Genomic DNA, 50,699 nt, shown 5'->3' on the forward strand with positions numbered 1-50,699 from the left:
GGGGGTCGCAGCCACCGTCGGCGGGTATCTCGCCGGGCAGCCGGGCGGGCTTGTGGCGGGGAACGCGCTCGCGGTGGCCGTCGTGGTGCTGCTCGGACTGAACCGGCGGCAGTACCGGGTGCAGGCGCGGCAAGCGCGTGACCTGCTGGATCAGACCCGGCTCACCCAGGAAGCCGTGGCCAGGGGCGCGACGCTGGAGGAACGCGCCCGGCTGGCGCGGGAGGTCCACGACATCCAGGCGCATTCGCTCTCGGCGCTGTCGCTGCATTTGCAGGCGGCGGCGCGGCTCGTGGCCGAATTGCCGTCTCCGGACGAAAAACTCGCCGCTTGCGTGCAGAAGGCCGGACAGTTGGCGCAGGACGGTTTGATCGAGACGCGTCGAGCGGTGCACGCGTTGCGCGGTGATCCGATGGCGTTGCCGGAGTTGTTCGGCTCGCTGCCGGACAACGCTTCGATCCAGGTGACCGGCGAGCCTCGCGAACTCCCCGCGGACGTCACCCTGCTGCTCTACCGCACTGTCCAAGAAGGACTTTCCAATGCCCGCAAGCATGCCGCCGGTGCACCGGTGTCGGTTGAACTGTCCTATCTGGACAGCGAGGTGGCGATGACGGTCGTCAACCGGACCGGTTCCGGCAGCGGTCTGCCCGGGGCCGGATACGGCCTGACCGGCTTGCGCGAGCGCGCGGAACTGGTCGGCGGCGAGGTGACCGCGGGCCCGGACGGCGCGGGCTGGCGGTTGTCGGTGAGGATCCCGGCATGACGATCGTGCGCGTGCTCGTGGCCGAGGACCAGCCCGCGGTGCGGGAGGGCCTGGTGCTGCTGGTCGGGCTGCTGCCGGACATCGAGGTCGTCGGACAGGCGGGCGACGGTCTCGCGGCGATCGAGGAAACCGTGCGGCTGCAGCCCGACGTGGTGCTGATGGACCTCGATCTGCCGCGCTGCGACGGGGCGGCGGCGACTCGGCGGATTGTCGCGGAGTTGCCCGGCACCCGGGTCGTCGTGCTCACCACTTATGCGGACAGTGCCTCGATCGTGCGCGCGTTGGACGCGGGCGCGGTCGGTTACGTGACCAAGGCGGCGAATGGCGACGAGATCGGCCGGGCGATCCATGCGGCGGCGGCTGGGCAGACCGTGATGGACCTGGCGGTGCAGCGGACGTTGCTGGCCGCGGCCCGGCGTCCGGCCGCGCCGCCGGAGGACGGGCTGACCGCGCGGGAGGTGGACGTGCTGAAACACGTCGCGGCGGGGCGGGGGAACCGGGAGATCGCGCGGGAACTGCAGGTCAGCGAGGCGACAGTGAAGACGCACGTGAACCGGATTTTCGCGAAGACCGGATGCGGGACCCGGGCGCAGGCGGTGCGGTACGCGCACGAGCACGGATACGCGGACTGAGTCACGTCCGTGAGGGGAACCCTGACGGACTCAGAGTCCCCATGCCGGGAACTTGAGATTGTGATGTGGACGCGCTTGCGGCGTGTTTCCCCGGCTCGGCTGGTGGGGTCAGGGTGAGTGCGGGTCGTTGTGGGCTGCGGACGCGGGAGTCGGGTTGTGGTCCGTGAAGGGCTCCTTGAGGGAATCTGATTCCCTCAAGGAGCCCTTCACGGACCACAAGACAAGGCCACCTGGCGGCAAGCCGGGCAGTCCGGCGCTGTTGGTGTCCTTTGTGGACGTTCGACAGGCCGGAGTCTCGGAGGTTAAGTTCCCGGCACTTGGGACTCAGCGTCCCTCACGGACCTCCGCGAACCAGCCAGCCGGGAAGACCGGAGCCTCCCCGGCCACCGCCCGGCGGCACCATTCCGCGACTGCCTGGCCGACCTCCTCCGGGCCGAGCGAAGACGTGTCGAGCACCGTCATCGCCCACTCCGGACCGGGGGAACGGCCGACCCAGCGGTCCCAGCGCATCTCGGGCCAGGAGTCGTTCGTGACGGCTTCCGGAAGGTGTCCGGGATCGTGCGCGTGCGCGCGAAGCCACGCCGCGAATGCTTGATTCGCGTGGCTCGGCTCGCCGCGACGGGCGAGCCGAGCCAGGTGGGCCTCGTCGCTGAGGTCGAGCAGGCAGGCGGCGATGTCGATCCGATCGGCACTCGGCGCGGCCAGCGCTTCGCCGAGCGGCACCGGATCGCCGGCCAGCAGCAGATGCCTGCCCTCGGCTTCGAGCGCGATCGCGCGTCGCACCGCGACTTCCACCCGCTCCTGCCGCCACGCGACGGTCTGCACGGCCGGGATCGGGCCGAGCGTGCTCAGTTCGGCGTTCTCGTACGTGTCGTCGAGCAGCTGCCGCGCGTGCAAGCGAGCGGTGGTTTTGCCGACGCTGGACGCGCCCGAAACGAGCAGCAACATGGCCAGCGACGGTACGGCCTACCTCCCGGAGCCCTCCACTGAATTTTCGCGCACATACCGCGAAAGCGTCGCCGCGCCAACGCGTTCGGCCGACACGCAATCCAGGTGGGCGGGTCCGGTGCCGTCCGGGAAAAGGCGGGTCCCGGCGCCCAGGACGGTGGGGAAGGTCAGCAGCCGGTACTCGTCGACCAGGTCGGCTGCCGTCAGGGTGTGCACGACGCTCAGGCTGCCGGTGACGACGATGTCGCGCTCTTCCCGCTTCACCGCGTCCACCAGGTCGCCGTCGAGAACCGAGGAGTTCTGCCACGCGCTGGTGTCGGCCAGAGTGCTGGTGGCGACCAGCTTGGCCGCGGCGTTCATCCGCTGCGAGAACGGGTCGTCGCGGTGCGGCCAGAGGTTCGAGAACAGCTGCCAGGTCTTGCGGCCGAGCAGCAGGACGCCGTCGTCCAGCGTGCTCCCGAGCCGGAATTTGTCACCCGAGACGGACTCCGGGCCGTGCCGGAAGGCCCAGCCGCCGCCGGGGGTGCCGGAGGAGCCGTCCGGGTCGGACGAGATGCCGTCGAGGGTGGTGAAGGCGATGACGATGACGCTCATGGCGGAGATCCCTTCAATCGGTGTCGCCAGTACCTACCGGCGGCCCCGCCCGAACTCATCGCTCCCGGCTAAAAAATCTTCGGCGGCAGGTCGAACGCCTCGAAAACGCGCGGATCGGCGAAGACGACGTTGTGCGAAATCCGCCCGCCGGTCACCGTGAAGACCTGCAGGGTGTGCAGTTGCCCGTCGGGCGTGTAGACGGCGAGCGCGGGCTGCCCGTTGGCGGTCAGCCCGCGGACGCTCCAGCCGACTCCGCGCATCTCGAACACCCGGTGCATGAACCGGCCGTAGTCGTCGGTGCCCTGGAACCAGAGCGGCACCGGCGGCATCTCCAGGATCGCGTCGTCGGTGAGCAGCTTGACGAGCGCCTCGACGTCGGCGTCCTCGAAGGCTTGCGCGTACCGGTCGATCACGGCTTGGGTCTGCGCGTCGTCCGGCTCGGCGACCTCGTCCATTGCGCCCGCGTCGGCGAGGGCAGCGCGGGCTCGTTGCAGCGCGCTGTTGACGGCCGGAACGGTGGTCTCCAGCTGCGTCGCGACCTCGGCCGCGCTGAACTCGAGCACCGACCGGAGCACGACGACCGCCCGCTGCTTCGCGGGGAGGACCTGCGTCGCGGCGACCCACGCCAGCCGCAGTCCGGCGCGGGTGTCGGCCTCGCAGCGTGCGTCGGGGAACGGCTGCAGCCACGGGATGTCCGTCGCCGGTTGCAGTGGCGCGCCCGGATCGTCGCTGGCGGCGCCGAGGCCGGACGGCAACGGCCGACGCGCACGGCCCTCAAGGGCGGTGAGGCAGAGGTTGGTCGCGAGCCGGTACAGCCAGGTCCGCACCGAAGCGCGGGCCGAGTCGTACCGGTCGCGGGCATTCCACGCGCGCAGCAGCGTTTCCTGCACCAGGTCCTCGGCCTCGTGGAACGAGCCGACCATCCGGTAGCAGTAAGCGGTCAGTTCGCCGCGGTGCGCTTCGAAGTCCACCGGGACATCATCGGGCACGCGCGACGCTGAGGAAACGGTCGACCACCGGGTTGTTTTCGTGATCGGTGCGCGAGATCGCCGAGACGGTCGAGAACGCGCCAGCGTCGGTGAGCGCGAGATAGCGCAGTCCGGGCAACTGCAAGGCGCGCAAGGCGTTCGGCACTATCGCGATGCCGGTGTCGGCCGCGACGAGGCCGAGCATGGTGGGGAACTGGACGGCCTCCTGGACCACTCGCATGCGGAATCCGGCGCGCAGGCACAGCGTCTCGATGTGGTCGTGCAGCCGCGAGACGCGAGTGCGCGGGAAGGCGAGGAAGGGCTCGTCGGCCAGCTCCGCCATCTCGACGGTTTCGTTGTCCGCCAATGGATGCGTCTCGGACACGGCCACGATCAGCCGTTCGCGGCCCAGCGGGTGCACGGTCAGTCCGGCGGCTTCGCCGACCTCGCGCGCGATGCCGACGTCGAGCTGGCCGTCGCCGAGTGCGGCGATCTGCGCGTCGGTGGTCGATTCAGTCAGTTCGAAACGGACATTCGGCCATTGCCGCCGCATCTCCAGCACTGTGGCGGGAACGATTTCGAGCGCGGCCGAGCTGACGAACCCGATCCGCAACAGCCCGAGTTCGCCGCGCGCGGCGTGCGCGACGGCGGTGAGGGCGTGCTGGCTGCCCGCGAGCACGCGACGGCCCTCGGTGAGCAGCACGCGGCCCGGTTCGGTCAGCTCGACGCTGCGGGTGGTCCGCAGGAGCAGCCGCACGGACAGCTCTTTCTCCAGCTTCGCGATCTGCTGGCTGAGCGCGGGCTGGGCGAGGTGCAGCCGTTCGGCCGCGCGGCGGAAACTGCGTTCCTCGGCGACCGCGACGAAGTAGCGAAGCTGGCGGAGTTCCACGCCGGTGATAATGGTTCCTTATCAGTGCGTAGGCAATAGATACTTCACTCTGTGTTCCGCGCGACTTAGCGTCATGGACGACAAGCACCGTCGCGAACGTCGAGGAGCACCCGTGGATCACGCATTGTCGTTGCAGCACTTCGTAGCGGGACGGTGGGTTCCCGGCGACGGACCGGTCGCGCAGAGTGTCGACCCGGCGGATCCGGCGCAGATCGTGGCCGAGTACCGGACGGCCGGTCCGGAGCTGCTCGACGAGGCGGTGCGCGCGGCCGTGGCGGCGCAGCCGGAGTGGGACCGCCAGGGCACCATCGCCCGCGGCCTCGTGCTGCGGCGGGCCGCGGAACTGCTCGCCCAGCGCGCCGAATCGGTGGCCGCGCTGATGACCCGCGAGCAGGGCAAGACGTTGGCGGAATCGCGGGGCGAGGTGGCTGCGTCGGTCGAGACGCTGCATTATCACGCGGGCCGGGCGCGCAGCGCCGACGGCGTGCTCTACCCGTCCGGCAACCCGGATGAGGTGGTGCGGACCGTGCGCCGTCCGCTCGGTGTCGTCGGCGTGATCACGCCGTGGAACTTCCCGGTGCAGATCCCGGCGTGGAAGCTGGCTCCCGCGCTGCTGTGGGGCAACGCGGTGGTGTGGAAGCCGGCCAGCGACACGGTCGCGCTGGCGGTGGCGTTCGCCGAGGTCCTCATCGAGGCCGGGGTGCCGGACGGCGTGCTCAACCTGCTGCTCGCGCCCGGTTCGCTCGGCGCGGAGCTGGTGGAACGGCCAGAGCTGTCCGGCGTCACCTTCACCGGGTCGGTGCCGGTCGGCCGGGCGATCCAGGCCGCGGTCGTGCCGCGCGGGGCGAAGGTGCAGCTTGAACTCGGCGGGCACAGCGCGGCGATCGTCCTGCCCGACGCGGACCCGGCGGAGGCTGCAGCGGCGCTGGTCACCGCGTCGATGAGCGGGACCGGGCAGAAGTGCACGGCCGCTCGCCGGATCATCGCGGTCGGGGACGCCTATGACCGCTTGGTCGCCGAACTGTCCGCGCGGGTCAAGGGTCTTGTCGTCGGGCCGGGGACGACGCCGGCAGTCGAGATCGGACCGTTGGTGTCCGCGCGCGCGGCGGAAGAGGTCGAGGGCGCGATCCAGCAGGCGGTGGACGAGGGCGCGACCGTGCTGGCCCGCGCGGATTCCCCACAGGGCGGTGCGTTCGTCGCGCCGACGCTGCTGGCCGGGACGCCCGAACTGACGATCAGCCAGGAGGAAGTATTCGGCCCGGTCGCCACCGTGCTGCGCGCCGCCGACCTGGACGAGGCGATCCGGCTCGCGAACGGCACCCGCTTCGGGCTCACCGCGGCGGTGTTCACCGACGACGAGCGCGCGGTACGGCAGTGCCTGCGCGATCTGGACGCGGGCATCGTGAAGGTCAACGCGCCGAACACCGGATCCGAGGTGCACGCTCCGTTCGGCGGCCTCAAGGACTCGTCGTTCCCCGCGCCCCGCGAGCAGAACGGCGAATCCGCCGCGGAGTTCTTCACCTGGACCAAGACCGCGTACCTGCGGACGTCCGCGCCTCGGGACCGATCGTGACCCGGCCCGCGGACACGGCGCTCGCCCCGGCGGAACTGGGCGCCGCCCGCTACACCCGGCACAGCTTCGCGCGGTCGTTCCTCCGCCAGGCGGCTCGGGAGCGCTGGACGGTCTCCACCGTTCGCTGGGAGTTCGACGACAACGGTCACGGCGAAGCGGTCTACCGGATCGACGCCGACGGCACGCTGCTGCACTTCGCGGTGTTTTCCACTGTGCTGCAGGAAAACGAGCGCACTGACCGCGTGATCGCGAAGCGGTGGGATGTCACGGCTGCCCTGGTGGAAGGCCCAATTCCGGACGATCGGCTGGCCGAGCTGCGTCGTGAAGTACCACGGCAGGAAGCTGGCCGGGCCGACGCCGCGACGCTGGTGTGGACCCGGGCCAACCGGAGCGAGCGATTCTTCGACTACGTCACAGCTCAACTGGCGCGCGGAGAACAGCCGGAATGCGCCACCATGGGCGACGCTTGCTACATCCTGCGCAGCACCGCCTTCTACAGCAACGGAAAGTTCGGTCTCGCCGACTTCGACCGGGTTGCCGAAGTCCCGCCGCTGCGGGTGCCGTATCGCGCGCAAATGCTGGCCGCGTGGTTGCTGCGCGAGTTCAGCTACGACCTCGTCGAGCACTGTGCCGCCCGGCGAAACCCTGCTGCGGCAAAGCTTTCCGGCGACTGGCGGCGATACCTCGGCCTGGGCAACGCGACCGGGCTCGGCATGGTCCCGTTCGTGGTGAACCATCCGAGCATCCTCGACGCGTGGTGCTCGGCGCGGGAACTGCCGCTGGCCCATGCCCTCGACGCGGAAGCCGATGCTGGTTCCGTGCGGCGGGCGAGCGAACTGCTCGACCGCGCCCGCCGCTACTTCCGCGAACGCGACACCCTGGCGACCGCGCCGTACCTGACCTGCCCGGAGCTGGCCGAACGCCTCGACGGAATCGCTTCTCTGCTCAGCGAATTCCCGGCGGGCGGCTTCCGCTGGCGGGATCTCGACGACCGGGCCGCGGAGTTCGGTGCCGAGGCCCGGGCGGTGCTGCACACTGTCCTGGTCGAACTGGACGACTCGCTCGACGCGGAGATCGAGCACCTGCTGACCTGCGACCAGCGGCGGCGCGTCGAGATCGCCCAGACCTGCGGACAGCTGCGCGACCTGCTGGCCGACCGGTACGACTGGACCCGCGAGTTCGACTTCACCGACCCGAACGAACAAGCCAGGTTCTGGTTCTCCGCGGAGGACAACGAAGAACCGCGACGCGGCAAACGCGGCCAGGACCCGGGCGAATCGATGGAGCATCCGATCGACATCGCCCGCGCCGTGCACGCCCTCCGGCACGACCTGGCCGCCGCCGACGCCGACCGTTCGGTGGCGGAGTTCCTGCTGGAATTCCCCTGGCATCGCGGCATTGTCGCGCGCGTGCAGTCCGTCGCCGGGCTCCGCTACGGCGAGGTCCGCGCGAACCTGCTCGCCGACGATTTCCTTCCGCTGCACCTGCAGCGGTTCCAGCTGGCCCTCTACGGCATGGAGAACTACAGCCCGCAGTCGACCGACTGGTTGCGCGTCACGCTGTTCTCGGGCGCGCCCCGGGCGAGCGACGTCGAGTCCGGTGTGGACGACGACTGGCTGTTCACCCGCAAGCCCGGAAAGGAGTCCTGAGTGGACCCCCTGGAGCACGGCGACCTCACTGTCGTCGACGGACTGCAGATCAACAACTGGGACCGCAAAGTCCTGGAGGAGCTGAAGGCGGGCGGCGTCACCGGCGTCAACGCGACGTGTGCGGTCTGGGAAGGCCCGCAGGAAACGCTGCGCGCGGTCGCGGATTGGTACGAACTCGCACGGGACAACGCCGATCTGGTCGTCCTCGCGGAGAACGCCGACGACATCCGGAAAGCGAAGAGCGACGGCAGGCTCGCCGTGCTGCTCGGCTTCCAGAACACCTCGCCGTTCGGCGACGACTACCGGATGGTCGAGGTGTTCCACCGCCTCGGCGTCCGCATCGCGCAGCTGACCTACAACATCCAGAACCTCGTCGGCGGCGCCTGCTACGACGAGCACGATTCCGGACTCACCTCCTATGGCCGGTTCATCGTCGCGGAAATGAACCGCGTCGGGATGCTGGTCGACCTGTCGCACGTCGGGAACCGCACCAGCCGCGACGCCATCGACGCCTCGGCCGGGCCGGTCGCGATCACGCACGCGAACCCGTTGTCCTTCGCGGATTCGCCGCGCAACAAGCCGGACGACGTCATCGACGCCCTCGCCGCGCGCGGCGGCGTGCTCGGCTGTTGCTTGTACCCCAACGTGATCGGTGGCGAGAAGACGACCCGGCGGCAGTTCTGCGAAATGGTCGCCGGACTGGTGGAGAGGATCGGGCCGGACCACGTCGCACTCGGCAGCGACTGCACGCGGAACTGGTCGCAGGACTACGTCGCGTGGCTGCGCAACGGCCGGTGGCGGCCCGCGTCCGCGGTGCCGGTGGAACCGCAGTGGCCGGTGTGGCCGAACTGGTTCGGCGGACCGGCCGATTTCCCGGTCCTCACCGAGGGGCTGCTGGAAGTGGGCCTGGACGAAACCGTGGTGGCGCAGGTGCTGGGCGGCAACTGGCTCCGGCTGTTCGACACGGTGTTCCCCGGAGCCGGGCAATGACCGCGGCGAGGGCCGAGCGCGTTTCGGCCGCCGAAGCCGTGCTCACCCGGGTGTCCGTGCGGGAGATCCACGAGGTTGCGCTACGCGCATTGCGGGCTTCGGGGCTCAGCAGCGGCGAGGCGGAGTATTTGGCTGAGATTATCGCGTCTGCTGAGGTCCACGAGAGCGCCGGTCTCGACGCCTTGGCCACCGAGACGGCACGCGTTCCGGCTGGACGGGTGGGGCTGCGGCTCGAACATTGCGACGGTTCCGCCGTGGCGCACGACCCGGCTTCGCGCGGTCCGCTGCAGGCGTTCGTCCCGGCGTGCGAAACGGCTGCGGTGGTGGGCACGTTGGTCGTGCCTGGAATGGCGGGAGCCCCGGCGCTGGACTGGGCCGCGCTGGACATCGCCGAACGGGCGGGCCGGGTACTGTCCCTTTCGGACGGTGGAGAACGCACTGTGGTTACTCCGGAAGGGGATCTGCTCCGGCTTCCCGCTGTGGCCGAACCGCGTCCGCCGGTCGCGGGATTGGTGATCCGCCCGCTGTCCGACGTTCCCGCCGGGGAAGTCATTTCCACTGCGGCGGAACGAAAGCGGCGGTATCGCGAAGCGGTCGCCCATGGCGTGTCCGTGAGAACTCCACTGTGGACTCTCGCGTATTCGATCGCGCGCGGGTTCCTGATTCCGGACCACCGGGAGGGCCGATGACCTCGCGCGAATTGGTAGCGCATCCGCACGGACCGCGCCCGTACGCCGGTGCCGCTGTCTTCGGCGGAGTGATTTGGGCGTGCGGGCAGGTTCCCGCGCGCCGGGACGGCAGCGTCCCGGAAGAAATCGACGAGCAGGTGCGGGTGGCCCTCGACAATCTCGAGGACACCTTGCGGGCCGCGGGAGGGAGCCTGCGCACGCTGCTCAAACTGACGGTGTTCCTCGCCGATCTCGGCGAGTTCGACGCCTACCACCAGGCCTACCTCGACCGTTTCGCCGGCATCGACCTGCCGCCGCGGACCACGGTCCAGGTCGCCGGATTCCGGGGGACGAAACGCATCGAGATCGACGCCGTGGCGGCGGTCGGCAGCGAGGAGACCAATCGACATGAAGACTGACCGCGCACCGGAAACCGCCGGCTCTGTTGTTCGCGCGACCCTGGATTCCGCCAAGCTCAACGGATTCCACCGCAAACTGGCGCTGTACTCGTCCGGCGGGCCGTTCCTGGACGGCTACATCCTCAGCATCATCGGCATCGCGCTGGTGCAGATCGGCCCGCAGTGGCAGATGGACTCGCTGTGGTCCGGCCTGATCGGCGCGTCCGCGCTGGTCGGCGTGTTCATCGGGGGAGCGGTGTTCGGCCCGCTCACCGACCGCATCGGCCGGAAACTGATGTACACGATCGACCTGATCGCGATCATCGTCTGCTCGGTTCTGCAGTTCTTCGTCGCCGACGCGGCGCAATTGTTCGTGCTGCGGCTGCTGATCGGCGTCGCGGTGGGCGCGGACTATCCCATCGCCACCGCGCTGGTCACCGAGTTCGCGCCGAAGGCGTGGCGGGCGCGGCTGGTCGGCGGGCTGAACGCGATGTGGTTCGTCGGCGCGACGGTCGCCGCCTTCGTCGGGTTCTTCCTGCTCAACGTGGACCAGGGCTGGAAGTGGATGCTGCTGTCCTCGGCGGTGCCCGCGCTGCTGATCGTGATCGCCCGCACCAGCATCCCGGAATCGCCGCGCTGGCTGCACAGCAAGGGCCGCGACGCCGAAGCGCTGGAAGTGCTGCGCACGACGATCGGCGAGCACGCGACGCTGGACGACCTGCCGGAAGCCGAGACCAAAACCCCGATGTCCGCGTTGTGGCGCCGCGGATATCTCAAGCGGGTCATCTTCATCTCGATCTTCTGGACCTGCACCGTGGTCCCGCTGTTCGCGATCTACGCGTTCGGCCCGCGGATTCTCGAACTGTTCAACCTCGGCGGCGGCAATCTGTCGCACCTCGGGTACGGGCTGATCAATTTCTTCTTCTTCGTCGGAAACATCGCCGCGCTGCTGCTGGTGGACCGGCTCGGCCGTCGCCCCGTGCTGATCTGGGGCTTCGCGATTTCCGCCGCCGGGCTGTTCTACCTTGGCCTGCAACCGGGTGCCGCGCTGTGGTTGATCGCGTTGGCTTTCGCGGTGTACGCCGTGTTCAACGGCGGCCCGTCCATTTTGGAATGGATCTACCCGAACGAACTGTTCCCGACTGAGGTTCGTGCCTCGGCGGTGGGGCTGTGCACCGGGATCAGCCGGATCGGCGCGGCGGTCGGCACGTTCGCGACGCCGTGGTCGCTGACCAATCTCGGGCTGTCGGCCACGATGTACATCGCCGCCGGTATCGCCGCGTTGGGTGCGATCGTGAGCGCGTTCATGGCTCCCGAAACGAAGAACGTCGATCTGCACGTCGCTTCTTCGCTCAGCTGAAGGAAAACCGGGCCCGGCGCTGGGGAGGCGCGCCGGGCCCGGTGGCTCAGTTTTTGTTCGTACCCGGGGTGAGCACCTTGTCGATGACGAAAACGGTCGCGTTCTTGGTCGGGATGTTCCCGCACAGGATCTTCGCGCCGTTGACCGTCAGGTTGTCGCCGGAACCCTCGATCTTCAGCGGCCCGCCCCCCGCGTTCAGCGAGGTCAGGGTGCCGGCTTGTTCGAGGCCCTTGGCGTCGTAGCGCTTTCCGACGACGTGGTACTGCAGGATCGGCGCGAGCTGGTTCGGGTTGGCCGCCAGCTCCTTGAACTTCGCGTCGCCGAGGGCGTTGAACGCCGGGTCGGCCGGGGCGAAGACGGTGATCGCCTGCTGGCTGTTGAGCGTGTCGACCAGGTTGGTGGCCTTGACCGCCGCGACCAGCTTCGTGAGCAGCGGGTTCGTCGAGGCGGCGGACGCGACCGGCTGCGGGCCCATCGAGTCGAGCGAACCCGGCGCGCTGCCCTGCGGGAGCTGGGAACAGGCGGGACCGAAGACCTGGTCGTTGGTGGTGACGCCGGAGCTGCTGCTGGACATCGGCGCCGAGGACGGCATCGACGAGGGCATTGCCGACGAGGAGCTGCTCGAGGCGTTGTTGTCGGTGCTGCTGCCGCACGCGGTGAGGGCGAGAGCAGCGACGGCACCGATACCGGCGAGGCGAAGGGACTTCACGGCAATTCTCCGTTCACAGTGGACTGTTCTTCAGGTATTCGGCACCGGATCGGATCCGGATTGGTCAGGAAGCGATAAAAGTCGTGGAATGCCAGCCGGTCGCCCCGTCGGGCACGGTGCCGGCGCGGGCTTCGGTCTGCGTATAGCCGGATTTGTCGGTCGCCCGCACGAAAACCTGGTGCGTACCGGGCTTCACGGAAATCTGCGTCCACCACATCCGCCAAGTGTTCGGGTTCACCTCGGCGGACAAGGTGGCCGGTTGCCAGGACCCACCGTCCACTTTGATCTCGACCTTGGCGATCCCGGTGTGCTGCGCCCAGGCGACGCCGGCGATCCGCACCGTGCCGGACGGAACCGTCGCGAAGCCCTTGGGCGTGTCGATCCGCGATTCGGTCTTGATCGGCGCCTGCTCGCCCCAGCCGCGGCGGAGCCAGTACGCCTGCCGGGCCTTCCAGGTGGTGACCTCGATGTCCACCACCCATTTGACGGCCGAGACATACCCGTAAAGCCCGGGAGTGACCAGCCGCGCGGGAAAGCCGTGCTCCAGCGGCAACGGTTCGCGGTTCATGCCGAGCGCCAGCATCGCGCCCCGCGAACGATCCAGTGCGGCGGCGACCGGCGTACCGGACGTCCAACCGTCCACACTAGAGCAGAACAACTGCTCCGCACCCGGCTGTACCCCGGCCTCCGCCAGCAAATCGGCGAGATCGACCCCGACGAAGTTCGAAGTGGACACATAGTCGCCACCGACCTCATTGGACACGCACGTCATCGTCACGGTGCGCTCGACCAGCGGCCGGTCGCGGAGATCGCGATACCGGTACCGGACTTCCCGCTCGACCATCCCGTGGATCCGCAGGCTCCAATCCTCGGTTCGCACCTGCGGAACGGACAACGCGGTGTCGACGCGGTAGAAGTCCCGGTTCGGCGTGAGGAACGGCGGGGTCCCGAGCTTGGCGAAATCCGCGTCGGCGGGGATCGGCGGGGCTGAAACCGCGGGCACGAGCGGGCCTACCGCCGCCCGGGAGGCGGTCGCGTCCCGGGTTCCGCTGATCAGCTGCCCCGCGCCGCCGAGCACTCCGGCCCCGACCACGGTGCCGATACTGCCGAGCAGGAACGATCGGCGGGTGGAGTCCGTCGCCTGCTGACGTGTGGCGATCCGGTGCAGCAGCAGGAAAACCGCCACTCCCACGACCAGGCTGACCAGGGGGGCCAGCAACGCCACCGCCGTCAGATCCGGCCGCGCCGCCACCGCGACCCCGCCGATCAGTCCGAACGCGACAATGATCGCGACTCCCGGCCACGGCGATCGCCGAGACAGCAACCCGGCCGCGGCGGACACGAGCACCAGCACCGCCGCCATGCCGCCGAGCAGGACCGCTTTGTCGTAGGTGCCGAAGGTCCGCACCGCGAAGTCCTTCAGCGGCAGCGGCGTCAGATCGATGGCCCCGTTCCCGACTGCGAGGTACGGCGAAGCGTTGACATTGCCGAACGACGCCGCCAGATGTCCGGCGGCCAGCGCCGAGACCAGGGCGAGGACGCCGCAGAGCGCCGCCGGAAGGAGCCGCGGTCGGGAGGTCATGCCAGGCATTCGCGGCCGGACCGGTCGCGGATGGGTCGCCGTTGCTCACCCGTACGGGTCGCGTTTTTCGCCGCATTTGCGCGATCTCGTGCACACGCGGCCGTTTCGTCGGCTAAGTTCCCCGACGACTCCGAATGGAGCAGCGAGTCGGGAGAATGGGGACAACCGATGCGGCGAATACTGAGCGTTGCGGCCGGTCTGGGGATGCTGGCCCTCACGGCCGCGTGCGGCGGCGGATCCCTGCCGACCACCCTGCCCACCGACCAGGCCGGGCAGCAGCCGCCCGCCTCGTCCGCCCAGCCCGAGGCGGTGACCGCCGACCCGCCGCTGGCCTTCGACACCGGCAAGGGCGTCACGCTGCCCCGCACGTCGCTGCAGTCGAACCTGGGCGGCTCGGTGACGTCGAAGTTCATGACGTTGCGCGACCGCACCGGCTACATCATCGCCCCCGAATCGCTGAGCGCGGTCGACGTCCTGACCGGCCGCGAGAAGTGGAACATCAAGATCGACGGCCCGGCCGCGGACCCGAACGCGCACAACGGCCCGTTCGTCGAGCAGAGCGGTCCGCGTCCGCCGCTCGTCACGGACAAACTGGCCGTCGGAGCCGTCCCGCTGCGGATGCCCGAGCAGGGCACGACGCCGGGCTACCTCGCACTCGCCGTGATCGCGGTGAACCCCGAAACCGGGGCCAAGGCCTGGCAGGCGAACACCAAGATCGCCGACGACCAGTACGGGATCAGCGGCGAGCGTTCGGTCACGCACGTCGTCGCGGCCACCGACAAGGCGGTGGTCGCCAGCTTCACGCAGTCGGAGGGCAACCTCACCGTCGGGCTGGACCCGGCGACCGGGAAACAGCTGTGGGAACGCAAGAAATTCGACGCGGGCAGCGTGAACGGCGACCTCGTGGTCGGCGTCGACTCCACCGTGGCCGAGAACTCCTCGATGGTCCAGGCGACCGCTCTCGACATCGCGACCGGTGAGCAGAAGTGGGTCGCCGCCGCCAAATCGAGCGCGGTCGAGATCCTGCAGGGAGACCCGGCGATGGTGGTCCTGAAAGCGAACGAGTACAGCAGCGGCCACGCGTTCCTGAAGTTCCTCGACGCGGCGACGGGCGCGGAGAAGTTCTCCGTGGAAGGCACCCGCAACCTGGGCCCGGACCGCTACGGCGACTGCCTCTACGACGAGCAGTCAGTGCTCGCCTGCACCGACTCCGGCGTGCTCACCGCCTACGACGCCAAGGCCGGGACCAAGCTGTGGAGCCTCCCGGACCAGGCCGCGAACCGCGTCCCGCCGGGCGGCCTGACCGTCGCGTGGCACGGCGCGCTTTACGGCTACACCAACGGAAGGCAGCCGATCGTCCTCGACGCCAAGACCGGAAAGGACCTCTCCACTGACGTCGGCTACGTGCCGGACTGGGTGAGCAAGTACGCCGCGGCCGGGGTCGACAAGGACGGCGTGCCCAAGGCGTACCCGGTCAAGAAGTAGCTCCTTCCTGCGCCAGAATCTGCTCGCGGAGGATGTCCGCGTGGCCGCAGTGCTGCGCCAGCTCGCGCAGAACGTGCAGGTAGACGAACTGCAGCGGCAACGGGCCGCGCCGGTTGCCAGGCAGGACGCTGGTCAGCTCGAGCGACGCGGTGGCCTGGCGGGCGTTCTCGCACGCTTCGCGGTGCGCCTGCTGGACGGACGCGATCGTGTCGCCGTCGGCGAGGGCGAACGATTCGTCGGGAGTGGCCGGAATCCCGATCTCGGCGCGCGTACGGCCGGTGACGGCTTCGTCGAACCAGACCTTCTCGACGAAGGTCACGTGTTTGACCAGCCCGAGCAACGTGGTCCGCGACGGCACGAGCGACCGGCGGGCCTGCTCCTCGGTGAGCCCGTCGAGGCAGTGCTGGAGCGCCTCCCGGTGCTCGTCGATGAAGAATTCCAGCTGTTTCTTGGCGGTGCTGTCGATCACTGATTCCATGGGCACTGCTCCAGCTTGCCGGATCGCCGCGGCCCGGCACAGTCCCCGGCCGGACGCACGCCGCTGCGCGACTGCCAGAGCGATACCCGGGCCCATAACGCGAGAAAGGCTGGCCGGTCCCCGGAAGAACCAGCCCAGCCACCCCTCGCCAGTCGACCCGTTCAGGCGATCGCCCGCAGCCCGGACGGGATTTCCCCTCGCACGACGAGCCCGGCCAGTTCGCTGAGCTTCAGCCGCCGCGCGCGGGCGTGCGAACGCAGCCGGTCGAAGGCTTCTCCGACCTCGATGCTCAGGTGTGCGGCGAGAATCCCCTTGGCCTGTTCGATCACGACGCGGGAGTTCAACGCCGACCGCAGCTGCCCGATGCTCTCGTCCTTGGTGCGCAACGCCTGCTTCTGGGACAACCCGGCTCCGGCGGCGTCGGCCAGGACTTGGGCCAGCCGCAGGTCCTGCGCGACCGGAACCGACGGGGTCGTGCTGAACAACGTCACGGTGCCGACGGCGTGCTCGCCGGCGCGAAGCGGCACGGCGGCGACACGAGTGACACCGGCCCGCAGCGCCCGGGCGCTGAAGCGTGGCCAGCGCTGCGGTCCGGTGCCCGCGGGCCGCAGCGTGACCGGGGGCAGGACGGCACCGGTGCGGATGCTGTCCACCGCCGGGCCTTCGCCGAGTTCGAACTGGCTGCGCGCCAAGGGGAGGAACGCTTCGTCGGAGATGGCGAGGCAGTCCGCCTTCCCGGTCTCGTCGAGGACCGCGACCCCGGCGGCCCGTACGCCGACCAGCGCGGCGACGCTGGTCGTGAGGTCGTGCATCAGGTCCGGAACCGCCCGTTCGCGCGCGGCGAGGTTGAGCACGGCCTCGGCGACCAGCGTTTCGCGTTCGGTGGCAGGCATAGTTCCCCTCCAGACAGGCGGGAACCGTGCGCGCGTGCGGCGAAGCGGGGTCCACCGGCTGCGCGGCGGTACGGCGCCGGCGTATGCGGCTGTCTGCCGCCTGTGTCCAGTGAAGCCCGGTTTCAGGTGACGAGGCCATGCCGATAACGCAGCACCTCGCGCCGGGTGTGCAGAAAACGCAGCGGTCCCGCTCAGGGGCCGCGCTGGACGAGGGTTTGGTGCGGGGAACAGCCGTACGCGGCGCGATAGGCGGCGGCGAACCGGCCGAGCTGGAAGAAACCCCACCGGGCGGCGACGGCGGTGACCGTGACGGTGCCCGACGGGTCGGCGGCGACCAGGTCGGCGTGGGCGTGGGAGAGCCGGACCTGGCGCAGATAGCCCATCGGGGTGGTGTCCAGGTGCCGCCGGAAGGCGACCTGCACCGTGCGGACGCTGACATGGATGGCGGCGGCGATGTCGGCCACGGAGAGGTCCTGGTCGGCGTGCTCGTCGATGTAGGCGACCGCGCGGCGCAGGGTGTCCGAGTGCGCGTCGCGGCGGTCCGCGCCGGTGGGCTCGGTCGTCGCGGTGTTCGGGAACGCGACCAGCACGCTCGCGGCCAGCAGTTGCGAAGCCGCCGAGACGAGCAGCGGCTGCTGGCTCAGTTCGGGATCGGCGCAGACGCCGTCGCGCAGGTAGGCGATGGTGCGCCGCAAATGCTGTGCCGCCGCGGGCGAAACGGGCCGGTCGCCGACGAGCCGCACCGGATCGGGCCTGCGGCCGGGGAGCCCGGCGGCCGCGCGGGTCAGCAACTGCGGGTCGAACATGACGAGGTTGTAGCTGGAACGGCGGATCACCCCGGCGTAGGGCCGGTCGTGCGGGGTGTAGACGAATACGTCGCCGGGTCCGAAGAACCCTTCCTCCCCGTCGGGAAAGTACTGCCGCACGATCGAACCGGAATGCACGTTGCCGAGACAGATTTTGCCGAGGGTCCCGGCGTCGTGGCTCATGTCGTAACTGAACTCGAGATCGTCCACGCTGACCGATCCCACGACATTGCGGGAGACGTGCGCCCGGGTCTGCTCGACGTCGCCGCCGATCTGCATCCTGGTGTAGGCCCTGCTGAGGAACTCCTCGGTGACTTCGAGGTCTTCGCTGTCGAAATCGAGCTCTTTCATCACGATTCCCGCCGGTCCCAGGCGTCCGCGCCGAATGCGAAAACGCTTCATCGGCGCCGGTCTTCCGGAACCTGGCTTTCCGTCGGGCCAGCGCTTCCGCAACGGTACCCTTCGCCGGGAAAGGCGGGGAGGGTGCATTTTCCCCAGTGCGCGCGAAATGATCGAGAAAACGATTTCTTTTCCCGAACGCCGCCGCTTCCCGATCCGCGCCCGCCTTCGAAAGTCCTCAGTGGACAGTCGAGCACGGGCGCCGTGGACCCCTCCCGGCCCGCGCCGGGATACTGGGGTGCAGAGACCGGCGGAAAGCGGAAAGGGGCTCGACGGTGACGCGGCGCGGATCCACGGAGCGAACGAAAGCGTGCTGGAAAGCCGCTGCGGCCACCGAATCCGGACGGATCGGGTGAACCGCCGCCGAATGCCGCGGCTGCGGCGACCGGCCACCACTGCGGACGAACAGGTCGGCTTCAACGGCGCGTTCGCGGCCGCGCTGACGCGTGCGGTCGGATCGATGCCCGCGCTGTACGTCGTGCTCGTTCTGGTCGCCGGGTGGATGGCGCTGGCGACCTGGGGCCCGCTGCGCGCGGCCGACCCGTACCCGTTCGCGTTCCTGCTCTTCCTCGACAACGTGGTGCAGCTGGTGCTGTGCCTGGTGATCCTGGTCGGCCAGCGGGTGCTGGGCGGCGCGGCCGACCGGCGTTCGATCCAGACCTACGAGAACGCCGAGGCCGTCTTCGAGCAGATCGCGGACCTGCAGCGGCATCTCGACCAGCACGACCGGGCGCTCAGCCGCGGCGTGAGCCTGCTGGAGTCGAGCCCGCACCCGTGGATCCAGCAGCACCGGGTGCAGCGGCCGCCGCAGGCGCTCGACCAGGCGGTGAGCGTCAACGGCCGGATCGCGGCGTGGCTGACGCAGCGGCTCGGCAGCATGTGGGCGTTCTACCTGGCGGCCGGCACCCAGGTGGTGTGGATGGGACTGGCCGGGCTGGGCGTGCAGACGCTGGACCCGTACCCGTTCGCGTTCATGACCTTCCTGTCCACGCTGGTCCAGCTGGTCTTCATGATCGTGATCATGGTCGGCCAGGGCGTGCTCGGCCAGGCCGGCGACCGGCGTTCCGAGCAGACCTTCCTCAACGGCGAGGCGGTCCTGCACGAATGCCGCCGGATGAAGGCCCGGCTGGAGGCGCAGGACCGGCTGATCGAGGACCTCAGCCGCTACACCCGCGGCGAGCTGATCGAGGATCTCGCGCGGGCTCTCCACGACGTCGACGGCCACGCCCAGCGGACCGTGCACGCCTGGGTCCCGCCCCGCTGGGACCAGGCCCCCGAGGAACACAAGGCGGTCACCCGCGCCCAGGCCCGGCAGCTGGGCGAGCATCTGGCGTTGGTCGGCTGCGTGATGGTGCCCGCTTTCGACCCCGACCTCACCGTCGCGTTCGGCGACGACGAGGTCCTGCTGCTGGCCCAGCGCGAGCACGACCGATGGCGGACCGAACAGACCTCCGGCGAACTGCCCGACCCGGACCTGGTCGACTGGGACGACCTGCCGGAGCCGGCGCGGACGCGGAAACTGCACGTCGCGCGCAGCATCCCGGGCCTGGTGGCCAGTGTCGGCATGCAGGTGGTCCGCGACGGACGCGCCCGCGGCGGCGCGGGCGAGGAAGACTTCACCGCCGAGGAATGGGCGACCCTGCAGCGGGCGATGATGGCGTCGGGAATCCTGGTCGGGCTCTCGGTCGGCGGCGTCGACTCGGACGAGATGTTCGCGCTGGTGAAAACCTTGCGCGAGGCCAGCGTCGCGCACCCGCGGCGGTTCATCCGCGAGGTAGCGGCCTCGTCGGCCTTCGACACGGGCCTGCGGCCGGGCGTCAAATACTCCGAATACCTGCCGTACGCGGAAAAGACGATCCGCTCAGCCGCCGCGATCGTGGCGGGTACCGCGCCCGCGGAACTGCCGGACTTCCGCGAGTTCCTGGTGGAGGTCGCCACGGTCGTCGCCGAAGTGAACCAGGAAGGCGGATTCCTCGGAGTGGGCGCGCAACGCCGGACGCCCAAGGAGGTCGCGGCCATGGACGCCGTCCGCCTGGCCGCTAGGCACGACTGAGGTCGCCTGATCGCCGAGGCCGCTCCGTAGCGCACGAAAACGTTGACCAGCGCGATGAACGACAGCGGTTGGGGCGGGCCGGGCGATGCCGAGGTCCGTGAGGGGAACCCTGAGGGACTCTGATTCCCTCAGGGTTCCCCTCACGGACTTAGGTCACTTCGATCCGGCGGCAACCAGCTTGGCGGTGATCGGTTCGAGCACAGCGATCAGCTCGTCGAGTTCGGCAGCGGGCAGAGCCTCGTACGGCGCGGCAGCGAGTTCATCGGTCAGGTCTTCGATGCCCTGCTTCACCTCGCGCCCCGCGTCAGTGAAATGGCCGTCGGCGTCCACGAGCCCCCGCTGCCGCAACCCGTCCATAACCGCCGCCAGCCGTTTCTTCGGCAAGTGGTGAACCCGCCCGAACGACTCCGGCGGATGGAGGCCCATCTCCAGCGCCGCGAAAATGTGCGCCTCAGTCCCGCCGATCCGCGCGCCGACCAGGGCGGCGATGTGCCCGTCCCCGCGGTGTTCGCGCAGCATGGTCGCGGAATGCCACAGCCGGGCGACCGGATCGCCCGGCACCGGAAGGGCGCGCATCCCGGCGTACATCACGCGGCCCGCGGTGGGTGCGCTCGTCGCGGCCTTGGTGGTCAGATCAGCGGCGCGCACCAAGCCCGGCGAGCTGGCCAGTTCGTCGCCGAGGATCCGGCGCACCGAGGCCGCGCTGCCCCGTTCGCGTGCGGCGACGGACACCTCGGCCGGGATCGTCTCCCACGCGCTCGGGATGTGCCGCGCGGCCTCGCCCTCGGCGAAGTTGTAGAACGCCGCGTGCACGACCTCCGCCGACGGCCGTCCCAACGGTGCGGCGCGGCTGGCGAAATAGCCGTCCCAGTAGGTGCGGTGGCCGAGCGCGGCCAGTTCCTCGTTGCATTCGTCGGCGAAGAACGTGACGAGGCAGATCGGCTCCAGGAGCTCGAACATCCGCCGGGCAGTGCGAGTCATGGCTGCATCATGCCAGCGCGGTGAGGAAAACATCGGCGATTTGCCCGCCGAGATCGACCGTCGCGGCCACGCCGGCACTGCGGTCCGCCGCCGGAGCGCGCAGGACGACCTCGGCTCGGTACCGCCCGCGCCGGGTCATCACGTTCAAGGCCTGGGTCGGCTGATCGAGGGAGACCGTCACGGCGTCTTCTCCGGCGAACCGGATCTGGCCGCCGCGATCGAGGTCCGTCGTGGTCCCGTTGATCGTCAGCCGGAGCGGGCCGAGAGCGGTGAAAAGCCGGTCCACGCCCGGGAAAACCGAGAACGGGGCGTCTTCGAGAAGATCCGCGACGCTGATCCGCCACAGCGTTTCGCCGGAGGGATCGGCGGCGAGTTCCCGCGTGGTGCCTGCTCCGTTGCGCCAGGGGACCGGGGTGACTTCGGACGGGTTGAGCATCAGAGCATCTCACCCGGTCTCGAGGGCGGATGCAAACGGTCCGCGCCGGTCCTCCGCGCGCTAAGCGGGGTCACTGCGGCAAAAGCGTGCGGACCGCGTCGGGGAATCCGGCCACTCCGTCCGGTCCGGAGAGCGCCAGGTTGAAGAGAAACCCGGGCAGGAGCGCCAAAATCGCCTGCGCGAGAGCATCCGCCGATGCACCGGTCCAGGTCCCGGCTTCCTGTCGGACGCGGACGAGGCCAGCCACTTCGGCACTCATCTCGGCCGACGCGGCGGTGAGCCGTTCGGCGAGTTCCGGGTTGCGCTGGGCTTCCGACCAGACCAGCACCGCCATCGCCGCCAGTTGCCGGTCCCGATGAAGATCGGTCACGGCCTCCAGCAGTTCCGCCATCACCTCGCCGACGCCGTGCTCGCCGGTGCCGCGGGCGAGAGCGGCGCGCAAGACCTCGGTGACGTCGTCGAGATTCTGCGCGGCGACGGCAACGATCATGTCCTCCTTCTTCGGGAAGTACCGGTAGACCGCGCCCGCGGACTTGCCCGCCTCGGCGAAGACGTCCTGCATCGACGTGCGGTGGAAGCCGTTGCGGAGGAAGCAGCGGCGCGCGGCCGCCAGGATTTCTCCGCGCTGGTCGTCCTTGTACTGCTGGCTCACCCTCGGCAACGTCCGCTCCCTCGCCTTGACACTCCTCGCCTCCGCAGCCTAGCGTGAAAGAAAAGCGGATGTCCGTCCTCTTTTAACCTGCCGGAGAGCCCCTCATGCCGATGACACCCATTCCCGACGTCACGCTGACCCCGGTCGCGTCCTTCCCGGAGAAGTACTTCCCGGAAAACCTCGCCGTCCGCGCCGACGGTTCGGTGCTGGTCACCGTCCTCCTGCAGCAGGAGCTGTGGATCGTGCCGGAGCCGCAGCGCCCTGTTCTCGTGCACCGCTTCGACCATCCGGTCACGGGGATCGCCGAAGTGCTGCCGGACGTCTTCCTGATCAGCCTGACCGAGGGCTACACCACCCACGAATCGCACCTGGTCCGGCTCGACCTCACCGGCTGGACGCCCGGCGAACCAGTCTCCCCGGAGGTCATCTTCACCTTCGATGACCGCGTGCGCGCGCTCAACGGCAGCTGTCTGCTCGGCAGCGGAGTACTGGCCGTCGCGGACTGCTTCGCCGGGCTGATCTGGCGTGTCGACCTCGATGCCGAGGCCCGCAGTGGGCAGGCCCGGATCTGGCTTGCCCACGACACGATGGCCGACGACCCGGACGCCGAGGTCGCTCCGCCGCGCCAGCCAGGCGTCAACGGCGTCCGGTACAGCGCGCGAACCGGATACCTCTACTACACCTCGACGGCGCAGAAAGTCTTCATGCGAGTGCCCGTGGACCCCGCCACGCTCGATCCGGCGGGCGGCGCGGAATTCGTCGCCGCGATCGACAATGCCGACGACTTCGCGCTCGATGAGGAGGCCGGTTTCGCTTACGTCACCAGGCATCGCGCGAACACGCTGGACCGGGTGCCGCTGATCCCGCGGCACGGCAGCGAGGTCCGGCACGTGGCGGGGGAGCCGTTCGACGAACTTCTGGTCGGGCCGTCGAGCGCTGTCTGGGTTCCGGGCGAGGAGGGACGAGCCCTCTACGTGATCACGGACGGCGGGACTACCGCTCCGCCGGACGGCGTCTTCCGGAACGCGATGCTGCTGCGCGCCGACCTGCGGTGAGCCGATTACTGTTGCGCTACCCCGGTTTTAGGGTTTGCGCGCGACCCCGGCCAGCATCGCGGCCTCGCTGGGGTCCGCGAAGTCGATGACCGGAGTGTTGAGACCGCTTTCCTCCGGATGCCAGGCGGCAGTCCACGTGACGCCGGGATCGAGCAGTTCGAAGTCTCCGAACAGGGCGCGGATCTCCGCGTTCGAGCGCAGCACGTGCTTGCTGACATTGGTGTCGTACAGCTGGATGACCGCGTGCAATTGGCGGGCGATGTCGTCGGGCAGTCCCTCGTGGGTAATTTGCGAGAGGACCAGATACGAACCCGGGGAAAGCATTTCCCGGTACCGCGCGATGGCCTCGGGCCCGAGGTCGCGACCGTCCCGGCCGGGCTGCTGGATGTGCAGGACCGCGGTGACCAGCAGTGCGAGCGGTTGGTCGAGGTCGATGACCCCGGTGTCCGCGACGGACTCCCACAGTTCATCCGGTTCGCGAAGATCGCCCTGGATCACCGCGTGCCGTTCGGGATCGCCGTGGCGCTCCAGCAGGATCCGGGAGTGCGCGACCGCGACGGGTTCGCGGTCGATGTAGACGACGCGGGAATCCGGCGCGACCTCGTCGGCGATCTGGTGCACGTTGCCCATGGTGGGAACGCCGGAGCCGATGTCGACGAACTGGCGCACGCCGAGACGGACCAGGTGCCGCACCGCCCGGTGCAGGAAGGCGCGGTTGGCTCTGGCGCAGTACATGCCGGCCGGAAAGGCCGAAAGGACCATTTTGCCGAACTCGCGGTCGATGGCCCAGTTGGCCGTGCCGCCGAGATACCAGTCGTAAACCCGCGCCACGCTGGGGCGGTCGAGGTCCACGCCCGGGATGGGCTCCTCAGGTCCTTGCGCCACGCTGCCTCCCCCGCAGTCGTGACCAATCGTATCCAATCCGGGCGATCGCGCCGGACGGGCGTGCTGCTGGCTCTGCTGTCGGCTCTCGCTGGCATCGAGCGCAGTCGCGTGGACCGTGCGGTCGCGTCCGCCGTTTTTCGCCCGGTAAAGCGCGTCGTCGACGGTGAGCAGCAGCGGGCTGAGCTCGCTGGCAGTGGCGGAAAAGCCCCGGCCCCGATGGAGGCGGTGAGTCCGGCAATGGTGACCGTCGAAGCGGCGGGCGCGTTCCAGTTCCCGTTCAGCGACCTCGTCCCGCCAAGCCGCGACGACGGCGAGGATGCCGGTCGCGGCGGAAAGACCTTCCGATGAAGGGCTGCGCGGCCCACGGCCCGCGCCCTTCGAGATGCACGATCGAGGCCGCGGTGAGCGCGCCGAGCCAAGTCCACTCCCACCCGTTAACCGAAGCCCGGGCACCGGTGACCGTGACCACTGCTACTGCCAGCAAGACGACAACCAGGACATAAGCGGTGACACCGCGGGTCCGGGCGGCCCACGGTCACCACCCCTTCCAGGCTGGCTGCGGCAATATCGCCCGGTCTGGCTTGCGCCGGTCCGCAACCGTCGAAATCGCGTACCCGAATTCCCCGCACGCGAAGACCCCGGCAAAAGAATGCTCCGTTCGGCCCATCCGCCCCACCCCATGCGACAGCCTGCCGTGTTCGCAGTGGCACGCACCGTACTCGGATAGTGGTCCGAACAACAGTGTCCTTGCCAGGGAGCCGAGTTTCCGTGGACGGGCAACAAGAATCGCCGTACCTCACAGTCGCGGAATGATCGGCATTGAGTAGGCTGCGGTCAGCGACTTCATGGGGGAGCAATGACTGACGAAATCGAACCCGCGCGCCGGGCCGCGGTCCGTTTTCCGGGAATCAGCCCGCGGGCTTACGAACATCCGGTGGATCGCGGCGCGCTCGCCACGCTGCGCGCGGTGCCCGGATTCGCTCAGGTGATCCGCGCCGTTTCCGGTTTCTACAACGAACGCGGCGAACGGCTGATGGCGCTGGCGTCGTCAATCCGCGTCGGGCCGCGGCAGTATCCGGAACTCGACCGGCTGCGCCACGAATGCGCCGAGACGCTGGATCTCCCCGCCGTGCCGAATCTGTTCGTCTACCAGGATCCGCGGCTGCAGGCGTCCGCGCTGGGCATGGACGAGCCGTTCATCCGGATCAGCACCGCGCTCGTCGACCAGATGAGCCACGAATCGCTGAGGTTCGCCATCGGGCACGAGATGGGGCACGTGCTGTCCGGGCACGCGGTCTACCGCACGATCATGGTGCGCCTGATCAGCCTCCAGCTGTCGATGTCCTGGACGCCGGTGAGCGCACTCGGCATCCGGGCGATCATCGCGGCGCTGAGCGAGTGGTACCGCAAGGCCGAACTGTCGTGCGACCGCGCGGGACTGCTCTGCGGCCAGGACCCGGCCGCGGCGCTGCGCGCGCAGATCCAGCTCGCCGGCGGGGTCGACCCGTCCCGCATCGACATTCCGTCTTTCCTCCAGCAGGGAGCGGAATACGAGTCGGTCGAAGACATCCGGGACAGCTTGCTGAAGCTGAAGAACGTCGAGACCGAGACCCACCCGTTCGCCGTGGTCCGGGCGACGCAGCTGCAGAAATGGGCCGCGTCGGAGCAGTACCGGGCGATCCTGTCGGGCGAGTACCCCCGCCGCGACGACGACGCGCCGACGACGGACTGGAAGGACGACCTGAAGTCCGCGGCCAAGTCGTACAAGGATTCCTGGAACGCCTCGGCGGATCCGCTGACGAAGGTGTTCACCGAAGTCGGGGAAACGGTCGCTGGTGCGGCCAGCAAGGTCTGGACCAAGTTCGGCGGGGATTCGGGAAATGGCAACGGCTGAGGTTTGCCGGATCCTTGCCGCTAACGGGATCCGGTGGGCGGGTCACCGTCCGCCGCATCGCGAATCCGGCTCGTTCAGCTAGGAACGGCGGGCCCGCGGATTGCCTGCGGGCCCGCCGTTCTCAGCTGATGCCGTTGACTGCTCGGAGCAAGCCCGGCGCGAGCCGGACTCGCCGTTTCTGGTCAGCTGTAGGCGACCTGGGTGGTCGAGTCGGCGCTGATCCAGGTGATGGTCCCGTGCTGGAAGGTGTTGCGGCGGCCGCCGGTGACGGCGAATTCGTCGCTGGTCGGGTAGCCGAGGCGGCCCTTCTCCCAGCCGAGGTCGGCCCACTTTTGCCGGATGGCTCCGTGGATCGATTGTGCGCCGGTGGCCGGGGTCCAGTAGATGGATGAGCCTTGGGCGCCGTTGAAGTGGTTGTAGCGGCCGATTCCGTCGGGCGTGGTGCCCTGGTCGGTGGTGGGATAGCCGAGCCCGCGTTCCCAGCCCAGCGCGGCCCATTTGTCCCGGATGGGGCCGCGGATGGATTGTGCGCCGGTGGCGGAGGTCCAGTAGACCGACGCGGTGTTGGTGAAGTGGTTGTAACGGCCGGTTCCGTCCGGCGTGCCGGTCTCGTCGGTGGTGGGGTAGCCCAGTCCGCGTTCCCAGCCCAGTGCGGCCCACTTGTCCCGGATGGCTCCGTGGAGCGACCGCGCGCCGGTGGTCGAGGTCCAGTAGATCGAGCCCGAGTTGGTGAAGTGGTTGTAGCTGCCGCTGCTGTCGGGGGTGAGGGTTTCGTCGGTGGTGGGCAGGCCGAGGAAGCCGTTGGGGCCGCCGAGTTCCTGGTAGTGCTGGGCGATCGCGCCGTGGACGGCGTAGGCGCCGGTGGGCGGGTTGTAGCCGATGACGCCGTACTGGTAGTTCTGCGCCCAGCCGCCGCCGGCCGGGTACCGGTTGCCGGTCGGGGTGCCGAGGTAGGACGTCGAGCCGCCGAGTGCGTTGTAGTGCTCGGTGATCTTGTCCGGTTCGGTGCCGGTGGCGAGGGTCTGGAGGTCGGTGAGGCTGCCGTTGAAGACGTCTTGGTCGCCGGGGAACGTGCCCGACGTCGCGGTCTGGGCGAAGGTGTAGTCGGTCCAGCTGGCGGGCATGGTGATGGTGGCGGCGATCCACAGTGGATCGTTGGCGAAGCCGGGGTTGTTGCCGGTGCAGTGGTTCCACCAGCCGTTGGTGGTGTAGATGACCGGCCACCGGTTGGTGCGGTCGTGGATCGTGGTGGTGAAGTCGGTGATCCAGGCGGTGATCTGGGCCGGGGTCATGTTGTAGCACCAGCCGGTCCAGTCTGCGGTGCTGTAGGGGTTGTACTCGATGTCGAGCACGGGCGGGAGGGTTTTGCCGTCGGCGACCCAGCCGCCGCCGTGGCTGAGGAAGAACTGCGCCTGCGCCGCGCCGGTCGAGGTGTCGGGCAGTCCGAAGTGGTAGGCGCCGCGCAGGATCCCGGCGTTCGCGGAACCGGCGTAGTTGGTCGCGAACTGCGGGTCCACATAGGTCGTGCTTTCGGTGGCCTTCATGTACGCGAACTTCGCGCCGTTGCCCGCAGCCGCGCCCCAGTCCACAGTGCCCTGGTAGTGGGAGACGTCCATGCCCGGCGTCGTCACGCCCGCCGCCGTGGCCGCCCGCGGGGCTGCTTTCGGCGTCGCGGCAGGGTCTTTGCCGATCGTGGACCCCAGGTAGTCAGAACCCGGATGCGCTGGCGCACTTGCCTTCGGCGTGCTCGGGGCCGCCGGACTTCCTGACGCGGCGGCCGGTGTCCCGGCCAACCCGCACGTGAGCAAGACGGTGACCGCACCCGCGCTCACCGCACTACGAAACCATCTCACCGCAAACCTCCACCCGGTATCTGTCCACACCGCTATCGCCGGGGGCCGGGAAGCGTTACCGGTGATGCGAAGAAAATTCGGAGAGTGGGAAACGACGCGGCACCGTGCGCCGCGGCCGGATCCGGAACACGGAATACCAGTGCCCGGACTGGTCCTGCGGTCAGCCGTTCGGTCCGGCTGCCCGCGCGACCTGTCTCTCGTGGGGAACTGTCGTGGAGCGAACGGTGTGGTTGGGCAATTTCCCCTCGGCTTTGCCGCGGCCGGGCGGCACCGTACTGTCCCCGAAGCGGTGGGGCACACTACCGCGAGTGCGTCCGGCGACGGGCGCGGAAACGAGGGGGTCTTGTGCGGCGTTGGGTTGTGGCCGCGGCGGCGGGAATTGTCGTCGCCGGTGCGGTTGCCGCGGTGGTGTGGTGGCCCTCGGGAGACGATTCGGGCCTGCCGCCCGCTCGGGCGCGGGTGTACGCGGACTTCTCGGCCTGCCTGCTGACCGGGGGGCAAGGTCTCGCTAGCCCCGGCGCCGGTCCGGTCTGGGCCGGCTTGCAGGACGCGTCCGGCGACACCCGGATCAAGGTCTCCTACCTCACCGCGTCCGGGCCGGCGACTGAAGCGAATTACCTGCCATACCTGAATTCCCTGGCGCAGCGGCGATGCGACGTCATCCTGACGGCGGGGGAGCCGGGCACGTCGGCGGCGCTCGCGCAGGCCGCCGCGCACCCCGCCATTCGCTTCGTCGCGGTCGGCGGCACCGGTCGCGAAGGCCCCAACGTTTCCGCTGTGCGGGTGACTGATCACGTGCGCGGGGACGTCGCCGAAACCGTGCGGGCAGCGGCCCGCGCGGCCGGGCGCTGAGGAATTAGTGCCCGTTCATCCGATTTAAGGATTATTTGTCCGATTTCTTCTGTGTCGTGCATCGCGAGGATTAGTCGTTTAGGAGTCTTTTCTGGACAGTCGCCCCTGTGGTGAACTTTCTCGCCGTTCGCGGGGATGGCCATCATCGAGGGGGAACCAGTGCGTCGAGGCGTCACGAGATCTTGTGCTGCCGCAATACTTCTGGGCCTCGGGCTTTCTCTGGGCACCGGACAGGCAGACGCGGCCCAGTTGGCCGCGGGGCAGCGCCCGGTCACCGAACTGGGCTCGTGGCTCGGTTCGCTGTTCTCCGGTTCTTCGGAGTCTTCCCCGCACTGGGGCGCGACGCCCCGGCAAGCGGGCGGCACGGCCGAAGGCAAGTCGCACGACGCGAGCACCGCGTCGACCCGCGCGAGCGGCGGCACGGGCGACGCTCCCGACACCGGACCCGGTGAGCTGCCAGCGAATCGCGGCCACGCCCGGAAGGTGAATCCGGGACCGAGCGGCGTCGCCACCCGCGGGTTCGACGCGGCGACGAGCCGCCGCGACGCGCTGAAGTCGAGCGCCACGATGAACTACTTCCTCAACGCGGACGGCTCGGTCACCCGGGACTACACGCGCGGTCCGGTCAACTTCGCCGACGGCGCCTGGGGATGGAAGCCGATCGACACGTCGGTACACGGCGACCAGGACGGCCGCTGGCACGAAACCGCGAACTCGTTGTCGGTCGATTTCGCCGGCAACGCGGCGGATCCGGCGCTGGCGAAGCTGGCCGTCGACTCCGGGCACGCGGTCTCCTACGGTCTCGACGGCGCCCGTTCCGTGCCGCCGCGCGTGGACGGCCGCGCCGCGACCTACCCGGACGCGTTGCCCGGCACCGACCTCGCGCTCGAGCCCACCGCCACCGGGCTGAAGGAATCGCTGGTCCTGCACTCGGCGAGCGTGCCGAACACCTGGCTGTTTCCGTTGACGCTCAACGGATTGACCCCGCGGCTGGAGCCCGACGGCTCCGTCAGCCTGCTCGACGGCGCAGGGGCGATGCGGCAGCGGATCCCGCGCGGGTACGCCTTCGACTCGCGTGTCGACCCGGTCTCCGGGGTTCCCACCACGACGTATGCCGTCGGCTACGAGCTGACGACCGCCGCGGGCAAGCCCGCGCTGAAGGTCACGCTGGACCCGAAGTGGCTGGCCGACCCGGCGCGGGTGTTCCCGGTGACCGTCGACCCGACCTTCACCGACGCACCGGCGTCGACCTATGCCGAGATCGGCGCGCCCGGCGACCACTCGATGGAGAAGGTCGTCAAGATCGGGTCGTACAACTCCGGCCCCGATTCGGCGAACACGTTCCTGCAGTTCCCGAAAGACCTTGACGGGTCGCAGGTCACGGTCAGCGCGGCGACGCTGAAGCTGTTCGACACGTGGGCTTCGACGTGCACCGCCACGCGCTTCGACGTCGCGCCGGTCACGCAGGCGTGGACGCCCTCGACCGTGACCGCCTACCCCGGGCCTTCCTACGGCGCGAGCATCGGCAACGCCACTCCGTCGGTGCCCACCGCGTGCGCCAACCGCGCGGCCGACCGGACGAAGGGCGACTGGGTCAGCGTGCCGTTGTCCACGGCGACTTTCACCGGCTGGGCCAACGGATCCGTCGCGGACAACGGCCTCGCGGTCTACGCGGCGACCAATGACGCGTCGCACTGGAAGCAGTTCGACTCGTGGCTGATGAACGCCGGCTACCAGCCGGTGCTGTCGCTGACGACGAGCGGGAACGTGCCTCCGGTCGTCGACTCGGCCTACCCGGGATCCGGCGGGACGACGACCAGCCTCGTGCCGTTCCTGTTCGCCACCGCCCACGACATCGACGCCGGCCCCGGCGCGCTGAAGTACCGCTACCAGGTGGCCGACTCCGCGGGCGCGACGATCGCCGATTCCGGTCTGGTCAACGAGGGCACCTGGCGCGTGCCCGCCGGGAAGCTGAAGTACAACCAGACCTACTACTGGGCGGTCCAGGCCTACGACGGAGCGTCCTATTCGGCCGACCCGCCGTGGAACCCGCTCACCGTCCAGGTGGACCAGCCGCTGGTGACGTCGTCGCTGTCGCAGAACACCGGGGTGCACGGAGTCGAGCCGAGCATCGGCAACTACACGACCTCGGCGACCGACGCCGAGGTGCGCACCGTCGGCCCGGCGCTGTCGGTGGTGCGCGACTACAACTCCCGCGACCCGCGGTCGACCGGCGCGTTCGGCGCGGGCTGGTCGAGCGTGTTCGACGCGCGCGCGGCCGAGCAGTACGACTTCGACGGATCCGGCGCGGTCGTGAGCGTCCTCGTGACCTATCCCGACGGCTCCGAGGTCGGATACGGCAAGAACGCCGACGGCACGTTTTCCCCGCCGGCTGGGCGATTCGCCACGTTCAAGGCGATCACCGGCGGGTACAGCCTCACGGACAAGAACGACACCGTTTACACCTTCACGCAGTCCCTCGGCTCCGGTGCCTACCGGCTTTCGTCCATCGCGGACGCGAGCGGCCGCACCGTGAACCTGACGGTGTCGGGCGGCCAGGTCACGGCGCTGACGTCCGCGGTTTCCGGCCGTGCGCTGCACCTGAACTGGACCACGCCGACCGGTGCGACGAGCCCGCACGTGGCCTCGGTCTCGACCGACGACCTGACCGCGGGCGCACCGCTCACCTGGACCTACAACTACACCGGCGACCAGCTCGCCAGCGTCTGCCCGCCGGGCACGACGACCGGCTGCACCCGGTACGGCTACACCGCGGGCTCGCCGTACCGCACCGGCGTGCTCGATCTCGGGCCGCATTCGTTCTGGCCGTTGGCCGAGACAACCGGCACCACCGCGGCGAGCGCGGTCCTGACCAACGAAGGCACCGACGCCGCGACCTATCACGACGTCGCGCTCGGACAGCCGGGTCCGCTCGCCGGATCCGCCGCGACGTCCGCCGGGTTCAACGGCACGTCGTCGTACCTGCAGCTTCCGCGCGCGGACGCGGCCGCCCCGAACACGATGTCGGTTTCGATGTGGTTCAAGACCGCGGCGGCCAACGGCGTCCTGTTCTCCTACAGCACCATGCCGTTGAGCGAGACCACGAGCCCGGCCTCGCAGTACACCCCCGCGCTTTACGTCGGCAATGACGGCAAGCTGGTCGGCGAGTACTGGACCGGCGACACGACCAAGACGATCACCACGGCCAACCCGGTCAACGACAACGCCTGGCACCACGTCGTTTTCACGCATTCCTCGACCAGCCAGGGCATGTACCTCGACGGCCAGTTCGTCGGCTCCTCGATCGGCGCGATCATGCCGATGGGCCCGCAGAACCGCTACATCGGCGCCGGGTTCCTCGGCAACGCCTGGCCCGACCAGTCCCACACCGGGCAGCCGGGCACGGCGACGTTCTTCAACGGCCAGATCGCCGACGTCGGCATCTGGGACAAGTCCGTTCCCGGCACCCGGGAGCTGCCGCTCTACCAAGCGGGCACACAGCAGGAAAGCCTGCTCACGTCGATCACCCGGCCCAGCGGGGCGGTGCACACGACCGTCTCCTACGACCCGGTTTCCCAGGCGGTCACTCAGATCGGCGACGAAAACGGCGGGACGTGGAAGTACGCGCCGCTGACCGCGACCGGTTCGAGCCAGGTCTACCGCGGCGCTGTTCTCGGCTCGAATCCCGAGCTGTACCAGCGGTTGGCGGACGCGCCGGGCACCGCCTCGCCCGCGGGCGAGGTCAACTACCGGCCTTCCGCCTACACCAACGCGACGCTCGGTGTCCCCGGCCGGTTCACCGACTCGACCGCGGCGAAGTTCCCCGGCTCCGTCGGCGGGGTCACGTTGCCGGATCACCTGGTGAGCGCGTCGAGCACCTCGTCGGTCGAGATGTGGTTCTCGACGACGTCCACCGCCGCCGGAGCGCTTTTCTCGACCGGCGGCTCCGCGCTCGGCGCGGCGAACCCGTCCGGCGGCGCCATGCCGGTGCTGTACGTCGGGACCGACGGGAAACTGCACGGCCACTTCTGGGACACCACCGTGGCAGGCATGGCGTCGGCCGCCAAGGTCAATGACGGCAAGTGGCATCACGTCGTGCTGACCGGAGCGAACACCGCCCAGGTCCTCTATCTCGACGGCCAGCAGGTCGGCACGTTGTCCGGCCAGATCGGCAACTACGACCCGCTGAACTTCGTCGGGGCCGGTGTCTTCAACAGCAACGGCTGGCCCGCCGCGCCGTCCGGGACCACTTGGAACTACTTCGCCGGTTCGATCGGCGAGGTCGCCTACTACCGGTCGGCGCTGTCCGCGTCCGAAGTCGCCCAGCACTTCCTCGCCGCGGGCAACTCCCAGGGGCTCGCGCCGATCACGACGGCGACGATCACCGACCCCGGCGGCAAGACCGCGGTGCAGCAGTACGACCCGGGCGCGGGCAACCACAAGGTCTCCGAGACCGACACCGGGGGCAAGCGCACCAGCTACGGCTACGACACGTCGGGCTTCCTGCACACGACCACGGACCCGAACGGCAACGTCGTCACCGTCGGCCACGACGTGCGCGGCAACGTCGTATCGCAGACCACGTGCCAGAACCAGGCCGCGGAGAAGTGCTCGACGTCGTACTCGACCTACTTCCCCGACGACACCACCGCGCAGCTGACCACAGCCGACGCGCGCAACGACCTGATGCTGACTTCGCGGGACCCGCGGTCGGCGAACGCGAGCGATCCCGCGTATCTGACGACATTCGGTTATGACACGGCGGGCAATCGCACCACGGTCACCACGCCGCCGGTGCCGGGGTTCCCGAACGGGCGCACCACCAAGATCACCTACAGCGACGGCACCGCCGCTTTCCCCGCGGCCGATTCCGGTGCCGTGCCGGCGGGCCTGCCGGTGAAAACCGTCTCTCCCGGCGGCGCGGTCAACCAAATCGCGTACCTGCACAACGGGGACGTCGCGAGCACGACCAATGCCGACGGCCTGGTAACCCGCTTCACCTACGACGCGCTCGGCCGGATGCTGACGAAGACGGCGGTCTCCGACAGCTTCCCGGCAGGGCTGGCCACGTCCTACACCTACGACGGGAACGACCAAGTCGTCTCGCAGACCGACCCGGCGGTGACGGACCGGGTGACCGGCGCGGTGCACACCGCCGTCACCTCGAGCGTCTACAACGCCGACGGCAGCCTCGTGTCCCAGACGGTCGCTGACGGCAGCGGCGGCGACTCGGCCCGGACCACCAGTTCGACTTACAACGACAAGGACCAGGTCGAGTCCACGACGGATGCGAACGGCGCCGTCACCACCTACACCTACGACGCCTACGGCAACAAGAAGAGCGAAACCGACGCCAACGGCACCGAAACCGACTGGGCCTACGACGGCGAAGGCCGCCTGCTGTCCCAGGGCGTCTGGTACACCGGCAGCCCCGTCGACCCCAAGCCGGCGACGTTCCTGACCCAGAAGTCCAACGCCTACGACCCGGCCGGGCGGCTGGCGTCGGAAACGGACTCGATGGGCAACGTCACCGCCTACACCTACACCGACAACGGGCTCACCGCGACGGTCACGCGCAAGGACCCGGCCGGGCAGCAGTCGTTCGTCGCCGAGTCCAACACCTATGACGCGGCGGGCGACCTGGTCGGCAAGGTCACCGGCAACGGCGCGAACACCTCGTCGTCCACAGTGGACGCCGCCGGGCGCGTCGAGCGGACCGTGGACGATCCGGGCGGGGCCGCGCGCACGACCTCGGTCTCCTACACCCCGGACGACAAGGTCGCGACGAGCATGCAGTCCGACCCGTCGGGCCGCAGCCGCACCGTCAGCACGGCTTACGACCCGATGGGCGTGCTCACCTCGCGTTCGATCTCCTCGGACGGCACCGGGCACCCGGTCGGCTGGTGGAAGCTGAACCAGACCTCCGGCACCGCGGTCACCGACTCCTCCGGGAGCGGCAACCCCGCCACCGCCACGGCGGTCACGTGGTCCGGCGACGCCGCGAACCTCGACGGCACCGCCTCCCAGATCGCCACCGGCGGCCCGGTGCTGAACACCGCGGCGAGCTACACCGTGTCCGCGTGGGTCAAGCCGGCGGCGTTCGGCGCGGGGTTCCAGACGTACGTGGTCCAGAAGGCCACCGTGATGAGCGGCCTTTACCTCGAATACGACTCGAGCACGCACAAGTGGTCCTTCTCGCGGTTCGGCACGGACGCGTCGAACGCCACGCTCTACCGAGCCGAGTCGGCCGCCGACGCGCAGGCCGGCGTGTGGACTCAGCTCACCGGCGTCTACGACTCCAGCACCGGCGCGATGACGCTTTACGTCAACGGGGCGGCGGCGGGCAGCGCCACCGACCCGACCCCGCTCGCGGCCAACGGCCCGCTGGTGATCGGCCACGGCTGGTACAACGGCGCCAACGGCAACTACGCCACCGGCCAGGTCAGCGGGGTCCAGGCTTATTCCCGGGCGCTCTCGGCGGCCGAGGTCTCGACCGTCTACAGCGGCGGGCACAGCGGCGGGACCGTCGCGTCGTCGCCGGCTGAAACCACCACGTGGACGGTCGACCAGCGCGGTCTGCCGACCTCGATGACCGACGCCAACGGAAGCACCACTTCCTACGCCTACGACGAGGCCGGAAAGCCCGCCGTCACCACGGCGCCGACGGTCAACGCGGAGACCAACGGCGGAGCACCGGCCGCGGTGCATCCCGTCACGACCACCGGCTACAACACCTTTGGCGAGCCGGTCGAAGCCGTAGACCCCAACGGCAACCAGGTCACCACCGTCTACGACGCGGCGGGCAGGCCCGTCTCGGTCACCAACCCGAACTACACCCCGCCCGGCGGCGGCGCGCCGATCACGGCGACCACCGTGCGCACCTTCGACAAACTCGGGCAGGCCGTCGCCGACAAGGACCCGCTCGGACACGTCACGAAGGCGGACTACGACCAGCTCGGCAACGTCGTCCAGGTGACGAAACCGTCCGGTGCGAAGACCGTGTCGACCTTCGACACCAACGGCGACCGGCTGTCGAGCACCGACGCGAACGGCGCCCGGACCGAGGCGACGTACGACTTCCTGTCCCGGCCGTTGACGGCGACCGTGTTCGAGCGCTACCCGAGCACGTTGACCGCCACGACGACGAACTCGTACACCGCCTCTGACACCAACCCGGGCGGAGCGAACCTCGCGTCGACCAAGACGCCGGCGGGCGCGGTGACGTCCTACGGCTACAACGCGCTCGGCGAAACGACCTCGGTCACCGACGCCGCCGGGAACACCACCCGCTACGGCTACAGCTACCTGGGCGAGAAGGCGTCGGTCACCGCCGCCGACGGCACGTCGACGTCGACGGCCTACGACCAGTCAAGCCGTCCGGTCCAGGTGACCCGCAAGGACGCGACCGGCGCGGTGCTGCAGCAGACGTCGGCGGCCTACGACGCGGGCGGCCGCATGACGTCCAGTGTGGACGGACGAGGCACGGCGCGGACGTTCACCTACGACGCGGCGAACCGGCTGGCCAGCGAGATCCAGCCGGTGTCGGCGACGTCGTCGATCACCACCGCGTTCGGCTACGACGCGGCGGGCAACCGGACCAGGTTCACCGACGGCCGCGGCAACGCGACCGTCACCCGTTACAACTCGTGGAACCTCCCGGAAGCCCAGCTGGAACCGACCACGGCGATCTACACCGCCGACGCCGACCGGACCTTCACCGCGGTCTACGACGCGGCGGGCCGCCAGGTCCAGCAGACCCAGCCGGGCGGGGTGAGCGTGTCGGCCGGCTACGACGACGACGGCAACCTCGTCAGCCAGTCCGGCAGCGGGGCCGACGCCGCCACCGCGACCCGGACGTTCGGGTACGACCCGGCCGGGCGGATGACCTCGGCGGCCACCACCGAAGCCGGCGCCGCGGGCCACGCGGACCACCAGGCGGCCACCAGCGAAACCTTCACCTACAACGACCGCGGCGCGCTGCTCACCGCGAACGGCTCGGCAGGGTCGTCGTCGTTCGCCTACACCGCCGACGGACTGATGAGCGCCCGCACGGACGCGGCGGGCACGACGTCGTACGGCTATGACAGCGCCGACCGGCTTTCGAGCATCGCCGACGCGGTCACCGGCGGCAGCCAGACGTTGAGCTACAACGCGCTCAACCAGGTCAGCGGAGTCAAGTACGGCACCGGGAACACCCGGACCTACAGCTACGACGGCCTGCACCGGCTGACCGGCGACGCGCTCAAAACGGCCGGCGGAGCGGCGATCGCTTCGGTGGCCTACGGATACGACGCCGACGACAACCTCACCTCGAAAACGACCGCGGGCTTCGCGGGATCGGCAGCCAACACCTACACCTACGACCTGGCCAACCGGCTCGCGTCCTGGAACAACGGCACGAGCACGGTCGAGTACGGCTACGACGCCGCGGGCAACCGCACGAAGGTCGGCTCGTCGACCTACACCTACAACGAGCGGGACGAGCTGACGTCCGACGGTTCGAACACTTATCGTTACAGCGCAAGGGGAACGCTGCAGGAACGCGCCTCGTCGACCGGTACCCTGATGTCGCGTTCGGACGCGTTCGGCCAGATGACCGAACAGGGGACGCAGTCCTTCGGCTACGACGCGCTGGCACGGAACCTGACCGACACGAACAGCGACACGGGCGCGACGGCAGCGACGTTCTCCTTCTCGGGACTGGGCAACACGATCGCGTCGGACGGCACGTCGACCTACAGCCGCGATCCTGGCGGCGGCCTCGTCGGCGTCGCGGCCGGCGGCGCCGGGGCGTTCGCGTTCGTCGACCAGCACACCGACGTCGTCGGGACGTTCACGGCGAACGGGTCCACACTGGACGGTTCGACGTCGTACGACCCGTTCGGCAACGTGCTGGCGGCCCAGAACCCGAAGGGGCAGCTGGGATACCAGTCGGGCTGGACCGACCGCTCGACCGGCAACGTGAACATGGCGGCCCGCTGGTACAACCCGGCGGTCGGGCAGTTCATGAACCGGGACACGGTGTCCAACAACCCGGTGCCGAACCCGATGGAGGCGAACAAGTTCGCCTACGTCGACGACAACCCGATGACCGGCACGGACCCGTCCGGGCACGGGCTGTTCGACTGGTTCAACAACACCATCGTCAAACCGGCCGCGTCGTTCGTGTACCACAACGTTGTCCAGCCGGTCGCGCACTTCGTGAACACGTATGTGGTGCAGCCGGTCGTGCACGCGGCGGTGGCGACCTACCACGCCGTGCGCGACGTCTACCACGCCGCGGCGCGGGTGGTGCGGACTGTCTACCACCACGTGGTGCGGGTCGTGCGAAAGGTGTATCGCGCGGCGGTGCACGTGGTGAAAACCGCCTATCACGCAGTCGCGAAAGTCGTGAAGACCGCGGCGCACGCGGTTGCTCATGCGGCGAGGGCAGTGGCGCACGCCGCGGTGTCGGCAGCGAAAACGGTCGGCCATGCGGTCGCGACAGCTGCGGTGGCAGTAGGCCATGCGGCAGCATCAGCGGCCTCGCACGTAGCTACGTTCGTCAAGGACCACGCGTCGACGATCGCGGGCATCGCAGCGGGCGTCGTCGTCGGCGCGGCGTGCACGGCGGCAACCTTAGGCATCGGCGCGGTCGGCTGCGCGGCCATCGGTGGCGCCGTCGGCGGCGCGGTGTCGTACGGAATGGACTGCTCGAAAGCGCACAACTGTTCGGTCGGCGGTGCGGTGGAAGCAGTCGGCCTGGGCGCACTGGGCGGTGCTCTTGGCGCCGGATTGGCGGGCCCGCTGGGCGGCAAGCTGGTGTCGGAGGCACTGGACGGTGTCCTGCCAGAGGTCGCGACGCAGGGTTTGGTGGGCGCGGGTTCCGGAGCAGTCAGCGGCGGTGTCACGGCGTTGGCCGGTTACGGCTTGAACTGCGGCCGGAACTGTTCGGTGAGCGGTGCGCTCGCGGCCGCCGGATCCGGCGCACTGGCCGGCGGAGCGGGCGGCGCGGCATTCGGCGCGGCAGGCGGCCTGCGGGCCCGAGGACGGAGTTCCGCGGAAACGCCGGGGGAGTGCCACAGCTTCCTGGCCGGGACGAAGGTGTTGCTGGCGGACGGTTCGAGCAAGCCGATTTCGTCGCTGAAAGCCGGGGATCGGGTCGCGAACTCGAAGCCGGGCAAGGCAGGCTTGGAAACGCACCCGATCGACCGGGTGATCGTGACGGAGACGGACCACGATTTCGTGGACCTGAAAGTGAAACCGAACCGAATCCGCCGCGCGGTGGGCCGGGTGGCAGCGGGCCTCGCGGTGGCCGCAGCGGTAGTGACCGGTGGCAGTGTCCCGGCTTCAGCGGCACCGGCGACGCTGACGACGACGTATCACCACCCGTTCTACGACGTCACACGCGGCGCGTTCGTCGAGGCTGTCGATCTGCATGCGGGCGACCGCCTGCAGACGGCCGACGGCGGCGAGGCGACTGTCGAGGAGGTGACGCCGTACCACTCGACGGAGGTCACGTATGACCTCACGATCGATGAGCTGCACGCGTACTATGTCTACGCTGGCGACACCCCGGTTCTGGTCCACAACTGCGGTGATGCTCTCGCGTCCTACGCTGCCAGCCAACGGGAGGTGCCGGGCACAAAGTTCGCATCGGAGTACACCTCGCCTTCGGGACAGCGGTACTACAGCACGAACCGGCACGGTACGAATGGCGATTTGAAAGAAATGCCCGAGCTGCAGGATGCCGCTTCTTCGGCTGGACATCACGGCGGCTGCGCTGAGGTCGGCTGCCTTATCCAGGCATACGCCGCAGAGGGTCCGGACGCGATTTCCGGTGGAGACATGCGTACAGTCAACGTTCGAAATCCACGGTCTCCCCGGGCCGCGGAGCAGGGAACGCCCGCCTATCCCTGCGGAAGATGCCGGCGGTTGCTCGACGGGCTCGGAATCGGATCGGAATAGGTGAGGATGCGTAGGGTGTTTTCTCCCGAGGTGCTTGAAGAACTGCGTGCTTCAGGCTGGACGCCCAGCCGCGACGTCGATATTTCTTCATGGGTGACAGCGCTCGCGCCGGAGGGATACCGCGTGAGCGGTGTCGCCGCCGAAGCTCTCCGTTCATTCGGCGGTCTGACGCTCGGCCCGATCAATGTGGAGGGGCCGAACTTCAGCAACGACGAGCCGTTGAACGTTGACCCTGTTCTCGCGGGCTTCGGGCATTTTGCTCTTGCTGAGGAACTCAGCCGAGAGCTTGGCGACGTGTGGTATCCACTCGGTGAGTGGTTGAGTTCGTCGAGCGTCTTCGTCGGCGAGTCGGGGCACGTCGTCGCGACTGGCTTGGGGTGGATTTGGGAACTGGGAGAATCGGTTGAAGAGGCTGTCGAGTTCGCGCTGCGGGCTCACCGGCCGTTGCGTTGCCTCAGGGTGTTGACGCCTGGTGGCGAACCGTGGCCGCCGGAGAACGGATGACGGTTTGCCAGCGCCTGGAGCCCGGGCTGCGGCAGGTCGTGTTCGCCGGGTTCGGCGTGGTGCGCTTGGACGTCGCGGTGGTAGTCGAGCAGGCACTGGTACGCGCTCGACGGAATCAGCAAGCGCGGGACGTTGCGCAGGCGCGTTGATGAGCCAGCGCTCACGGTTGATGGTGTGAGAGCTGGCGGGGCATCAGGCGATGTCCACGGTCAACTGCAGCACCTGCAGAGTCTCAGGGCCGACCGTGAGGCAGACACTGGCCGTCGTTGGCCGAAACGTGTGCAGGGCGCGGGCGACGTCCTGCCAACTGAAACTGGTGGCTGCTCAGTGCGCGCCAGCAGCGGATTCGTGCAGCCGGTAGAACCGGCCACCGAGTACGGCGTAGACGGTGACCGGTCCGGTACCAGGACGTGAGGTGGCTTGCCAGGCGTTGCCGTCGGCGATTCCCGGTGCGGGGGAGGGAAGTCCGGTGATGCCGCCGCCGGTGACGACGTTGGCGGAGTCGGTGACGAGGACGCAGTCTGGGTGGAGGTCGGTCCATCCGGTGATGAGCGCACCGCCGGTGGATGTGACGGCTCCGTGAGCGGTGGGGAGGTCGGTGGCGGTGTTGGGGTTGATGGTGGTGCCGAGTTCGGGTCCGTGGCAGCCGAGGGTGAAGCTCTGGTTGAAGGGGTAGGTGCCGAGGGCTTTCGCTGCGGGGATGACTTGGCGTTGGATGTGGAGTTGGTCGAGGACGTCGGCGGCTTCGGTTCGCAGGGAGATGGGGGCGAGGGCGAGCGGGGCGTAGCCGCGGCGGGTGAGGTCGGCTTTGGCGCCGCCGATGGCGTGGGTGGTCAGGGATACCGCGCAGATGCCGATGACGACCGCGGTAAAAGGCCATTGTGGACGGACGAGCGTCGCCAGGACGAGGAGCGCGCTCACCGCTAAGGCGCTGACGATGGCGTAGCGGCTGATCAGCCCGATGTTCCCGCCGGGAGCCAGGTTGCTGGTGCGGCCCAGCGCGACGAGCACGGCGAGCGCGACGGCGTATCCCGCGATCCCGATCCATCCCGCGGCACGCGTGTCGCTCTTCGCGGCGATCCCGCACGCGGTGAGGAGCGCCGCGGTGAGCGCTCCGGCTAGGACGGCGAGCACGGCTTGGTCGCCGGACCAGAGGCTGCCGAGGGCGGCCGCAGCGGCGGAGAGACGGCCGTCGGGATCGAGTGCGGTGGTGGCCAGCGATTGGGTGCCGCTGGGTTTGGTGAGCAGCCAACCCGCCAGGACGACGGCTCCGGCGACCATCATGGCGATGGTTTTGGCGCGGTTTTCGTGGCGGAGCAGGAAGATCGCGGCGACGATGAAGAACGCGGGCAGTCCGGCGCCGAAGCTGAGGCTGGCCAGCAGCGCTGCGGCCGTGGCGGTCCACAGGCGGCCGCGGTGGGCTTGGGCGGCGGCGAGGACGGTGAAGAAGACGGCGGGGATCCAGCTGATGCCGTTGGTGCCTTGCAGCCAGATCTCGGCCAGGTGGGAGGAGAACAGCAGCCACGACATCCCGGCAGCGAGTGCCGCTTTCCGCTGCGGGGACAGGGATGCGGGCAGCATCGAGTACAGGCAGGCACCGATCCCGGCGATCAGGGCGACGGTGAGGACGGTGAGGACGCGGTTGTCGCCGCCGAACCAGGCGGCGTCGGCGTAGAACAGCAGCGAGGGGATGACGAAGGGCTGGTCGAGGTGGTAGGTGAACACCTGGCCTAGCAGGAGATGTCCGCGGTCGTCGGTGATTTTCGCCAGGACGTGCCAGTAGTCGAGCAGCACGTGTGCGCGCGGCGCGCGTACCGCGGTCCACAACGCCAACGCAGCCGGAAGAGCGGCGAACGCGGCCAGCACGACGATCCCGGCGCGGGGCTTTCGAACGGCGGGGACGGCGGCGGGGGAAGCGAGCGCGGTCAAGGCCTCTCCTGACGAAGTGGATGTCACTCCGGTCGGCGGCTTGCCGGACCTGCCCGCTGCGGATTGCGGATTTTTCGATGTGACCTGCTGTTTTTATCGCGTCAGGGATGGTCTGGACAAGCGTGTCCTTGCTCTCTGTTTCGGATGTAACGGAACAATGTGGGCAGAACGATGCTATAGCCCGCAGAGCGGAGGATCGCGCGGGAAATTTACCGAAAGCGGCTTAGTTGGAAGAAAACCATCGGGCCCGGCGGTCCCCTTCCGGAGTGTTCGACAGCCAGCACAAACCCAGCCTGGCGGACCAGTCGACCGCCTGGCAGTCGCGGACAACGCGTTCGACGGTGTCCTCGACGGACGAGGCGGGCCACGGCTCGAACCCTGTGTCGCCGATCTCTCCGACGACCATCAGTCCTTCGCGGAGCAGGTAGTCGAGAACGCTGGCGAAGAAGGCGGCGAAACGGTCGCTGTCCCGGGGAACGACCTGGAAGGCGTTCCAGATCAGCGAATCGACCGGGACCCAGTCGTCGAGGCCTTCGTCGAGCGTCGGGGCTACCACCCGTCCGATCTCGTGCGATTCCTTCACCGGCTGCTCATCCATCGAGATGCACCTTCAACCTCTTGCCGTCCGCCGTCGCGATGTCGATTGTTTCACCGCTCGTCTTGGACGTCAGACGCCATTGGATCGTCGTGCCGTCTTGCAGTGTGAACACGTCGGGAATCTTGTCACCCCGCGACGGAAGCTTCTGCGTACCCGCGGTCCAGTGGTCGAACAGCGTCCGCAGTTCGGTCGTGCTCGACACGGTTCTCACGCCGCTGTTCTTGCCCTGAGGCAGTGCGTCGAACGAAACGCGCCAGTCCTTGGCGCCGTTCTTCGCCGCCAGTTCGATCCCGCGGGAAACCTTGGCCGCTCGTTCGACGGCGACGAGTTTCTTAAGGGTGCCGCCCGCGATCGGGACGGCGGCCATGCCGTAGAGGGCCCGTTCGAAGCCGTCGAGTTCCTGCTGGGTGAACGCGTCCTTTCCGGCGATCGCCTCGACCGCGCTCTTGATGCTGCCGACCCCCGGAACGAAGTCCGTCACGGCCGACAGGACCGCCGCGACGTCCGGGTTGAGCGAACCGGAATGAGCCGGGTGGCCGAAGGCTTCGTCGAAGTCGAACTTGATGCCCTTCAACGACAGCCCGCCCACCGGCATCCACGGTGTGGACGTGAACTTGTCCAGGGTCTTGTTCGCGTCGGCGAGGATCGCGTTCGCCGCGGCCAGATCGCGCTTGGCCCCGGCGAAATCGCGGTCGGCTTGTGCCATGGCGGTGCGAATCCGGGCGGCGCTGTAGTCCAGTTGGGCCGCGGCCTGCGCGATGCCCGCCGCGGTCGCGGCCAGTCCGCGATTGTTGGCTTCCAGCGCGGCGAGGTCGATGTGGATGTCCAGATCGGGGAGCGCGTTGAACTGCGCGATGGCCGTCTTGGCGATCGCGGCCAGTTCGGGCAGCGACTTCACCACGATCCTTGTCGCGACGACAGTGTCGCGCAATTGCTGCAGCGAATCCTCGCTGAACTCATCGAGTGCCTGATGCGCCCGGGAAATGTCTCCGGCGTCGATCGCCTTGCCGACCTCGGCCAAAGTCTGGGCGGCTTCGTCGAGTGCGTGGCCCGCGACTTGGCCGATGCCCTGGCGCAGGTGCCCGAGTACCAGGGCGCCTAGTTGAGTGCGTGCGACCGCCTTGCCCACCACAAGTGCCGTCTTGGCCCGGTCGGCGGCTTTGCACACCGCGAGCTCTGGATGCCGGTCGCAGAGACCGGCCGCCTGGGCGGGCATCGCCACGAGCATCGCGATGATCGCGACGACGAGGCCGACGACGCCCCCTCGGCGTGCGGCGGCCTGAGCACGGAAACGCACCCGCGTCCTCCTTGATCTTGATCAGCGGAAGAAAGAGTAAGACACGGCCGCGGCGACCGGCGGCCGCGAGGACGTATTTGTGTCGGTGGGCACAAATACGTAACGGAAATCGTGGATGTCGCAATGAATAGCAGATTCCGAGGGAAAAGGGCCTGGCCGGATCCCTTGCCAGGAGTGCGAGGAAACGGCAGAGCGCCAGCACATTCCTGAATCGCGGGCCGGGCGAACCGCGACGGATCAGCGAGGTTCGGGCCGAGGCGAGGGGCGGGCGGGCTCTGTCGCCGGGGATTGTGTGGCTGCCCAGCTGGCGAGGAATTTGATCCGGTCTTCGGATTCGGTGCCGGGCTCGGCGGTGTAGGTGATCAGGTCGTGCACGGCTCGGCCGGGCAGGGGCAGGTCGAGGGACTGGAAGGTCAGTTCCAAGCGGCCGGCTTCGGGATGCCGGAGCCGTTTGATGCCGTCGTGGCGGATCAGGACGTCGTGCACGGCCCAGAGGCGGCGGAACTCCGGGCTGAGGGTGCACAGCTCGCCGATGAGTTCGCGCAGCGCCCGGTCGTGGGGCTCACGTCCGGCCTCGGCGCGCAGGAGAGCGGCGGTGGCGTCGCAGGCGGCGTCCCAGTCGACGAAGAAGTAATGCGCGCTGGGGTCGAGGAAGATGTAGCGGGCGAGGTTGGGACGGCCGCGCTCGTCGACGGTGGTGCTGCCGAACATCGGCGCGTACAGGGCTCGGGCCAGGGGATTGCTGGCGACGACGTCCGTGCGGCCGTTGCGGACGAACGCCGAGGACATCGTCATGGAGTCGAGCAGCCACTGGACCTGGGGCGGGACCTCGACGTCCCGGCGACGCGACGGCGTGCGGCTCGCGGACCGCGATGACCGGGCCAGGTCGAACAGGTAGGTGCGTTCGTCGTCGTCCAGCCGCAGGGCGCGGGCGACTGCCTCGAGGACGGCTTCGGACACGCCGCCGATGTGCCCCTTCTCCAACCGCGTGTACCACTCCGTGCTCACGCCGGCCAGGACGGCGACCTCCTCGCGCCGCAGCCCGGCGACCCTCCGCCGGGCGCTGGTCGGCAGCCCGGCCTGCGCCGGGGTGATCTTGGCGCGCCGGCTGGCAAGGAAGTGCCGGATTTCGGCGCGGCTTCCGGACTGCTGGTCCATGCCGTTCACAGTAGCCGTGGGCCGCGGCGCGAAAGGGGTTGAAGCAGTACCCCCAATAAGCGCGACCTTCTCGGACGGCGGCCGTCGCGGTCTCGTGGGATCGAACGTTCGGAACTGAGAATGGAGCCAACGGACATGACGAGCAAGACGCCGACGGTGGCGCTGGGCACGTGGGCCTGGGGAGACAGCGGCGAGGCGGGCGACGGCTATTTCGGCAGCCAACTGACCGCGTCCGGCCTGCGAGAAGTCGTCGAGAAGGCGCAATCGACCGGGTTCACGCTGTGGGACACCGCGGTGGTGTACGGCATGGGCCGCTCGGAGACGGTCCTCGCTCAGGCGCTGAAAGGCTATGCCCGCAGCGAGTACCAGCTGTCGACGAAGTTCACCCCGCAGATCGCGAGCGATGGCGACGATCCCGTCGCGGACATGCTGGAGCAGAGCCTCGGCCGATTGGGCACGGACTATGTGGATCTGTACTGGATCCACAACCCGGCCGACGTGGCCCGCTGGACGCCGCTTCTGATCCCGCTGCTGGAGAGCGGCCGGATCAAGCACGTCGGCGTCTCGAACCACAACCTGAAGGAAATCGCTCTCGCCGATCAAATCCTCGGCGAGGCCGGTTTCCGGGTAGAGGCGGTCCAGAACCACTACAGCCTGCTGTACCGGAGTTCCGAGCGCGCGCGCATCCTGGAGCATTGCCGCGAGAACGATGTGCGGTTCTTTTCCTACATGGTCCTCGAACAAGGCGCGCTGACCGGCAGGTACAGCCCGTCCCGCCCGTTGCCGGAGGGCAGCAGCCGGGCAGCCGTGTACAACGACATCCTGCCCCAACTGCAGGCGCTGACGGACCGGATGGGAACGATCGGCGCGACCCGAGGCACGTCCGCCGCCGACGTCGCCACCGCCTGGGCCATCGCCAAGGGGACCACCCCGATCATCGGGGTCACAAAGGCGGCTTACCTAGACGGGTTGGTCCGCGCTCATGACATCACGCTCGCAGACGAGGAGATCGCGGAACTGGAGTCACTGGCGGACGCCGCGAACGTCGACACGCGCGGCAGTTGGGAGCAGGATATGTAGCAGTCGTCGACGGCCGAGGGAGAGAGCGGGAAGCCGCTTCTGGCTGTCTCCCTCGGCGTCGGTCAGATAGTGCTGGAGGAATACTGACAGTGACTAGCTTTTCGGATTTCGCCAGCTACGGCGACAGCTACTACGGAGGTGGCATAGCTCGGTTTTCGTTCGGCCTGCTGGTGATTTCTTCTCCGGACAGCGTCGACGACCACTCGGGTTGGGATCCCGCGCGGGAAAATGTGCACGCTGGCAAGGATTCACTGCATGTGCCCGTTCGCCAGGCGGCGAGCGGGGTGGTTGCTGTCTCGTGTGTCGAAGAGCCGGTCGTTCCGGAGGGGCTTGAGCTGCTGCATCGTGGTGTTATTCAGTTGACTCGATCGTCAGTATTGCTCTATGACCCGAATGGCCAGCTTCGCCTGGAATTGCCCGTGGAACGCGACTTGAACGCGGTATCTGTCTACGGTGACGACGCGACGGAACCGGCCGAGATTGTTGTGGTGCTCGGCGTTCCCCGGTGTTGACCGCTGGTTCGGATGATCCACCTGTTCAATGAAGAATTTTCAGTAATTGACTTAGATGTCTCGAGTGGTAGATAAGGTGTTCTTGTGGTTGAATATATGACTCCTGCGCATATCGCGGTCGAGATGAGCGATCTGCCTGCTCTTCGGGACCTTTTGGATAAAGGGGTCGACGTCAACGAAGAATGCAACGGAATGACGCTCTTGCATCACGCGATTGATGCCGAAGGCGATGGTCACGTGCAGACGGGCAATCCATTGCATGTCGACGTCACGGCTTACCTTCTCGCTCGCGGAGCCGATCCGCTTCGTCGAACCACTGATTCCGCGCGGGTGACGGCGGAGGAGATGGCTCAAGGCTACGGTCATTGGCTGGCGCTCGCCCTGATTGAAGCATGGAAGCAGCAAATGAGCCGGCGGTCTGGTATGTGAATCCGGTCGGGGCGATGGGGACCGGCCGGTCCGGGATATGCGGCGGCGCATGCGGGCCATCAAGTGATGCCCGTCCTCTGCGGGAGCCAGCTGAACCAGATGCTCTGCGCCTGGTAGTTGTTGTTCGTATCGCTCTGCCTGGGGACAGCCTCAGATGCTGCCTGACGGAGCGTACCTGCCGTAGCTGCGTCGACCGCGCCGCCTACCGCCCGGACGTGCGCCACCCACGATCTTGCCCGAGCTGATCCGCCTCGCCATCGATGCCTTTCCCGAGACTGGCCGCTGCCTCCGATGCGACTTCTCGCACCGGAGGCAGCGGTCTCGTCGGCGATGGACGGCAGTTCCATTGTTCAAGCGGTTGTTCGTCCCTGGGCATACGGTCCTGCGTCAGTCGTGGACGGTGAGGCAGGCTTGGTGATCGATGTCGGTCCAGCCGAGACATAGCTGCAGGTTGTTCGGAAAGTCGTTGTTCATGACGAAGTGCTGCTTCACTGTGCCCAGTTTGCTGCAGGTGTAGAAGCCCAGGCGGAACACCCGGCCGTTGGCGTACAGCACTGGTGCCGCGCAACTGGAGTCCGCCCAAGGCGGAAGGCCCTCGCTCGCATCGAGAGTGTCGACGTGGAGCTTCTCCCCGTGTACGTTCTCGCAGACTGAGCGGAAACCCAAGGGCCCCAACCAGCAGCTGTCTCCCGAATACGGCGTGATGCCGCTCTTCGCGAAGTTCGGTGTGTGCTGCGCAGCAGCCGGGATGCCCAAACAACCCTCCCAGTTGTTGTTCGCTGACGAGCCGGGTTGCGACGTGTAGGCGGTCACCACGTTGTCGGTCTCGACGTTGACGATCACGATGGCGTCGATGTTTGGCGACGAGATGGTGTACGAGACGTTGTTCTTTCCGCTGGCCGGCCCTTCGTACTTGGCGTTCTTCAGCACATGTTCGATGCACTGGACTGTCGCCGTGGTGAATGGCGGGCGGCGATCGTCGATGTGCCGGACACCGAAGCCGGCTTTATCGCTGGCGTCATGGCGGCCGCAGCGCAGGTTGACGGTGCGGTAGGTGTCCGCGTTGCGCACCGATGTGACCAAGTAGTCCTCGGCGGTGGCAGAGTTGAAGCAGTCCTGATATCCCTTGAGCGGCGAGGCCGCAGTCGCGGTGGTGTTCGCGGCGAGCAGAGCCCCCGTCGTGATGATGGCCAGCATTCCGAGGCGTCTGAAAATGTCGGCAAAGCCTGGCGATCTCATGACAGTTCCCGAATCCTTCCTGGCAACATGGACGAAGCATTCCGGTTTCTGGAGGATGTCAGCCGAGCGCGCGGCGGAGTTCGGTGACAGCTGTGTCTGGGAACGGGTGCGGCCAGCCCGGGATGATGCCTCCCGGTTTCGTTGCCGCGCTGACGGTCTCGAAGCCGCGCAGGAAGGCGCTGGCGAGCTCGTGGCGCGGCGCGACCTGTCGTAGCAGCACTTCGCCTCGTTCGGGTGTCCAGTCCGGCGCGGTGATCCAGGTGCGGATCGCGACCGCGTGCACCACCAGCGCGAGGTGGTCAGCTACTGGCGAGGCGAAGTCCAGGAAGACCCCGCCTGGTTCATCGCCCCACAGCACGGACTGCAACTCCACCACCGGTCTCGGGCGTGCGAGGTTCGCGACGGCCTGTGCGAGGTCTCCGAAGGCGTCGTTGAGCCCCGTTGCGTGGAAGGTTTGCCGTTGAGGACCGGAGCCCAGCGTCAGCCTGCACCAGGCCGAGCGGAATTCGAACGTGACGTCATCAGCCATGGCGCGATTCTCCCTGACCGGTTGGACACCAGTTTTCCGGGCAGGTGTCCGTCTGTTCTCCCGGACGAATGATCAGATCAACGTCGTTACCCTGGGCGGGCGTGACTGAGCCCGCGTCGGTAGGTGGCTATTGGGATGCTCCTGGCCTTATTCCGGCCGTGCAGCGGTATCTCGGAATCATCGGGCAGGCTCAGCAATGAGCGCAATCGCCGGTGCGCGGCGTCGGTCTGCCCGCTCTCCAGTGCGCGGCGGAGCATCCGGTCTGAGGTCGGGTTGAGAAACTCCACCGCTGCCGCGGGCTAGTGGTCGATGCGCAGCTTCCGGCCGTCCCAAGGGAAAACCGATGTCGGAACAAGGCCTTGCTGGTGCCAGCCGCGGGTTTCTGCGCGGACGCGGTGCCGTGCGCAAGCGTCGCGGCGGCGAGCACCGCCAGGGTGGCTCTTCGCCGATGATTGTTCCGATCACAGCTATTCTCCCCGTTGCTCAAGGAACCGAGCACATGCGAGCGGACGCGAAGCACCGGGCTGGTGCGCGCCGATCTATACCTCGCAGTGACGCTGAAACCGCATATTCGCAGCGGTGAGGCGAATGAATTCCCCTGCATGCAGCTGATTCTCCCGTTCAAGCCATACGGTCCTGACATTCCCACAACCGCCATGATTGGCGCAAGGACGGCTGGCGCACCCTAGACGAGTGAACATCGCCGCCGTTCGGCGGCTATTTCGAATCGGGCCGTCGGGCGCGGGAAAGTCGGGCGAAACCGGAAGAGAAACTGCCTGGAGAAACGATTGCGCTGAGCCGTGACGGTTTCGCATGTCTCGCCTGGTAGCATTCATCCGTGCCGATCTTCGCGCTTGTCGGCCCCGTCGGAATGGATTCGCGTCCGACCCACGCTTGTTTCCGTGTATCCACCTGGCGAGAAGCTCTCCCGTCGGAGGTGCGGCCCGGAAGCCGGCCCAGGGCCGTTCAAGGGGCGGCCTGTCTGTACGTGAAGTGCGCATTGCGGCCCGCTGAGCCTGCGCCGGCTGCGACCTCGCGCACGTAGCGTGCGCTTGTCGTCAAGCGATGCAGCGGCAACCGTGCTTTGCGTAGCGAGCGTTGGTCCCGTGGGCAGGCAGGACGCGAACGCGGTCAGGAAGTGCTATCTCTCGCGCCGCGTCGGACGGCACAAAAAGGGGCTGAACCCGCAGGTCCGGCCCCATCTGGTCGGGATGACAGGATTTGAACCTGCGGCCCTCCGCTCCCAAACCGGGAACGGCTAAGCGCAGTGCTGCACCAGTATAGCCGCTGGTCGGCGACGAGCGAAAACCCTCAAATAGGAGGGTCGCAGAATGATCTTGTGCTTTGCTGGCATCGGCCAGCTGTCGGTGCGGCAGTTTGACTGGCCTGAATGGGGTAGGACACCCCGAAGCATTCGGGTGGAAGCTGGATGCGGCCCCACTGTCGTCGTGGATTTCTTTCGGCAATTAATGCGAGCTTGAGCGAGCCGGGCAGGCGTGCGCTCGACCTGGGCGGGGGAGTAGCGCCGCTCACTCGGGCTTTCGTGGCCAACCAGGCGGCCGCCGAGCGCAGAATCTCTGCTGGCTAACTGGAGCACGCTCCGCGTGCGAGACCGGCTGGATCCGATATTGCCGCGGCAAGAGCGATGAGGCGGCCGACGACGCCAAAGCATCGAGTCGGCCAACTTCAGACTGTGACCGTTTGATCGCTTCCGGTGAGGTACCTGGTAAGCGGTGTGGAACTCGCGGCTCTGGTGCTAGCGTTTGGTTGCTGTACAACCGAATAACGTGATCGTCAGGGGAAGCCGGGCAAGAGCCGGCGCTGACTCGCAACCGTAGGCTCGCCTCGTGGCGGGCAAGTCGGAATGCCTGACGGTCACGAGTGGCTCCACCGTCGAAGACTGCGGAACGGGGCCCGGCCGCGCGTGCGCTTGACTGGGGTGTCGCGGTGACGGGTCGCGTTCAAGACCACTCACCGCAAAGGACTTCCCAATGGGGTTTGTCAAGTCATGCTGCCGCCGGGATCGGGGGTGAAG

General features: G+C 68.4%; 40 protein-coding genes (1 of these 40 cut by a window edge). 20 read left to right on the plus strand and 20 right to left on the minus strand.

Features of this window, described 5'->3' with window-relative positions; genetic code table 11:
* Positions 1-760, plus strand: the 3' portion of a protein-coding gene (locus ACFORO_RS38585; protein ID WP_377873030.1) for a sensor histidine kinase. The gene continues 323 nt to the left of window position 1, outside the view; the window shows 760 of its 1,083 coding nt (coding positions 324-1,083); its start codon lies beyond the left edge, outside the window; it ends in the stop codon at positions 758-760.
* Complete coding sequence (locus ACFORO_RS38590; protein ID WP_377873029.1) at positions 757-1,392, plus strand: response regulator; 636 nt, start codon at positions 757-759, stop codon at positions 1,390-1,392. The genes ACFORO_RS38585 and ACFORO_RS38590 overlap by 4 nt, the downstream gene beginning before the upstream one ends.
* 324 nt (positions 1,393-1,716) lie before the next feature.
* On the opposite strand, the gene ACFORO_RS38595 is transcribed toward ACFORO_RS38590, so the two are convergent.
* The 4 genes from ACFORO_RS38595 to ACFORO_RS38610 all read right to left on the minus strand — a co-directional run bounded on the left by ACFORO_RS38595 (position 1,717) and on the right by ACFORO_RS38610 (position 4,791).
* Positions 1,717-2,340: a hypothetical protein gene (locus ACFORO_RS38595; protein ID WP_377896743.1), complete on the minus strand. Its 624-nt coding sequence runs from the start codon at positions 2,338-2,340 to the stop codon at positions 1,717-1,719.
* Positions 2,341-2,358: 18 nt separating this feature from the next.
* Positions 2,359-2,934 (minus strand): dihydrofolate reductase family protein, encoded by a 576-nt coding sequence (locus ACFORO_RS38600; protein ID WP_377873027.1) that lies wholly within the window; start codon positions 2,932-2,934, stop codon positions 2,359-2,361.
* Between the two features lie 68 nt (positions 2,935-3,002).
* Positions 3,003-3,905 carry an RNA polymerase subunit sigma-70 gene (locus ACFORO_RS38605; protein ID WP_377873026.1) on the minus strand — a complete coding sequence of 301 codons (903 nt, stop codon included), beginning with the start codon at positions 3,903-3,905 and terminating at the stop codon, positions 3,003-3,005.
* Between the two features lie 7 nt (positions 3,906-3,912).
* A complete protein-coding gene (locus tag ACFORO_RS38610) occupies positions 3,913-4,791 on the minus strand; it encodes a LysR family transcriptional regulator (protein ID WP_354739681.1) in 879 nt (292 codons plus the stop codon).
* Positions 4,792-4,903: 112 nt separating this feature from the next.
* Here ACFORO_RS38610 and ACFORO_RS38615 point away from each other — a divergent pair, with 112 nt between their 5' ends.
* Genes ACFORO_RS38615 through ACFORO_RS38640 form a run of 6 tightly spaced genes read left to right on the plus strand, consistent with a single transcriptional unit; the run spans position 4,904 to position 11,429 of the window.
* Positions 4,904-6,364: an aldehyde dehydrogenase family protein gene (locus ACFORO_RS38615; protein ID WP_377873025.1), complete on the plus strand. Its 1,461-nt coding sequence runs from the start codon at positions 4,904-4,906 to the stop codon at positions 6,362-6,364.
* A complete protein-coding gene (locus tag ACFORO_RS38620) occupies positions 6,361-8,013 on the plus strand; it encodes a hypothetical protein (RefSeq protein WP_377873024.1) in 1,653 nt (550 codons plus the stop codon). The genes ACFORO_RS38615 and ACFORO_RS38620 overlap by 4 nt, the downstream gene beginning before the upstream one ends.
* Entirely contained in the window at positions 8,014-9,003 is a 990-nt protein-coding gene (locus ACFORO_RS38625) for a membrane dipeptidase (RefSeq protein WP_377873023.1), read from the plus strand.
* On the plus strand, positions 9,000-9,692 hold the full coding sequence (locus ACFORO_RS38630; protein ID WP_377873022.1) for a hypothetical protein: 693 nt from the start codon (positions 9,000-9,002) through the stop codon (positions 9,690-9,692). Before ACFORO_RS38625 ends, ACFORO_RS38630 begins: the two co-directional genes overlap by 4 nt.
* The gene (locus tag ACFORO_RS38635) at positions 9,689-10,090 is read left to right on the plus strand and encodes a RidA family protein (RefSeq protein ID WP_067584709.1); all 402 of its coding nucleotides are present in this window, start codon (positions 9,689-9,691) and stop codon (positions 10,088-10,090) included. Before ACFORO_RS38630 ends, ACFORO_RS38635 begins: the two co-directional genes overlap by 4 nt.
* On the plus strand, positions 10,080-11,429 hold the full coding sequence (locus ACFORO_RS38640; RefSeq protein WP_354739671.1) for an MFS transporter: 1,350 nt from the start codon (positions 10,080-10,082) through the stop codon (positions 11,427-11,429). The genes ACFORO_RS38635 and ACFORO_RS38640 overlap by 11 nt, the downstream gene beginning before the upstream one ends.
* Positions 11,430-11,475: 46 nt before the next feature.
* Here ACFORO_RS38640 and ACFORO_RS38645 read toward each other — a convergent pair whose 3' ends face one another.
* The gene (locus ACFORO_RS38645) at positions 11,476-12,138 is read right to left on the minus strand and encodes a fasciclin domain-containing protein (protein WP_354739669.1); all 663 of its coding nucleotides are present in this window, start codon (positions 12,136-12,138) and stop codon (positions 11,476-11,478) included.
* A 64-nt stretch (positions 12,139-12,202) separates the two neighbouring features.
* Complete coding sequence (locus ACFORO_RS38650) at positions 12,203-13,720, minus strand: molybdopterin-dependent oxidoreductase (RefSeq protein WP_377873021.1); 1,518 nt, start codon at positions 13,718-13,720, stop codon at positions 12,203-12,205.
* A gap of 168 nt (positions 13,721-13,888) precedes the next feature.
* On the opposite strand from ACFORO_RS38650, the gene ACFORO_RS38655 reads away from it, so the two are divergent.
* Positions 13,889-15,205: an outer membrane protein assembly factor BamB family protein gene (locus tag ACFORO_RS38655; protein WP_377873020.1), complete on the plus strand. Its 1,317-nt coding sequence runs from the start codon at positions 13,889-13,891 to the stop codon at positions 15,203-15,205.
* On the opposite strand, the gene ACFORO_RS38660 is transcribed toward ACFORO_RS38655, so the two are convergent.
* From ACFORO_RS38660 to ACFORO_RS38670, 3 genes are all read right to left on the minus strand, one after another.
* On the minus strand, positions 15,195-15,683 hold the full coding sequence (locus ACFORO_RS38660; protein WP_377873019.1) for a DinB family protein: 489 nt from the start codon (positions 15,681-15,683) through the stop codon (positions 15,195-15,197). The two genes, ACFORO_RS38655 and ACFORO_RS38660, sit on opposite strands and share 11 nt — an antisense overlap.
* A gap of 161 nt (positions 15,684-15,844) precedes the next feature.
* A complete protein-coding gene (locus ACFORO_RS38665; protein ID WP_377873018.1) occupies positions 15,845-16,576 on the minus strand; it encodes a GAF and ANTAR domain-containing protein in 732 nt (243 codons plus the stop codon).
* 191 nt (positions 16,577-16,767) lie between these two features.
* Positions 16,768-17,733, minus strand: a complete 966-nt coding sequence (locus ACFORO_RS38670; protein ID WP_377873017.1) for a helix-turn-helix transcriptional regulator — start codon at positions 17,731-17,733, stop codon at positions 16,768-16,770.
* A 286-nt stretch (positions 17,734-18,019) separates the two neighbouring features.
* Here ACFORO_RS38670 and ACFORO_RS38675 point away from each other — a divergent pair, with 286 nt between their 5' ends.
* Complete coding sequence (locus tag ACFORO_RS38675; protein WP_377873016.1) at positions 18,020-19,834, plus strand: DUF1003 domain-containing protein; 1,815 nt, start codon at positions 18,020-18,022, stop codon at positions 19,832-19,834.
* Positions 19,835-19,987: 153 nt separating this feature from the next.
* Here the strand turns inward: ACFORO_RS38675 and ACFORO_RS38680 are convergent, their stop codons facing one another.
* From ACFORO_RS38680 to ACFORO_RS38690, 3 genes are all read right to left on the minus strand, one after another.
* On the minus strand, positions 19,988-20,815 hold the full coding sequence (locus ACFORO_RS38680) for an SCO6745 family protein (RefSeq protein WP_377870052.1): 828 nt from the start codon (positions 20,813-20,815) through the stop codon (positions 19,988-19,990).
* Positions 20,816-20,822: 7 nt separating this feature from the next.
* The gene (locus ACFORO_RS38685) at positions 20,823-21,251 is read right to left on the minus strand and encodes a HutD/Ves family protein (protein ID WP_377870053.1); all 429 of its coding nucleotides are present in this window, start codon (positions 21,249-21,251) and stop codon (positions 20,823-20,825) included.
* A gap of 70 nt (positions 21,252-21,321) precedes the next feature.
* Positions 21,322-21,903, minus strand: a complete 582-nt coding sequence (locus tag ACFORO_RS38690; protein WP_377870071.1) for a TetR/AcrR family transcriptional regulator — start codon at positions 21,901-21,903, stop codon at positions 21,322-21,324.
* A 104-nt stretch (positions 21,904-22,007) separates the two neighbouring features.
* On the opposite strand from ACFORO_RS38690, the gene ACFORO_RS38695 reads away from it, so the two are divergent.
* Entirely contained in the window at positions 22,008-22,958 is a 951-nt protein-coding gene (locus ACFORO_RS38695; RefSeq protein ID WP_377870054.1) for a hypothetical protein, read from the plus strand.
* Between the two features lie 27 nt (positions 22,959-22,985).
* On the opposite strand, the gene ACFORO_RS38700 is transcribed toward ACFORO_RS38695, so the two are convergent.
* A complete protein-coding gene (locus tag ACFORO_RS38700) occupies positions 22,986-23,843 on the minus strand; it encodes an SAM-dependent methyltransferase (RefSeq protein WP_377870055.1) in 858 nt (285 codons plus the stop codon).
* A 108-nt stretch (positions 23,844-23,951) separates the two neighbouring features.
* On the opposite strand from ACFORO_RS38700, the gene ACFORO_RS38705 reads away from it, so the two are divergent.
* Both ACFORO_RS38705 and ACFORO_RS38710 read left to right on the plus strand, forming a co-directional pair.
* Entirely contained in the window at positions 23,952-24,191 is a 240-nt protein-coding gene (locus ACFORO_RS38705; protein WP_377896745.1) for a hypothetical protein, read from the plus strand.
* 508 nt (positions 24,192-24,699) lie between these two features.
* The gene (locus ACFORO_RS38710) at positions 24,700-25,737 is read left to right on the plus strand and encodes a M48 family metallopeptidase (protein WP_354739649.1); all 1,038 of its coding nucleotides are present in this window, start codon (positions 24,700-24,702) and stop codon (positions 25,735-25,737) included.
* 182 nt (positions 25,738-25,919) lie between these two features.
* Here the strand turns inward: ACFORO_RS38710 and ACFORO_RS38715 are convergent, their stop codons facing one another.
* Positions 25,920-27,590, minus strand: a complete 1,671-nt coding sequence (locus tag ACFORO_RS38715) for a GH25 family lysozyme (protein WP_377870057.1) — start codon at positions 27,588-27,590, stop codon at positions 25,920-25,922.
* A 345-nt stretch (positions 27,591-27,935) separates the two neighbouring features.
* On the opposite strand from ACFORO_RS38715, the gene ACFORO_RS38720 reads away from it, so the two are divergent.
* From ACFORO_RS38720 to ACFORO_RS38735, 4 genes are all read left to right on the plus strand, one after another.
* Positions 27,936-28,442: a hypothetical protein gene (locus ACFORO_RS38720; RefSeq protein WP_377870058.1), complete on the plus strand. Its 507-nt coding sequence runs from the start codon at positions 27,936-27,938 to the stop codon at positions 28,440-28,442.
* 135 nt (positions 28,443-28,577) lie between these two features.
* The gene (locus ACFORO_RS38725; protein WP_377870059.1) at positions 28,578-39,389 is read left to right on the plus strand and encodes a LamG-like jellyroll fold domain-containing protein; all 10,812 of its coding nucleotides are present in this window, start codon (positions 28,578-28,580) and stop codon (positions 39,387-39,389) included.
* Between the two features lie 15 nt (positions 39,390-39,404).
* Positions 39,405-39,893: an SUKH-3 domain-containing protein gene (locus ACFORO_RS38730; protein WP_377870060.1), complete on the plus strand. Its 489-nt coding sequence runs from the start codon at positions 39,405-39,407 to the stop codon at positions 39,891-39,893.
* Complete coding sequence (locus ACFORO_RS38735; protein ID WP_377870061.1) at positions 39,890-40,042, plus strand: hypothetical protein; 153 nt, start codon at positions 39,890-39,892, stop codon at positions 40,040-40,042. Before ACFORO_RS38730 ends, ACFORO_RS38735 begins: the two co-directional genes overlap by 4 nt.
* A gap of 175 nt (positions 40,043-40,217) precedes the next feature.
* Here ACFORO_RS38735 and ACFORO_RS38740 read toward each other — a convergent pair whose 3' ends face one another.
* From ACFORO_RS38740 to ACFORO_RS38755, 4 genes are all read right to left on the minus strand, one after another.
* Positions 40,218-41,822, minus strand: coding sequence for a DUF2079 domain-containing protein (locus tag ACFORO_RS38740; RefSeq protein ID WP_377870062.1), 1,605 nt, complete (start codon positions 41,820-41,822; stop codon positions 40,218-40,220).
* Positions 41,823-42,045: 223 nt separating this feature from the next.
* Complete coding sequence (locus ACFORO_RS38745) at positions 42,046-42,420, minus strand: hypothetical protein (RefSeq protein ID WP_377870063.1); 375 nt, start codon at positions 42,418-42,420, stop codon at positions 42,046-42,048.
* A complete protein-coding gene (locus ACFORO_RS38750; RefSeq protein ID WP_377870064.1) occupies positions 42,413-43,717 on the minus strand; it encodes a pre-toxin TG domain-containing protein in 1,305 nt (434 codons plus the stop codon). Before ACFORO_RS38750 ends, ACFORO_RS38745 begins: the two co-directional genes overlap by 8 nt.
* Before the next feature lie 237 nt (positions 43,718-43,954).
* Positions 43,955-44,875: a helix-turn-helix transcriptional regulator gene (locus ACFORO_RS38755; RefSeq protein WP_377870065.1), complete on the minus strand. Its 921-nt coding sequence runs from the start codon at positions 44,873-44,875 to the stop codon at positions 43,955-43,957.
* A gap of 135 nt (positions 44,876-45,010) precedes the next feature.
* Here ACFORO_RS38755 and ACFORO_RS38760 point away from each other — a divergent pair, with 135 nt between their 5' ends.
* From ACFORO_RS38760 to ACFORO_RS38770, 3 genes are all read left to right on the plus strand, one after another.
* On the plus strand, positions 45,011-45,955 hold the full coding sequence (locus ACFORO_RS38760; protein ID WP_377870066.1) for an aldo/keto reductase: 945 nt from the start codon (positions 45,011-45,013) through the stop codon (positions 45,953-45,955).
* An 89-nt stretch (positions 45,956-46,044) separates the two neighbouring features.
* On the plus strand, positions 46,045-46,467 hold the full coding sequence (locus ACFORO_RS38765; RefSeq protein ID WP_377870067.1) for a hypothetical protein: 423 nt from the start codon (positions 46,045-46,047) through the stop codon (positions 46,465-46,467).
* Between the two features lie 84 nt (positions 46,468-46,551).
* Entirely contained in the window at positions 46,552-46,896 is a 345-nt protein-coding gene (locus ACFORO_RS38770; RefSeq protein WP_377870068.1) for an ankyrin repeat domain-containing protein, read from the plus strand.
* Between the two features lie 387 nt (positions 46,897-47,283).
* Here the strand turns inward: ACFORO_RS38770 and ACFORO_RS38775 are convergent, their stop codons facing one another.
* Together ACFORO_RS38775 and ACFORO_RS38780 are read right to left on the minus strand one after the other, a co-directional pair.
* The gene (locus tag ACFORO_RS38775; RefSeq protein ID WP_377870069.1) at positions 47,284-48,093 is read right to left on the minus strand and encodes a hypothetical protein; all 810 of its coding nucleotides are present in this window, start codon (positions 48,091-48,093) and stop codon (positions 47,284-47,286) included.
* Positions 48,094-48,193: 100 nt separating this feature from the next.
* Entirely contained in the window at positions 48,194-48,664 is a 471-nt protein-coding gene (locus ACFORO_RS38780; protein ID WP_377870070.1) for a hypothetical protein, read from the minus strand.
* Between the last annotated feature and the right edge of the window lie 2,035 nt (positions 48,665-50,699).

It is taken from the genome of Amycolatopsis halotolerans, from assembly GCF_042647905.1.
Taxonomy (GTDB): Bacteria; Actinomycetota; Actinomycetes; order Mycobacteriales; family Pseudonocardiaceae; genus Amycolatopsis; species Amycolatopsis halotolerans.

Excerpts from the sequence above, each read along its gene's own strand:
- ACFORO_RS38650 (WP_377873021.1), bottom strand. The coding sequence starts at position 13,720 with ATGACCTCCCGACCGCGGCTCCTTCCGGCGGCGCTCTGCGGCGTCCTC.
- ACFORO_RS38710 (WP_354739649.1), top strand. The coding sequence starts at position 24,700 with ATGACTGACGAAATCGAACCCGCGCGCCGGGCCGCGGTCCGTTTTCCG.
- ACFORO_RS38725 (WP_377870059.1), top strand. The coding sequence starts at position 28,578 with ATGGCCATCATCGAGGGGGAACCAGTGCGTCGAGGCGTCACGAGATCT.
- ACFORO_RS38665 (WP_377873018.1), bottom strand. The coding sequence starts at position 16,576 with ATGCCTGCCACCGAACGCGAAACGCTGGTCGCCGAGGCCGTGCTCAAC.
- ACFORO_RS38660 (WP_377873019.1), bottom strand. The coding sequence starts at position 15,683 with ATGGAATCAGTGATCGACAGCACCGCCAAGAAACAGCTGGAATTCTTC.
- ACFORO_RS38670 (WP_377873017.1), bottom strand. The coding sequence starts at position 17,733 with ATGAAAGAGCTCGATTTCGACAGCGAAGACCTCGAAGTCACCGAGGAG.
- ACFORO_RS38595 (WP_377896743.1), bottom strand. The coding sequence starts at position 2,340 with ATGTTGCTGCTCGTTTCGGGCGCGTCCAGCGTCGGCAAAACCACCGCT.
- ACFORO_RS38775 (WP_377870069.1), bottom strand. The coding sequence starts at position 48,093 with ATGCTGGCCATCATCACGACGGGGGCTCTGCTCGCCGCGAACACCACC.
- ACFORO_RS38635 (WP_067584709.1), top strand. The coding sequence starts at position 9,689 with ATGACCTCGCGCGAATTGGTAGCGCATCCGCACGGACCGCGCCCGTAC.
- ACFORO_RS38745 (WP_377870063.1), bottom strand. The coding sequence starts at position 42,420 with ATGGATGAGCAGCCGGTGAAGGAATCGCACGAGATCGGACGGGTGGTA.
- ACFORO_RS38685 (WP_377870053.1), bottom strand. The coding sequence starts at position 21,251 with ATGCTCAACCCGTCCGAAGTCACCCCGGTCCCCTGGCGCAACGGAGCA.
- ACFORO_RS38640 (WP_354739671.1), top strand. The coding sequence starts at position 10,080 with ATGAAGACTGACCGCGCACCGGAAACCGCCGGCTCTGTTGTTCGCGCG.
- ACFORO_RS38600 (WP_377873027.1), bottom strand. The coding sequence starts at position 2,934 with ATGAGCGTCATCGTCATCGCCTTCACCACCCTCGACGGCATCTCGTCC.
- ACFORO_RS38755 (WP_377870065.1), bottom strand. The coding sequence starts at position 44,875 with ATGGACCAGCAGTCCGGAAGCCGCGCCGAAATCCGGCACTTCCTTGCC.
- ACFORO_RS38780 (WP_377870070.1), bottom strand. The coding sequence starts at position 48,664 with ATGGCTGATGACGTCACGTTCGAATTCCGCTCGGCCTGGTGCAGGCTG.
- ACFORO_RS38630 (WP_377873022.1), top strand. The coding sequence starts at position 9,000 with ATGACCGCGGCGAGGGCCGAGCGCGTTTCGGCCGCCGAAGCCGTGCTC.
- ACFORO_RS38760 (WP_377870066.1), top strand. The coding sequence starts at position 45,011 with ATGACGAGCAAGACGCCGACGGTGGCGCTGGGCACGTGGGCCTGGGGA.
- ACFORO_RS38735 (WP_377870061.1), top strand. The coding sequence starts at position 39,890 with ATGACGGTTTGCCAGCGCCTGGAGCCCGGGCTGCGGCAGGTCGTGTTC.
- ACFORO_RS38695 (WP_377870054.1), top strand. The coding sequence starts at position 22,008 with ATGCCGATGACACCCATTCCCGACGTCACGCTGACCCCGGTCGCGTCC.
- ACFORO_RS38655 (WP_377873020.1), top strand. The coding sequence starts at position 13,889 with ATGCGGCGAATACTGAGCGTTGCGGCCGGTCTGGGGATGCTGGCCCTC.
- ACFORO_RS38590 (WP_377873029.1), top strand. The coding sequence starts at position 757 with ATGACGATCGTGCGCGTGCTCGTGGCCGAGGACCAGCCCGCGGTGCGG.
- ACFORO_RS38680 (WP_377870052.1), bottom strand. The coding sequence starts at position 20,815 with ATGACTCGCACTGCCCGGCGGATGTTCGAGCTCCTGGAGCCGATCTGC.